This is a genomic window from Acidovorax sp. PRC11 (genome assembly GCF_031844105.1).
Taxonomy (GTDB): domain Bacteria; phylum Pseudomonadota; class Gammaproteobacteria; order Burkholderiales; family Burkholderiaceae_C; genus Paracidovorax.
Map to the genome: position 1 here is coordinate 281,162 of NZ_JAUZUQ010000003.1, position 57,671 is coordinate 338,832.

Below are 57,671 nucleotides of genomic sequence, written 5' to 3' on the forward strand. Positions count from 1 at the left end.
TTGCGGTCGGCCGTGCGGTCGGCGACCTGCTGGTCCAGCGAGGCGGCCAGCTCCTGCAGCCGCTGGTGCGCCAGGAACTTGCTGGTGGTCTCGACGACCGTGTCCATGAAGCCCTGCACCTTGCCGGCCCCGTCGCACACCGGGCTGTAGCAGAAGGTGAAATAGGCCTGCTCGTCGTAGCCGTGCCGGCGTACGGTGACGGGAAAATCCTCGAGGAACAACGATTCGCCCGCCAGCGCCCGCTCGGCGATGGGGCCGAGCGTGTCCCACGCCTCGGCCCAGACTTCATAGAAGGGCCGGCCGAGCGCGTACCGCTTGCCGCCCAGGATGATGCCGAAGGCATCGTTGTAGATCGACGTCATCTGCGGCCCCCAGGCCAGGCATTTGGGGAACTTGGATGCGAGCACCATCTGCGCGGCCACGCGCAACGCTTCGGGCCAGGCGTCCATCGGCCCCAGCGGGGTGGCCGCCCAGTCGTGGCGGCGGACGCGCTCACCCATTTCGCTGTCGGTCTTCAGAAAACTGGAGTGCGGAAGGAGCGGAGCGGTCATGGGCCCCGGATGATGACATGACACGGGCCCCGCTTCGCCATCGCGCCGCGGAACCCCTTCCCCCGCAGGGCGTGTTCCGTGGCCTGGAACCACGGTCGCGCCCCACCGTCCGGAACGGCTTCAGGCAACTGGGGGCCGCGCACCGCCCACCATCCGCACCGCCAGCGCTGCGGCGGACGCGGCCGTGGCCAGCGCCGCCACGCCCGGCCAGCCCCAGTGGGCCATGGCCAGGGCGCCGAGCGCCGATCCCGTCGCCATGCCGATGAAGATGCCCGTGAAGAGCAGCGCGTTCAGGCGGCTGCGGGCAGCGGGCTCCAGGCCGTAGACCAGCGTCTGGTGGGCGACCAGTGCCGCCTGGATGCCGAAGTCGAACCCGATGGCGCAGGCCACGAGCAAGGCGATCTGCGCCCAGGCCGGCAGCCACTGCGCCAGCAGCAGCGCCGCGAACGAGGCCAGCGCCAGGCCGGCGCCCAGCCGCGTGACGAGGTCCGGACCCCGGCGGTCGGCCAGGCGGCCGGCCAGCGGCGCGGCCAGCGCTCCCGCCGCGCCGGCGAGCCCGAAGGCGCCCGCGACCGCGCTGCCCCAGTGGAATTCGCTGTGCAGCATCACGGCCAGCGTCGACCAGAAGGCGCTGAAGGCCACCGACAGCAGGCCCTGCGCCAGCGTCGCGCGGCGCAGCGGGCGCTGCGCCCGCCAGAGCGATGCCATGGACGCGATCAGCGCACCGTAGCCGAGCTGCGTGGTCGGCGCGAAACGCGGCAGCCAGCGCCACGCCGCCCCGGCGAGCAGAGCGACCGCGACGGCGGCCGCGGCATACACCGCGCGCCATCCGAAGGCTTCGGCCCCGAGGCCGCTCACGACCCGCGACAGCAGGATGCCCAGCAGCAGCCCGGTCATCACCGTGCCGACCACCTTGCCGCGCGCCTGCGCGGGCGCCAGCGTGGCGGCCGCGGGCACCACGTCCTGCGCGAGCGTCGCCGCCAGCCCGACGGCGAGGCTCGCCGCCAGTAGCGCGCCGATGCCCGGGGCCGCAGCGCTCGCCAGCAGCGCGGCAGCCAGCACGGCCGCCTTGGCGAGGATGATGCGGCGGCGGTCGAAACGGTCGCCCAGCGGCGCCAGCAGCAGGATGCCCAGGGCGTAGCCGAGCTGGGTGAGCGTGGGCACGAATCCCACGGCACGCTCGGCTGCGTGGATGTCCGGTGCCAGCACGCCCAGCATCGGCTGGCTGTAGTAGAGCGAGGCCACGCTCACGCCGGCCGTCGTGGCGAGCAGGAACACAAGCGGGGCCGGAACGGCTGCGTCTGGCGCAAGGTGCGCCGTGGCATGCGTCGAATGAATGGTGGTCATGGTGTCGAGTGCGCAAGGAAAACGATGCCTGGAGTGTCCTCCGCGCTGGCGGGGCACGGTAGAGGGCACCGGCGCAGATACGATATACGCGATGCGCATGACCAAGCCCTCGCCAACCCGCCCTGCCCCGCCGCCGTCCGGCGCGGGCAGCGACCGCATCGAGTTGCTGCGGACCTTCGTGCGTATCGTGGAGAGCGGCAGCCTGTCCGCCGCCGCGCAGCAGCTGGGCACCACCCAGCCCACGGTCAGCCGCCGCCTGCAGGCACTGGAGCGCAGCCTCGGCCTGCGCCTGCTGCAGCGGTCCACGCACGCGATGAAACTCACCGAGGACGGCGAGCGCTGCTTCGCGCACGCGAGCGAACTGCTGGCGCACTGGCTGGCCATGGAATCCGACCTGCGCGGCGCCCACGACACGCCGCGCGGCCTGCTGCGCGTGCAGGCGCCGCATGCCTTCGGGCAGGACCAGCTGATCGCGCCGCTGGCAGATTTCCTGCGCCGCCATCCCGAGGTGTCGGTGGAATGGCTGCTGCACGACCGCCAGCCGGATTTCATCGCCGAGGGCATCGACTGCGCGATCCAGGTGGGCCCCGTGCTCGACCCGTCGGTGGTGGCCGTGCGCATCGCCGAGGTGCCCCGCATCGCGGTGGCCGCGCCGCAACTGCTGCAGGCGCATGGCGGCCCGCCCACGCATCCGCAGGGGTTGCGGAACCTGCCCTGGCTGGCGCTGCGCACCTACTACGTGCGCGAAGTGGTGCTGTATGCGGAAGGCGCGGACGGCAGCGGCGCCGAGGGGGCGCCCGGCGTCGGTGCCGGGCCGGCCCCCGAGACCATCGCGATCGAGCCGCGCATGCGCACCGACAGCCTCCACGCCCTGCGGCACGCGGCCCTGGCGGGCCTGGGCACGGCCGTGGTCTCGGCCTGGGTGGTGCAGGACGATCTGCGTTCGGGCCGCCTCGTGCACCTCGTGCCCGGCTGGCATGCCTCGCCCTTGCCGGTGCATCTGGTCTACCCGCCGGCGCGGCACCAGCCGGCGCGGCTGCGCGCCTTCCTGGAGGCGATGCGGCTGGCCGTTCCGTCATTGGCCGGCATGCGGGCACGGCGCTGACGGCCCCGGTGCGGCCGGGTCAGCGCGGCAGGCTGTGGCCCCGCGCGTCCAATGCCCGCAGCGCCGGGGAGGCGAACCCGAGCAGCCCCACCCCCATCCCCAGCAGGCCCACCGCGACGAACAGCCACCGCACGCCGATCGCTTCGCCGAGCGGCGCCGCCGCCAACAGGCCCAGCGGGGCCGCCAGCCCCATCAAGGCATTGAGCAAGGCCAGCGCCCGGCCCTGCATTCCATGCGGGATCACGGTTTGCAGCAGTGCGACGAGCGGCGCATTGCCGAGGGCGAAGGCGGCACCGCTCACCGTCCACCACGCCACGGCGACGGTGAAAAGCCGCTGCGGTGCCAGCCCGGTGAGCGCCAGCGCGAGGCAGGACACAGCCAGCCCACCCAATACCCATGGCACCTGGCGGCGCGGGGCCAGCACCGCGGCCAGCATACCGCCGGCCACCATGCCGATGCCCGCGAGCGCTTCCATCCATGCCACTTCGGGCGGGCCGCCCGCGAAATGCGTCTTGACCAGCAACGGCGCCAGGGTGAACGCCGGCATCACCGCCAGCATCAGCGCGCCGAGCAGCAGGTAGAGCCGGCGCAGTCCCGGATCGCGCCAGACGAATCGCAGCCCTTCCCGGAAATCGCCCCACATGCTTGCACGCGCGCCCGTCCCCCATCCATCTTCCTGCACCGGCTGCGGAATACGGTAGACCAGCAGCGGCACGATGCCCAGCAGGGCCGTGGCCACGTCGATGCCCAGGGCCCACGCCAGCGGCATGGCGCCGAGCGCGAGCGCCCCGAGCGGTGCCGCGCCCACCAGCGAGAGGCTGACCAGCGTCTGGTTCATGCCCGCCGCCCGCGGCAGAAAGCCGGCCGGCACCAGCATGGCGACGCTGGCTTCGGCCGCCGGCATCTGGAACGCCTGCATCGCGCTGCGCACGGCGAGAATCGTGTAGGCATGCCACAGCTGTGCTTCACCGCGCGCGAGGAGGGCCATCATCGCCAGCATGCAGGCGGCGCTGACCGCATCGGCCGTGATCATGAGCGCCCGGCGGCTCCAGCGGTCGGCCAGGACGCCGCCCAGCGGTCCCACCACGGCCTGCGGCAGCAGCGCAGCGAGCCCGGCCGTCGCCAGGGCCTGAACGCTGCCCGTGGTGTCGGTGATCCACCAGAGCAGCACGAACTGCGTCACCGCCGAGCCGAGCAGGGACAGGGCCTGCCCGGCGAAGATGCAGCCGTAGCGCCAGCCCCAGGCACGCCCCGGGTGCGCCGGGCCCGCATGCTCCGGCACGGAAACATCATGGCCCGCGGTCATGCGCCCTCTCCTTCCGTTGCACGGGATCCGGGAGCCGGGCGGCGCCGCGCGCGCCAACCCTGCGCCCGCTCCTGCAGCCCGGTCACGACCACGAAGAACACCGGCACGAAGAACACCGCCAGCAGCGTGCCGCTCAGCATGCCGCCGAACACGCCGGTGCCGATGGCATGCTGCGTCTCCGCGCTGGCGCCGGAGGCGAGCATCAGCGGCACCACGCCCAGCGCGAACGCCAGCGAGGTCATCAGGATCGGCCGCAGGCGCAGGCGCGCGGCGTTCACTGCCGCGTCGACGAGGCCCTGCCCTTGCGCATGCAACTGCCGCGCGAACTCCACGATCAGGATCGCGTTCTTGGCCGACAGGCCGATGATGGTGACCATTCCGACCTTGAAAAACACGTCGTTCGGCAACCCGCGCAGCATCACCGCCGCCACGGCCCCGATCAGGCCCAGGGGCACGACCAGCATGACCGACAGCGGGATCGACCAGCTCTCGTACAGCGCCGCCAGCACGAGGAACACCACGAGCGCGGACAGCAGCATGAGCATGGGCGCCTGCGCGGCCGACTGCCGCTCCTGCAGGGACTGGCCCGTCCACGCCACCGCGAAGCCCGGCGGCAGTTGGGCCACGAGGCGCTCCATCTCGGCCATCGCATCGCCGCTGGAGACGCCGGGCGCTGCACTGCCGGCGATGCGCATGGCCGGGTACCCCTGGAAGCGCATCATCTGCTGCGGCGATTCGGTCCACTCCGCGTTCACCACCTCGCGCAGCGGCACCAGACCGCCCGAGGCGTTGCGCACGCGCAGCCGCAGCACGTCGTCCAGCTGCATGCGGGCGGGCGCATCGGCCTGCACGATCACCTGCTGCATGCGTCCCGCGTTGGGAAAATCGTTGACATAGGTAGAACCCATGGCCGACGACAGCGTGCTGCTCACGGCGTTGAACGACAGCCCCAGGGCCTCGGCCTTCTGCCGGTCGATGTCCAGGCGGATGCTGGCGCCGGGGGGCAGTCCGTCGGGATAGACGCCGCGCACCACCGTGCTCCGCGCGGCCAGCTCCATGAGCCGCGCCTGCGCCGCCGCCAGCGCCGCGGGGCCCCTGCCGGCGCGGTCCTGCAGGAACAGCGTGAAGCCTGAAGATGTTCCGAGTTCGTCGATCGCCGGCGGCAACAGGGTCGTCACCGTACCTTCGGCGGTGCGCTGCATGGCCTGCTGGGCCAGCGACGCTTCCTCGCGCGCGGTCGCGCCGCGGCGCTCGCCCCAGTCCCGCAGCATGGTGAAGGCCATCGCCGCGTTCGAGCCCGATCCCGAGAAGCTGAAGCCCTGGATCACGAGGTTGGACGCCAGGCCCGGGCGCGAGGCGACATGCGCCTCGTACGCCCTGGCGACGTCCAGCGTGCGCTCGCTGTTGGCGCCTGTCGGCAGCTGGATGGACGCCATGAAGTAACCCTGGTCCTCCTCCGGCAGGAACGACGACGGCAGCCGATGTGCAGCAACCACCAGCACTGCGCAGACGGCGGCGAAGGCCGCCATCGTGCGGCCGGTGCGCCCCGCCATGCGCGCCACGCGCGATGCGTAGCCCTGCGCCATGCGGTCGAAGCCGCGGTTGAACGCGCCGAAGAAGCCGCGCTGCGCGTGGTGCCCGGGATCGACCGGGCGCAGCAGCGTGGCGCACAGCGCCGGGGTGAGCGTGAGCGCCAGGAAGGCGGAGAACAGGATCGACACCGCCATCGACAGCGTGAACTGCCGGTAGATGACGCCGACCGAACCCGCCGCGAACGCCATCGGGATGAACACGGCCGTCAGCACCAGCGTGATGCCGACCACCGCGCCGGTGATCTCGCGCATGGCCCGGGACGTCGCCTCGCGCGGCGAGAGGCCCTCCGTGGCCATCAGCCGCTCGACGTTCTCCACCACCACGATGGCATCGTCCACGATGATGCCGATCGCGAGCACCATGCCGAACATCGTGAGCACGTTGATCGAAAACCCCGCCACCAGCATCACGGCGAACGTGCCCAGCAGCGCGATCGGCGCCACGATCGCGGGAATGAGCGTATAGCGCACGTTCTGCAGGAAGAGGAACATCACCAGGAACACCAGCACCATGGCCTCGGCCAGCGTGTGCAGCACTTTCTCGATCGAGATCTTCACGAACGGCGCGGTGTCGAACGGCACGGACACCTGCATGCCCGCCGGCATCGCCCGCGCCAGCTCCGCCAGCCGCGCCTTCACGGCCTCGGCGGTGCGCACGGCGTTGGCACCGGGCGAGAGCTGCACCGCGGCGCTGGTCGCGGGGCGGCCGTCCTCGCGGTTGGAGAACGCATACGACTGCGCCCCGAGCTCCACGCGCGCCACGTCGCCCACCACCACCTTCGCGCCGTCCGGACGCGCCCGCACCACGATGGCGGCGAACTGCTCCGGCGTGGAGAGCTGCCCCTGCACCGTCAGCGGCACGGTGGCGCGCTGCCCCGGTACCGCGGGCGCATCGCCGATGCGTCCGGGCGCCACCTGTGCGTTCTGCTGCTCGATCGCCTGGATCACGTCGCCGATCGCCAGGCCGTAGGCCAGCAGCCGCTGCGGGTCCACCCAGACGCGCATCGCCTGCTCGGCGCCGAACAGCTGCACGCGGCCCACGCCCTCGACACGCCGCAGCTCCTGCACGATGTGGCGCGCCATGTAGTCGTTCAGTGCCACCTCGTCGTGGCGGCCGCCCTGCGACGTGAGGCCGATCAGCATCAGGAAACTGGACGTCGCGGACTCGACCTGCAGGCCGTTCTGGCGTACCGCCTGCGGCAGCCGCGGTTCCACCGCCTTGATGCGGTTCTGCACGTCCACCTGGGCGAGTTCCGCATCGGTTCCGGGCTTGAAGGTCGCGGTGATCTGCGCGCTGCCCGAGGTATCGACCGACGATTCGAAATACAGCAGGTTCTTGACGCCCGAGAGTTCGCGCTCGATCAGGCTGACCACCGAATCGTTCAACGTCTGCGGCGTGGCGCCGGGGTAGGTCGCGGCCATGCTGACGGCAGGCGGGGCCACGGACGGATAGCGGGCGATCGGCAACCGCGGAATGGCCAGGGCACCGAAGAGCACGATGAACAGCGCGATCACCCAGGCGAACACCGGGCGTCGGATGAAGAATTGCGGCATGCGTTGCTCCGTTCAGCGGTCGGCCGCCAGGGCCGCCTGGGCGGGCGACCACGCCGTGGCCATGGATGCGGAAGCGGAAGCGGAGGCGCCTTGGGCCGCCACGCCCGGAGCAGGCACCTCGCGCGCCTCCACCACGAGGCCTTCGCTCAGGCGCTCCGTGCCTTCCACCACCACCCGCTGGCCCGCCTGCACACCCTCGGCGATGCGGTAGCTTCCCTGCACCATTTCGCCGAGCGCCACCGGCACCGCGTGCGCGCGCTGGGCATCGTCGACCACCCACAGACTCGCCCGCCCGCCCGCGCGCACCACGGCCTGCTGCGGCACCGAGAGCGCTCCGGAGTAGGTCGCCCGCGGCACGCGCGCCTGCACGAACAGGCCCGGCAGCAGCTGCCGGCGGGGGTTGTCCACCAGGATCCGCACCAGCACGTCGCCGGTGCCGGCATCGACGCTGATGCCGGAGAACAGCACACGCCCTTCGAGGGCCGCTGGTGCGGTGCCGCCGCCCTGGCCGGCGCGGCCTCCCGTGCCCAGGATCTGCACCGCCAGGCCCTCGCCGCCGGCGCGGCCCGGGCGGGGCGGCGGGGTGCCCGCTGCCGCCGCGGTACGCAGCGCCTCCAGCGCCGACGCCGGCTGCCGCACGTCCACGTACACCTGATCGATCTGCTGGATGCGCGCCATTGGCGATGCGTCCGTGGACGCCACCAGTGCGCCCTCGGTCACCAGGGCCTGCTCCACGCGGCCGGCGATCGGCGCCGTCACGGTGGCGAACCGCAGGTCCAGCTCCCGGCGGGCGAGCGTGGCACGGGCCTGCGCGACCTCCGCCAGGGCCTGGTCGCGCAGCGACACGGCGTCGTCGTAGGCCTGGCGGCTCACGGCCTGCGCTTGCACCAAAGGTTCGAGCCGCCCGGCCTGCAGGCGGGCCTGGGCCGCCACCGCCTCGGCGCGCTGCAGCGCGGCCCGTGCCATGTCGGCGTCGGCCTGGAACGGTGCGGGATCGATCTGGAACAGCGCCGCCCCCTGCCGGATCTCGGCGCCCTGCTCGAACAGCCGGCGCCGCACGATGCCGCCCACCTGCGGCCTGATTTCAGCGGTGCGCACCGCCGCGACGCGGCCGGACAGCACGTCGGCCACGGTGACATCGGCGGGCACCAGGGCGACGACCGACACCCGGGGCGGTGGCGCGGCAGCCTCGGGCGCCTCCGTGCGGCCGCATCCGGCCAGCGCCAGCGCAGCGATGGCCGCGGCGGCCGGGGCCGCGATCGCGCGGCAGCGTCGCATCGGTATCTGCATCTCGAAAGGGTCCTTTCCCTGTCCGACCGCCGCGCGGAGCGCCAGCGGCCCGTGAAAAAGGTGCGACTGTGGCGTTCGGCCGCTGCGATGCGTTCGGCGTTGTGTGGAGATGCGATGGAGCGGAAAAACTTGGATAGAGTGCGACCCGTGTCCACACCACCCCTGCGCCTCTTTCCGGAATCCGCCTCCCATGCGCTCGTGCTCATCGCCGAAGACGAGCCCGAGATCGCGGAAATCCTCGCGGCCTACCTGGCCCGCGACGGGCTGCGCACGGTGCATGCGCCCGACGGCCAGGCGGCCCTCTCGCTGCACCTCGCGCTCAAGCCGGACCTGGTTCTGCTCGACGTGCAGATGCCCCGGGTGGACGGCTGGAAGGTGCTCAGCGAGATCCGCCACCGCGGTGAGACGCCCGTCATCATGCTGACGGCCATGGACCAGGACATCGACAAGCTGATGGGGCTGCGCATCGGGGCGGACGACTACGTCGTCAAACCCTTCAACGCCGCCGAGGTCGTGGCCCGCGTGCAGGCCGTGCTGCGCCGCAGCCGGGCTGCGGGCCCCCAGCCCGGAACGCCGCAGGTGCTGCGCGCCGGCATTTTTCAGATCGACCCGGAAACCCACGAGGCCACCGTGCACATGGGCGGGCAATCCCACCTGCTCGATCTCACGCTCACGGAATTCAAGCTGCTCGCCTGCCTGATGCGCTCGCCGCGGCGCGTCTTCAGCCGGCTCGAACTGCTGGAATCCTGCCTGCCCGAAGGCGACACGCTGGAGCGCACGGTGGACAGCCACATCAGCAAGCTGCGCAAGAAGCTCGAGGCGATCGGCGCGACAGGCCTGCCCGTGAGCGTGCGCGGCGTGGGCTACCGGCTCGGGAGCGGGGAGTGAGGCCGGGCTCCGGGCTGCGCCGCCAGGTGATGCAGTCATTGGCCGTCATGGCCTTGGGGATCATCCTGATCTCGGTGCTCGGCTCCTACGCCTTCTACGCCCTGCTCATGGCGTATTCCCCATCGAGCATTTCCGACAGCTGGGTGCCGTCCCACGTGGAATGGGTATGGATGCTCGCGACCATGCTGGCCGCGCTGGCGATCGCCGTCGCCGTGGCCGTGCGGCTCTCCCGCCGCATCCTCACGCCGCTCAACTCGGTGGCCGAGAGCCTGCGGCAGATGGCGCAGGGCGATCTGCAGGCACGCGCAGCGGCCGACGATGAATCACTCGGCGAAACCGCGCAACTGGTGCGCGACTTCAACGCGATGGCGGAACGCCTGCAGGCCACGGAAAAAGAACGCGCCTTCTGGAACGCCGCCATCGCCCACGAGCTGCGCACGCCCGTCACCATCCTGACCGGACGCCTGCAGGGCCTCACGGAAGGCGTGTTCGAACCGCGACCCGAGCTGTTCCAGGGCCTGCTGCGCCAGGTGCAGGGCCTGAGCCGCCTGATCGAAGACCTGCGCATGCTGAGCCTGCGCGACAGTGGGCACCTGGAACTCGAACGGGTGCCGGCGGACCTCGCGCAGGAGATCGCCTCCGTGGTGCATGCGTTCGAGCCGCGCCTGCAGCAGCGCGGCTTCACCCTGCGCACGCAAGTCGATCTGCCCGATAGAGTCGCCTGCGACCCGGTGCGCATCCGCCAGGCCCTGATGGCCCTGCTGGAGAACGTGCACAAGCACGCCACTCCGGGCGAAGTGCATGTGCTTGCACGGGTCGTCGAAGGCACGTGCCGGCTCGGCGTCGAAGACGCAGGCCCCGGCATTCCGCCCGAACTCGCGGGACAGGTCTTCGACGCCTTTCACCGCGGAGATGCCGGCCGGCCGCAGAGTGCCGGTGGTAGCGGCCTGGGTCTGGCCGTGGTCCGGGCGATTGCCGAAGCCCACGGCGGGCGAGCGGCCTGCGAACCCTCGCCGGGCGGAGGCGCCGTGCTGTCGTTGTGCTGGCCGGTGTGACGGTCTCGGAATGCGAAGCGGTGCGTGCGCATCCGTCCTGCTGAACGCACGGACGCCCATGGCACCGCCAACTAGGGATAGAATCCCGTCCGGCCGCCGACATGGCGTGCCCCACGCGGGTGTAGTTCAATGGTAGAACGGCAGCTTCCCAAGCTTCATACGAGGGTTCGATTCCCTTCACCCGCTCCACTTCAGGCTGTCCTCATGCCGTGAGCATGCTGGCGATTTCCGATGCCGCATGTGCGCTGCGCCAGTCCTCTCACTGAACCGGGTTCGGCACCGCTCCGTCCCGCAGCACACGCCTCTCTCCCTTCCCGAGCAGCCACCAGAGCACCGCCGCCGTCATGGCCGTGACGCCCGCCAGCCCTTGCAGGAGCAGCACGAACGCGCCCTCGTAAGCGGCCGCCAGCTGGTGGGCCGTGGCGCCGGTCGACAATGCCGCCGCTTCTTCCAGGCGTCCCGCGCCCAGCAACTGCGCCGCTGCGGTCGCATCGGGCATGGCCGGCAGCCTCGCCTGGATGAGCCCCACGAGCACCGAACCCACCAGTGCGAGCGCCACACCCTCCCCCGCCACCCGCGTCGTGCTGAAAATGCCTGCCGCCATGCCCGCGCGCTCCGGCGGCACGATGCTCACGGCCAAGCCGTCCATCAGTCCCCAGGGCAGGCTGATCCCGCAGCCGATCAGCACCATCGCGGGCACCGCCCCGCTGCCGGAAGGTGACACCGACAGCCACAGCAACCCGACGGCGCAGGCCACCACCCCGGCGCAGCACAGCACGGCGGGCGAGACGCGGCGCGCCAGGCGGCCCGCCATCAACGGCAACACCAGCAGCGGCGCCGACAAGGCCGCCATCCATCCGCCGGTGGTGCGCGCATCCATGCCTTCGATGCCGGCGAAACGGATCGGCAGCAGCACCAGCAGCACGACGAAGCCATAAGCCGGAGCAGCGGCCAGCAGCTGGATGCCGAGAAAGCGCCGATAGCGCAGCAGCGAGAGATCGAGCAGCGGCGCGGGAGAGCGGCGCTCGATCCACGCGAAGGCCGCGAACAGCAGCACTGCGGCGACGAGCCCCGCCGCCACCCACCCATCGCTCCAGCCCCGCTGCGCCGCGGCCAGGACGGCGCAGGTGAGCAACGTCAGCGCCAGGGTGAAAGCTCCCGCGCCCTGCCAGTCGAAACCCGCCTGCGCCGGACTGCGCGTCTCGGGCATCGCCCGCATCGCCAGGGCCAGCGCGAGCGCCATCGCGGCGATCACCAGCCCGAAGATCGCCCGCCAACCGAAAGCGTCCGCCAGGACACCGGCCGTCATGGGACCGAGCACGAGCCCGATGCCGAACGCCGTGCCCAGCCAGCTGAACGCGCGCGGCTGCTCCGACCCCGAGAACGCCTGCGCCAGCGCAGCGGCCCCGCCTGCGAAGATGGCCGCGCCCGCCAGCCCCTGCAGCCCGCGCAGCAGGTTGAACACCGCCATGCCGGGCGCGAACGGCAATGCAGCCGATGCCGCGATGAACAGCCACGCTCCGGCCAGGAACACGCGGCGGCGTCCGATCCGGTCAGCCAGCGCACCGGCGGCCAGCAGGCAGCTGCCGAACGCCAGCATGAACGCATTGGTCACCCAGGCCAGACCGCCCGCGGAGGCATGCAGCGCATCCGCGATGCCGCCCAGGGCCACCGCCGGGCCGGTGAACACCATGGGCATGGTGGCCGATGCGATGCAGACGGCGGCGAGCAGTGAGCGCGGGGCGTGATGATCGGGTCTGGAATCCAGAGAAGAAGAGGTCATGGGGTTCCACCAATAAGGAGAAGAAGCAAAGCGGCGGCACCGGAGAACCGCATGCCATGGAAGATAAGATTTCCGCAGTCCGCGAAAAACCACCTGCGGTTCCACTGACTCCGGAAGAAATTTCCGGAATCTGCTTCTCTTTTGGCTCTGCCCTTACCGGAGGCTCTGCATGGATACCGCTGCCAACCTCCCCGGCCTCGCCGCCTTCGTGCGCACCGCCGACCTCGGCAGCTTCGTGGCGGCCGGGCGTGCGCTCGGCATCTCCGCCTCGGCCGTGGGCAAGGCCGTGGCTCGGCTGGAGCAGGAACTCGGCGTGCGTCTCCTGCAGCGCAGCACGCGCCGCATCGCGCTGACGGAGGAAGGCCGGCAATTCCATGAGCGCTGCCGGCGCATCCTGGACGACCTCGACGATGCGCGCGCCATGCTGTCGGAGGCGGCCGGCACACCGCGCGGCCGCCTGCGCGTCAGCGTGCCCATCGTTGCCTACCACCTGCTGCTGCCCGTGCTGCCGGAATTCCTGGACCGCTACCCGGGCGTCGAACTCGACATCGACTTCAACGACCGCGTGGTGGACCTCATCGGGGACGGCGTGGACGTCGCGGTGCGCAGCGGCGACCTGCCCGATTCGCGGCTCGTGAGCGTGCCCCTGCGGCACTACCGCTCGATCCTGTGCGCATCGCCCGGCTACCTCGCGGCACGGGGTACGCCCGCCACCGCCCTCGACCTCGCGGACCACGACGGCATCTGCTTCCGCTACCCCAACTCCGGGCAGATGATGGAGTGGCCCGTGGCAGCCGAGGCAACCAGCAGCGCAGAAGCCTCCGTGCCCCGCCTGCGCCGCGCAATCGTCTTCAACAACATGGAAGCCGTGCGGGGCGCCGCCCTCGGCGGGCTGGGGATCGGCTGCATGCCGGACTTCCTGGTGGAAGGGCCGCTGCGAGAGGGCGAGTTGTGCATCGTCCTCCCCCGCCAGGCTCCGCGCACGACCGGCCGGTTCCGCGCCGTCTGGCCCACCAGCCGCCACCTCTCGCCCAAGGTGCGCGTGTTCGTCGATTTTCTGAAGGCACGTCTCGGCGAGGCAAGCAGGTAACTGCGCACGCCTGAGACTCTGCTAGTCCCCTGAAACACTTTGCGCCACCGGTGTCGATGCCCGAATCGCCTGGATGGCCACTCGGCTGCAAAGACATATCACCGGGCTCCAAATGTCTGCTATTCGATGAAGAAGCGGATACCTCAGGGTCTTGAAGCAGTATGCTTTTTACAGCGAGCTTTTAGAGCAGCGTTGGCCCTACGAGCAATTCAGCGCCGAAAAAACCTCAATAATCGGTCACAAAGAACTCGAAAAACTCTACCTTGTGCTTTGCGAAAGCGGTAACAATTCTGCCCTCAGGAATTTTTTTGGAGGAGAGCCCGCCAATACATACGCCCAGACCTCTAAAAATCATGTATCGCGGTCCAACCATGTGGTCTGGATCCAACTTCTTGAGCGCTTCAATTGCTCCATCCGCATAGATTTCAATGCCTACCACCACCGGATGAACATGCTTGTTCATGGACACATACGCGAGCTTCTTCTCTTCGTAGACCAGTTCGCAACCTTCTCTGTCTTCGGTGACTATGCCTTGGATGTTGTCTTTTTTAGAAATGTAAGGCGCGCCATTTTTCTTCTTTATATTTGACTGGCTTTCTCCAAGAAAAAATCCATTAATAGAAACATAAGGCTCTATCATATACTTCATCTAAAACACCTTCGCCACTCCATCATCGTGATGATCCAACCTCAACCTTAGGCAGCACCCATTGCAGAGACACAACTTGCAATCTCCTGCTCGTCGCAGAAAACATTGTGTAATTTCTCCGCCAATACAAGAAGAATTTCCGGAGGACCATAGACGGAAAGCATTCCCGCTTCAGAGTTGAAATGAAGCGAACGACTTTTTTCCGAACCCATTTTAGATGCCAATAGTCTGGCGATCGCATCCCAGTCGTACCCGCTTCCCTCTCGGCCCAACGATTCGAAGACCGAAACACGTGACTCCATGTCCCAGTCATAGAGATTCAGCGTACCCTCATCGCCATCGTCATAATTTACAAAAAATGGCTTGTAGGTTTCTATCTTCATATCACCCCATATACACCCAAAGACAAAAAATAAAATCAAACGATTTTCAGATTATCAATTTTGTCCGCCATGTATTCCTTGACGTCGTAATCACCCCAGGGCTGACAACGAGGCCACTTCGCAGCTTCGTCGTCAGACACATGAATATGTTGATTGTCTATGGTGGTCACGCTCTGGTCTCCTCGAATACCCCAAGCAAATCTTGTCGAACTCACCCTTTCGCTTGGGGCATAGCTGTCTTGATGACCAACAATGCCCCAATCCCCTTCGCTTGATTTCTGGAAAAGAGAATAAGAATCCAGGATCAATGGCGGGTAGAAAGTTTCATAGAGCTTTGAAGTATCTATGGAGCTCTCACCGGAGAAATAATTAAATATCTCCGACACATGGCCATCCATGATCTTCGACACAATGACTCCGAAGCCATAAATACCCGGCTTCAACTGAAATGAAAAGATATCGCCTCGGCGAATAGCGTCTACTTTTACCTTTTTCTTCATCATAATCCTCAACAACTTTTCTTTCCCGCGGTACGCCGAGCTGTACCACCTTCAGCCTCATAAGCCGCCTGAAAATAACTCTGCCTTGCTTCCGGCCTAGTTGCACTGTTGACATCAAAACCAAGGTTTCTATTTCCTCGGCCAGAATAAAAATCATCACTGCCAGCAGCCGGATATCCTGCTCCTCGGGTGCCTGTATTGGTCCCGTACCTCTCTATGTGCGCCCGTTCAATGCAGCGCGCCTCACCATAGGTGACTTCTGTCTTTACACGTCCCATCTTTGCCCTGCCGGTCACTCGCGCGCGTGCCGCCGCTCCGCAGGCGGCACCGCATTGCCGTCTATCCGCACCGCATCCCAGCGCTCTTCCATTGCGCTGCGCCAAGCGCGGTACCTTGCACGTGTAAACCGCGCGGTCGCTGGCGGCCTGCGCAGCGATGCGTCCCGCAGTGCCGCCGGCGTTCAGCGGGTTTCTGGCGGGCTCCTAGCGGAACACTTTATAAATGCAGGCTTGCCCTACGGAATCAGGCAACTTTCAACTACTCTTCATCTAGTCACTCTTGGAACTCTGTCTGTTCAACATGCAGTTCCCCAGGAAATTCACTCGAGTATTTGACCCTATTACCCATAAATAAATGCTTAACAAAGAAATCAACAATCTTTTCATCTACTTTGGATTCCACCAAAATTTCCACCTTTTTTTGAAAATTTGATTGTTAGCTTTTCCGGATGGAGACTATCGAATCTATTCCTCCGTACTGAGCTTGTTCTTCAGAGTTAAACTCTATATGAGGTTCAATTGACGGCGGATCCTCAGAAGGATCAAAATATACACAGGTTTGCAAAGACAGATAGCCGTCTGTAACAATGAAATGGACCGCATTGGTGTCAATTTCATCATAGTGGAAATCAATACTATGGATCTGTAAAATCAATATTTCCACGGCTCAGCATTCAAATATTCTGTTACTTCAAGCGAGCGTTTACTGAGGCTTCTGAGATTTCAATTGGTGAGGGAGATACGTTCCCATACCTATCGGCATGTGTCGGAATGCGGCCCTGGTTGCAGCGCAGAAAAAGCCCTTTACTCGCAAGTCTGCGGCAGTACATCATCGCCCTAATGCGGGGTAAGGGAGGCTGCACCCCAACAAACTGCTGCAACGCAAATTCCCACTGAGCCCAGCACTTTGCAGAGCTCGCCGGTCACCGATGCCACAAAGACGGAGTTATTTGTATGCACATCGTCACTGAGGATATCCGTATAGACTTGCAATTTGAGCGCGAAAAATAAGCAGATTCTTAAAAATCACCAACCGGAAATTTTCCATTCTTGTAAAATCCATATAATTTTATTTCATAACTTTTTAGCTCTGTATCTTTACAAAATTCGCTTCAAATATCATTCCAGCGTCGTCTGATATATATCCAGCCAAATCTGAATTGGCGAATTTTTTCATCACATTTTTGAAAATAATTTCTCTAATCCTTTCTGACCATTCATCAACTTTCTTCCTTTCGCCCGAGCTAAATTTTTTCTTTTCTTGCTCGATCAAATTATACGTATTGACCCACTTGGCATCAAAATTCGCTTCATCACGCTGATCGAGGTATTCGTCTATAGAGAACGACTTTTGTTCGCCAACATCACCCAAAGCCGATTTAAAAACCTCGGAAATTTCATCAAAAATCTCTTGCATTTAACACCTTCCGGTCTTTTTCAAACAACTCTTCATGCGCCTTATAGCTGTCTTAGGAGTGATATTAAGCCCTAAAACCACCTTTCCATTGGGAGACTTCAGATAAACCTCATTCCTTTCAATGCCTTATCGCAGTATGCTTTCTCGTAGGCCTTGAACAGCTCCTCATCAGTTCCGTGGAAATCCCCTTTTCTGGGTCCAATATGTTTTCTCTCTGCATTATGTAACCTCCAATGGTCATGCTCCGGATCACTTCCTCGAGGGAAAATAGTGGGCCACGACTTATCAGATCGACTCATCTCAAAGGGCCGACCCTTTGCTTTTCTAACAGCCGGAGCATGGTGTCCAGAATCCTGGCCATTCATCCGCTTGAGATCATCGTCGTCAAGTCCCCACGGATCAATCCAAGAAACGGGGTTTGGCGCATAACGCTGCAGGTGCAAGCCACCTTCCAATCCGACTGGATCCGGACTGATGAACCTCCCCACATCCGGGTCATAGTACCGGAACGTGTTGTAGTGCAACCCCGTCTCACGGTCCAGGTACTGCCCCTGCAACCGCAGGTTCTGCTCCAGCGCCTCCTCGCGCGCATGCCGCTGCTGTGCAGGCGGCACCGCACTGCCGTCGATGCACCGCGTCCCAGCGCTCTTCCAGCGCGCTGCCCCAGGTGCGGTAACTCGCGCGCCAGCGCACTTCGCCGGATGCGTCGGTCACTTCTTCCGGCAAGCCGGAGGGGTCGGTGTGGAAGTAACTCACCTGGGCGCTGGCGCGCAAACGCGCTTCGGACTCGGCCGCAGGCGTCATCGCCGAACTGCCGGGCGCGGCCATGGGATTCAGGGTGGGGGATCGGAAGGGATCGCCCTGTGAAGATCCCGGCGACGTGCCCCCGCTACCCACCAAGCCTCCATGGCCGTCGTCGTCCAGGCGCAGGCCGTCCGCATCGATGCGCGCGAGCGGCACGTAGCTTCCCGGCTCGTAGACGTAGCTCACCACGCGCGCACCGCGCCGCTCTTCGATGAGGCGCATGCCCTCCCAGATGAAGAGGGTCTGGCCGAAGGCGTCCTGCTTGGCGATGCGCCGCCCCAGCGCGTCGTAGCGGAATTCGACGGTCTGGCGCGTCTCCTGCGGCGTGCCGGGGTGGCGCGTGCCGCTTCCCCACCAACGATCAGTTAATCAATAATCGGTAACGAAGAATTCAAAAAAATCCACCTTATCCTTGGAGAAAGCACTGACAATTTTCCCCTCTGGTATTTTTTTTATGGACATCCCGCCAATGCATACTCCCAATCCACGAAAAATTATATATTTCGGACCAACCAAGTGATCAGGATCTATTTTCTTAAGTTTTTCAATCGATCCCTCTGAATATATCTCAACACCACGCACCACTGGCTGGACATGCTTATTCATTGTCACATAAGCAAGCTTCTTTTCCTCATACACCAACTCACATCCTTCTCGTGTCTCGGTGACGATCCCTTGTATATTATCCTTGGTGGATGTGAAAGGAGCACCATTCGACTTTTTAACCTGAGATTGGCTGTCCCCGAAGGCAAAATTATTCACAGAAACATAAGGTTCAACTACATATTTCATCAGCATTTCCTCAATAAGCTCTTCTTTTGAGCAGCAGTAATTCGTCCTTGCAAGAATGCTTCCTTTACCATGCGTTTCATACGGACCGAGTATTTCGATCCATATTTTTGCTTGGCCTCACGAATATCCATCTCCATCGCCTTGTCCCAGCGGCCTTGACGAATGAGCGCATTTTGCCGGGCCCTCCAGGCCTGCGCGGCATGGGACGAGCCCGTACTTGTCATCGCCCGGTGGTCGGTCTTATCCATATGGAAAGCTGGACCGGAATACTTAGATGGTGCCCCTGCCTCATTCTTATAGGAAGCGTAAGCGGGAGAATGGTTGGTCTCACCGCCAGTGTGCGTGGCGCGCTCATGGCCGTAAGTTCCCTCCCGAGCCCATCCCAGAGGGTCAATCCAGGCGATCGGGTTGGGAGCGTACTCTTGAAGATTAAGCCCACCGTCCAATCCAATCGGATCCGGCGAAACAAACCTCCCCACATCCGGGTCATAGTACCGGAACGTGTTGTAGTGCAACCCCGTCTCACGGTCCAGGTACTGCCCCTGCAGCCGCAGGTTCTGCTCCAACGCCTCCTCGCGCGCGTGCCGTTGCTGCGCAGGGGGCACCGCGCTGCCGTCGATGCGCACCGCGTCCCAGCGCTCTTCCAGTGCGCTGCCCCAGGTGCGGTAACTCGCACGCCAGCGCACCTCTCCGGATGCGTCGGTCACTTCCTCCGGCAAGCCGGAGGGGTCGGTGTGGAAGTAACTTACCTGGGCGCTGGCGCGCAAACGCGCTTCGGACTCGGCCGCAGGCATCATCGCCGAACTGCCGGGCGCGGCCATGGGATTCAGGGTAGGGGATCGGAAGGGATCGCCCTGTGAAGATGCCGGCACCGCGCCTCCGCCGCCCACCAGGCCTCCATGGCTTCCGTCGTCCAGCCGCAGGCCGTCCGCATCGATGCGCGCAAGCGGCACATAGCTTCCCGGCTCGTAGACGTAGCTCACCACGCGCGCACCGCGCCGCTCTTCGATGAGCCGCATGCCCTCCCAGATGAAGAGGGTCTGGCCGAAGGCGTCCTGCTTGGCGATGCGCCGTCCCAGCGCGTCGTAGCGGAATTCGACCGTCTGGCGCGTCTCCTGGGCCGTGCCGGGATGGCGCGTGGTTTCCACGGCCACCAGCTGGTCTTCGTCGTCCCAGGTGAAGCGCTGCAGCGTGTGCCGGCCGATGCGCTTTTCGCGCAGGCGGGCGAAGCCGTCGTAGGCGAAGCGTTTGTCTTCGTAGACGCGCACGAGGTTGTCGCGCAGGTAGCCGGTGGAGCCGCCTGCCCCCGCTGCTGCATGGGCCGCGCCGTCGTTGGCGGCCTGCGCGGCGATGCGTCCCGCGGTGCCGCCCGCGTCCAGCAGGTTGCCGGCCGGGTCATAGCGGAACACTTCCTCCGAGCGGCCCTGCAGGCCCGCGCCGGGCAGCGCGCCCGGGCCTGCGCGCAGGGTCTGTTCGACGCGGCCTGTGGCGTCGTAGCGCCAGCTGGTGCGGCCCTTGTGGCTGTGCACGCTCTCGCGCAGTTCGCCCACGGCGTCGTAGCGGTACTGCTTGAGCAGGCCGACGGCGGCCGAGGGGCCGCGCTGGGCCAGGGCATCGACCTGTTGCTGCCAGGCTGCCTGCCAGCCCTCCGTCGTGGCGTCCTGCATGCCGGCGCCCGAGCGCGTCCAGCTGCCCGTGCGCCGGTCCAGCGGGTCCAGCAGGTAGCGCGTGGACAGGGTGCCCTGGGTGCGCAGCACCTCGCGGTGCAGCGCATCGCGTTCGATGTCGGCGATCAGCCGGTGCACTTCGCGCGCGGCTTCGGGCAGCATGCCGTCCACCGGCGATTCGCCGCGCATCGGGGGTTCGGTGCCTTCGCCGTCTCGCCCGCCCTCCTCGCTCAGCCCCAGATTGATCTGGTGCAGGTGGCCGGAGCCGTAATGCAGGTAGTTCAGGCTGCGGCGCAGTCCCGGCTGTCCGGCGGCGCCGGCCACCAGGGGCAGTTCGGTGCGCGTGCGGTTGTCCAGCGCGTCGTGTTCGTGCCGCAGGGTGTGCGTCTGCCCGCTGACCGCATCTTCCGCATGCTCGGCCACGATGCGGCCCAGCGTGTCGTATTCGAACCGCGTGGTGTGCTGGAGGGTCAGGGTCGGCTGTTGAGCGACGTCCCCTGCCCCCGCCTCGGCGCTGCGCCGCCAACGCGTGGCTTCCACCATGCGGCCGCCCACGTCGTAGCGGTAGCGCAGCACGCTGGCGCCCACGCGCTTTTCCACGAGGCGGCCGAGCGTGTCGCGCAGCAGTTCGGTGCGCCGCGGCTGCAGCGGGCTGCGCGCGGCCGGGCCGTCCGCCAGCGTGCCATCCTGCGCCTGCGTCTCCAGTTCGTGGAATACGTCGTCGCCCCGAGCGGGGTGGTGCACCACCGCCACCACATGGCCGTCGACGTTGTATTCAAGTCCCACGCGCGTGCCGTCCAGCCGCTCTTCCTCGATGAGCCGGTCCGCATCGTCGTAGCGGAAGCGGTAGACGCCGCCGTTCTCGGTCGCGAGCGCGGAGAGCCGGTGGGCCGCATCGTGCGCTGCGCCGATCTCCCGGCCCTGCGCGTCACGCCGCCAGAGCAGTTGCCCGCGCGCGTTGTGGCCGTAGCGCGTGGCGCGCGAGAGCGCATCGGTGTGCTCCACGAGCCGTCCGCCCGCGTCGTAGGCGAATCCCTGGCTGCTGCCGTCGGCCAGCCGCAGCGAGACCAGTTGCCCGCGCGCATCCACGGTGCCCTGCGTCTGTTGCCCGAGCGCGTCGGTCACGGATTGCAGCTGGCCCCAGCCGTCCCATGCGTAGCGCGTCGAACGCCCGGAGCAGTCGGTGTAGCGCAGCAGCAGGCCGCGCTCGTTCCACTGCAGCGTCTTGGCGCCGCCCAGCGCATCGCGGATCTGCACCAGCTGGCCGTCCGCGTCATAGGCATAGGCGGTGGTGCTGCCGTCGGGCGCCGTCTCCTGCACGAGCAGGCCCTGGCGGTCGTATTCGTAGCGCCAGGTGGCGCCATCCGGGCCGGTGATGCGCAGCGGCTCGAACCACTGGCTGTCCCAGAGCATGCGCGTGAGCCGGCCGAGTGGATCGACGATGCCGGTCTGCAGGCCGTTGTCGTCGTACTGGAAGGTGGTGGTGGCGCCCGAAGGACGGGAGCAGGCCAGCAGTTCGCGCCGCTCGTTCCAGGCGAGGCGCCAGGTTTCGCCGAGCGGGTTGGTGTAGGCGGTGAGGTTGTGCCAGCGGTCCCACTGCCAGCGCTCCTCGCGGCCGAGCTGGTCGATGGAGCGCGTCCAGCCGCCGGCCTCCTCCGGGCCACCGCCTGCGCTGCCGTAGGCGATGGCGTAGCTTTCGCCGTCGTCCGTCCAGTGGCGCACCACGCGGCGGTCGCGCAGCGGCTCTCCCGCGGGGCCGCGTGCGCCGTCCTGCCGCGGCGGGCCGCTCGCGTCGGCTTCGCCCTCCCAGGCGTAGTGGCAGGCGAAGCCGGCGGCATCTTCCTGGCGCACCATCAGGCCTTCGCCATAGGCGAAGCGGCGCACGTCGGCGCGTGTGCGGTCCTGCACGCGCGCGAGCTGGCTGCCGTGGTCGTATCCATAGGCGGCCAGCAGGCCCAGCTGTTCACCGGGCGCCGCCTGCACGAGGTGGATCGCGGCGACGCGCCGGCTCTCCGCCGGGTAGTCCAGCCGCAGCAGCCGCCCAAGGTGGTCGGCGATGCCCGAGAGCCGCCGCTCGGCGTCGTACCGCATTCCCACCCAGTGCCCGAAGCGGTCGCGGATGCGCAGCAGCCGCAGCACGTGCGTGCCCGCATCCTGCGGCGCGGGGCCGAACTGGTAGCTCACCTGGTCAGGCTCGGCCACCTCGTAGTGCCCGCCCGCGGTGCACCCCAGGGTGAAGCCCTCCCCCACGTTGAAGAGCGCCGTGCCGGGCGCGACGTCTGGCAGATCGATGTGCCGGCCCTGCGGGTTGACGAAGGTGATGCGAGAAGGCGGCGCGCCGGCTGCCGGCCGCTCCACGTGCAGTTCGATCTCGTAGGGCACGCACCAGCCGGTGCCGTGCACCGTGCCGTGCCGGTGGTCGTGGTTGCTGTAGAAGCGCCGCCACGCGATCGGCAGCGGGCCCGGCAGCACGAAGTCGGTGTCTTCGCTGCCGTCCAGCACCTTGCCGCCGGTGGCCGGATGCACCGGGTAGCCGATCAGCGAGCGGAAGCCCCGGCCCAGCGCGTCGCCGGCCATGCCCACCACCGCGCCCATCGCCAGGCAGCCGAGCTTGCCGAGGAAATTGCCGCGCCCCATCGCGAGGCCCACGCCGATCTCCAGCGCCGTCTCCCACCATTCGCGGTCGTCCGCGATCTCCAGGTAGGCGGTCTTGTTGCCGCCCACGCGCACGTCGTCGGAGCCGCTCGCGATCTGCGCCGAGCACATGAGCTTGTCACCCTTGCGCGCGGCCGGGTAGGTCTCGATGAAGACGGAATCGGAGCCTTCCGCGATGAAGTTCGGGTTGGGCTCGCCGTGCTTGCTGCACACGGCCGCATCGGCCACGGCGCGCATGGCCGCGCGCCCGTTGATGCGCACCGTCGCCGCGCCCCGGATGCCGAGGGTGCCCGTAATGTCGAGGTCCCCGATGCCCTCGGTCATCTCCTGTATCTTTTTTTCCTTGTAGTCGCTCCAGCCGGTGGCGCCTCCGATGAAGCCCGCCAGCAGGCCGCACGCGATGATCGCGCCGCATCCCATCGTGGCCACCGACACGCCGGTGACGAGCGCCACGGCACCTGCCACCAGCAGCGTCTCGACCATGCCCGAGGCCAGCCGCAGGCCCACGCGCGCCAGCCGCGCCCATACCGAGACGTGGCCGATCTCGTCCGCCTGCCGCGCCGCCTCCATGCCTCCCATTGGCCTGCTCCTCTATCGTGGTGTTCCGTCGGTCGGTCGCATGCCGCCGGTGCCGCCGCTCACGCGCGCAGCACGAAGCTGCCCAGCACCCGGTCCACCTGCCGGTGGTGCTCATCGGTGAAGGGCACGGGCAGCGAGAAGGTGAGGTTGAGCACGGTACGGCCGTCGGGCAGCAGGAACAGCGACTGCACGTGGTGCACCATGCGGCCCTGCTGCTTGTAGCTCACGGTGAACTTCGATCCGCCGATCTTCTGCTCCGGCGCACCGAGCGTGGCCGGCTGCACCTCGCTGCGGCTGAATTTGGCCACCTGCCGCGACAGATCGCCCAGTTGGCGCTGCAGGAACTGCGGCGGGGTTTCGCCGGCTTCGAGCAGGTCCTTGGAAATCGCGACGGTCATCTCGCCCGTGCCCGGCGTGGGCGCGAGCAGGTGCACGGTGCGGTCGGTGACGTGGTCCGGGGCTTCGATGTGGCCCTCGTTGAAGTGGTAGCGCATGCGGGACTAGCAGTTGAGGTTGATCTTCTTGCCGAACTGGTCGAGGTCGTCCTGGAAGTTGAAGACCCCCTTGACCCCGTTGAGCACGATGGTGCCGTCCGCCTTGAGCGTGATGGACGCCTTGCCGCAGACCAGCGTGATGCTCTCGCCGGCCGCCTCGGTGATGTGCTTGCCCGCGCTCACGAACACGGTGTCACTCTCGGCGCTCACCACCACGTTCTCCTTCGCGAGCACGTGCGCGTTGAGCGCGGTAGACGACATGGTGACGTTCTGCTCGGCCACGAGGTTCATGTGCCCGGTCTTGGCGACCGAGGCCACGTCGCCGGCCGAGACGATGTTGGTCTGCCCGCCTTCGGTGACGTGCGTGAACATGCCGCTCTTGGCGAGTTGGGTGAGCTGCGCGCCGCTCGACACCGTGACGTGCTGCTGCGCGCGCACCGAGGTGCTCTGGCCCGAGCTGACGACGATCGGCTTGGGGCTGATGAGGCTCTGGCCTTCCGGGCTCACGATGGAGACGACCGGCTTGGTGATGTCGCGCGACAGGTCCATGAGGCTGCGCGCGTCGGCCATCGCGGGATCGGTGTCGGTCGGCATGGCCGTCTCCGCACCGCCGCCACCGCTGCCCGACAGCGCCGAGGCCATCTTGGCGAGCGACGCCGCACCGCCCGCGCCCCCGCCGGTGATGGCCGCGATGGCGGAACCCAGGCTGGCGATCTGCGAGGACTTCGCCTGGTTGAGCGCGCCGATCGTGGATTGCGCCGACGACACCGCCTGCCCGGCCTCCTGCATGAGCGAGGCGGTGTTGGCGAGCGTCGCGCCCATGTGCTCGAACCCGTCGGGGTTGTTCACCGACACGCGGGAGGTGAAGTCCTGGTTGTAGGTGGTGATCAGCAGGCCCTTGTCCGCGCGGATCGAGCCCCACAGATCGGTACGCAGTTCGAAGCCGTAGCCGCGTTGCGAGCCCGAGCCCTGGTGCATCAGGTACCCCATGTTGAGGTACGTGTTGCCGTAGGTGTTCGACAGCTCCAGGTGCTCGATGCCCTTCTGGTCCTCGAAGCGCAGCATGCTGGCCCCTCCGCCGCCCTTGCTCCAGTGCGTGAGCGTGCCGGACTGCGTCTTGTGCTGCGGCAGCTTCCAGGGCGGCATCTGTTCGGCGTTGTAGACGCGGCCGGTGATGATCGGCTGGTCCGGATCGCCGGAGAGGAAATCCACGATCACTTCCTGGCCGATGCGCGGCAGGTAGATGCTGCCGTAGTTCTGCCCCGCCCAGCCCTGCGACACGCGGATCCAGCAGCTGGACTGCTCGTCGAATTTTCCGAGCCGGTCCCAGTGGAACTGGACCTTCACGCGGCCGTACTGGTCCGGCCAGATCTCCTCGCCGGGCGGGCCGACCACCACGGCCGTCTGGGGGCCCGTGGTCTTGGGCTTGCGGGTCACGCGCGCGGGGGTATACGGCAGGCTGGTGGGCTGCGCATCGAAGGCGAAGCGCTGGAACGAGCCTTCCTCCTGCTCGGTGCCCTTGGCGCCCGGGTTCACCGAACTCACGCGCGGGTTCTCGCGGAAATGGTAATCCACGCCCGTGATCAGGTAAGGCTGGTTCTGGTCGCCGCGCGGGTAGTTCTCGAGCGTGAACGTGTATCCCGGCGCGATCGCGCGGTGCCGCGACTGGCCGCGCACCGTCGCACGGCCGCTCAGGTTCTCCTGCAGCCGCACCCGCGCATAGGCCTCGCCGTCGCCCAGTTCGGTGTAGCCCCCCGGCCATTCGTAGGTCTCGTGCGCGTCGTGGCTGTGGCCGGGCGGCATCTGGCGCATGTTCGCCAGGTCGGCCTTGGGCTTCTTGAAGTCGTAATCGTCGTTGTAGAAGCGCCCGGGCTTGATCTCCTCGTGCAGCTCCCACGCATGGATGTTCTCGCGGTCGGCCACCGCGGACTTTTCGGGCGGGTAGAACGGGATGGTGGCCGCCCCGGGCAGCGGCTGGTGCGAGGCCAGGATGTCGTCGGCCAGCGTGAGCGTGTGCTGGCCCGCGGCATGCTGGTGGTAGTAATAGATGCCCTCGTGCTCCATCAGCCGCGAGACGAACTGCAGATCGCTCTCGTCATATTGCACGCAGTATTCCCACGTGCGGTAGCTGCGGTTGAGTTTCTTCTCCAGCGGGTATCCGTAAACACCGAGCACTTCGTCGATGATGTCCGGCACCGTCTTGTTCTGGAAAATCCGGAAATCGCTCTTGCGCGAGGCCAGCCACACCCACGGCTGCAACCGCAGGCGATAGGCGTAGAAGCGGTGGTCCTGCCCCTGCATGCCGAAGCGCGTCACGATCCCGTCGATGTAGCGCCGGCCGCCGCCCTCGGTCTCCACCACCAGCGTCGCGTTCTTGCCCAGCAGCGCCTTGGGATCGACGTTCTTGTCCTCGCTCAGCAATTCGATGTCGAGGCTGTAGGTCCGGCTCAATTCCTCCCGGCCCTTGAGTTCCCGGAAATGCAGCGTGTCGCCCAATGGCGTTTGAATGGTGACGCGACGTGTCATAATGCAACCAAACGTATTAAAGGTATTATTTATCTTCGCGTTGCACGGTAGTGCCGAACGGCGAATCATAGCCGTGATTCAGCCATTCGCAAATCGTCAAATATGCGAATCAATACCCGGTGGCATTATTGAAATACCGGCAGCGGATTTGATAGAACCGCGCTGCCGTGCAGGCGCCATACGGCCACCTCCCATCGCAGGACGCGCCGGCGCGCCGGGCCTTCAACCGCCCTGGAGCAGCTCCAGCATCCCCGCCTCGTCCAGCACCGGCACACCCAGCTCCTGCGCCTTCGTCAGCTTGCTGCCGGCCTCTGCACCGGCGACCACGTAATGCGTCTTCTTGCTGACGGAGCCGGCCACCTTGGCGCCCGCGGCCTCCAGCCGCTCCTTGGCGTCCTCGCGGCTCAAGGTGGGCAATGTGCCCGTGATGACGAAGGTGCGCCCCGCCAGCGGCAGCGTGGCGCGCTCGGCCGGCGGCCCCTCTTCCCAGTGCACGCCGCAGGCCCGCAACTGCTCGACCACCTCGCGGTTGTGCGGCTGGTCGAAGAAGGTGCGGATCGCCTCGGCCACGATCGGGCCGACGTCGTTCACTTCCAGCAACTGCTCCACGCTGGCGTCCATGATGGCGTCCAGGCTGCCGAAGTGGCGTGCCAGGTCCTTGGCCGTGGCCTCGCCCACGTGGCGCAGCCCCAGGCCGAACAGGAAGCGCGGCAATGTGGTCTGCTTGGATTTCTCCAGCGCGGCCAGCACGTTCTGCGCGGATTTGTCCGCCATGCGGTCCAGGCTGCTGAGTGCCGACAGGCCGAGCCGGTACAGGTCCGGCAGCGTGCGGATGACCTTGCCTTCCACCAGCTGGTCGACCAGTTTCTCGCCCAGGCCCTCGATGTCCATCGCGCGGCGCTGCGCGAAATGCAGGATCGCCTCCTTGCGCTGCGCCGGGCAGAACAGCCCGCCCGTGCAGCGGTGGTTGGCCTCGCCCTTCTCGCGCACCACCGCGCTGCCGCAGATGGGGCATTGGCGTGGCATGCGGAAATTCGGAACGTAGGGCGAACGCGGCGCGGCGCGGGCCGCATCCGCGCCCGGCAGCGTGCCGTCGGCGGACGATGCCGCATCGAGCAGCGCGTCCGATCCCTGCAGCGCACCCGCCACCGGCGCGATGGCGGCAGGCACCGTGCCCACCACCTCGGGAATCACGTCGCCCGCACGGCGCACGATGACCTGGTCGCCCACGCGCACGCCTTTCTTGCGGATCTCGAACAGGTTGTGCAGCGTGGCATTGGTCACGGTGACGCCGCCCACGAACACGGGGGCCAGCCGCGCCACGGGCGTGAGCTTGCCGGTGCGGCCGACCTGCACGTCGATGCCCTCCACCCGCGTCACCATCTCCTGCGCGGGGTACTTGTGCGCCACCGCCCAGCGCGGCTCGCGCGTGACGAAGCCCAGTTGCTTCTGCAGCGCCAGGCTGTTGACCTTGTAGACCACGCCGTCGATGTCGTAGGGCAACTGGTCGCGGCTTGCGCCCACCTCCTGGTGGAAAGCCACCAATTCGGCGGCCCCCTTCGCCGTCCGCACCTGGGCGGCCACCGGGAAGCCCCATGCCTTGAGCTGCTGGAGCATCGCGAAATGCGTCGCGAAGTCCGGCCCGCCGTCCGCGGCGGGCGTCACGTCCCCCAGCCCGTAGGCGAAGAAGCTCAGCGGCCGCTGGGCCGCGATGTTCGAGTCCAGCTGGCGCACGGCGCCCGCGGCCGCGTTGCGCGGGTTCACGAAGGTCTTGCCGCCGGCCTCGCGCTGGCGTTCGTTGAGCCTCTCGAAATCCGCCCGCCGCATGTAGACCTCGCCGCGCACCTCCAGCACGGGCGGCACGCCCTGCTTTCCGCCCTCGGGCAGCGTCAGCGGGATCTGGCGGATGGTCCGGATGTTGTGCGTGACGTCCTCGCCCACCTCGCCGTCGCCGCGCGTGGCGGCCTGCACCAGGCGGCCGTCTTCGTAGCGCAGGCTCATGGCCAGGCCGTCGAACTTGAGTTCGGCCACGTACTCCACCGGAGGCGCGTCGGGCGCGAGCTTGAGTTCGCGCCGCACGCGCGCATCGAAGGTTTCCGCGCCGGAAGCCTCGGTATCGGTCTCGGTGCGGATGCTCAGCATCGGCACCCGGTGCCGCACGGGTGTGAGGCCCTCCATCACGGCGCCGATCACGCGCTGGGTGGGCGAATCCGGCGTCACCAGTTCGGGGTGCGCCGCCTCCAGCGCCTGCAGCGCCTGGAAGGCCCGGTCGTACTCGGCATCGGGCACGGTGGGCTGGTCCAGCACGTAGTACTGGTGCGCCCACTGGTGCAGTTGCGCCCGCAGCGCGCGGGCGCGCTGGCCTGCATCCGCGGGATCGCCCTCGGCAGGCGCGGAGAAAAGGTCGGGATGCTCGGCCATGGGATTCGTCTTTCCAAAGGGAAGGCCCGGCGGGCCGTCGCCGGGCCGCCGGACTTTTGTCAGCTGAACAACCGCCGCGCGAGCACCGAGCCGGCGGACAGTTCGCGGCTGTCGAGCTTGTCGTAGAGCAGTTCCAGATCGGCTGCGATCGGGTCCATGGTCATGGCCGGCAGCGGCGTGCCGTTCTGGTCGCACAGCACGCCGTCCATCGCCTGCCCGAGGGATGCGGCGATCTCGCGCAGCCGCGCGAAAGGCTGCTCGCTGCGGTGCACCTGGGCCACGTCCAGGCTCAGCGTGAGTTCGCGGATGGCCGACTGCTCCGGATCGTCGGACAGCGCGGCCTGGGTGTCGTAGGAGAGCGTGAGCACCGGCGGAAGCCCCAGCCCCGAGGCCGGCAGCACCAAGCGCCCCGGCATGGCGCCGGCGACGAAACCCAGCCGCGCGGCGTTCTGCTGCAGGTAGCCGGGGCTCCAGGCCGCGTGGCGCGCGCGCAGGCAGAACGCCAGCTGGGCGTCGTGGTCGCTGGCGAACTGGTCCAGTTCGCGGGCGCGGGCGACCTCGTGCAGCATGTCGGGGAAGTCCGGCGTGGCATTGACCGCGTCGGCGAAGCCCTGGGCCTTGAGCACGAACTCGGAGAACTCGATCTCGTTGAGCGCGCCCACGCGGTTGGCGAGCTGCACGCCGGCCTGGAACTGGGTGTAGCGCTGTCCGGCCACCGGCATCTCCCACTGCTGCGACGCTTCGTTGAAGCCTTCGATCGCGAAGGGCTTGCTGCCGGCGCGGCGGGTGGGCGGCAGCGCCGCCAGCGCCGCATCGCCGGACACCACGTGGTCGGAGCCGATCGGCGCGATCGCGTCGATCAGCGGGTCCAGACCGCCCCGGCGCTCCGCGGGCGGCAGCGGCATCTGCAGCGAATCCTGCCAGTCCACCGCGTGGCCGCCATGGTGCGCATCGGTGCCCGCCGGCGGCATGGGCATGCCTTCGGTCTGGCCGCCGACCGCGCCGGGGGGCAGATCGAAACCGGGCTCCTGTCGCACGAGGTTGTCGGCGCCGCCTTCCCCCGCTTCGGGCGGGCTGGCCCGCCGGGGCGCGTTGCGGTGCGCGGTCCACGCGTTGTAGGCGATGACGACGGCCAGGACCACGCCACCGGCGATGATGAGTCCGAGTTGGAAATTGCTCATGGTGAGAGTGAAACGGTATACGGCGATGGCCTGTTGCGCTGCATCATGCGGACCTTCTGTAGGACGTCATGCCTCCGCCATCGACAGCGCGGACTCCATGTCCACGGCGACGATGCGCGAGACGCCCTGCTCCTGCATGGTCACGCCGATGAGCTGCTCCGCCATCTCCATCGCGATCTTGTTGTGGCTGATGAAGAGGAACTGCGTTCCCCGGCTCATGCTGGCGACGAGTTTGGCATACCGCTCGGTATTCGCATCGTCCAGCGGGGCATCCACCTCGTCCAGCAGGCAGAACGGCGCCGGGTTCAGCTGGAAGATCGCGAACACCAGCGCGATGGCGGTGAGCGCCTTCTCCCCGCCCGAGAGCAGGTGGATGGTCTGGTTCTTCTTGCCGGGGGGCTGCGCCATCACCTGCACGCCGGAGTCAAGGATCTCGTCGCCGGTGATGATGAGGCGCGCCTGCCCGCCCCCGAACAGTTCCGGGAACATGCGCCCGAAATGGCCGTTCACGGTATCGAAGGTGCCGGACAGCAGCGTGCGCGTCTCGGCGTCGATCTTGCGGATCGCATCCTCCAGCGTGGTCATCGCGAGCGTCAGGTCTTCCATTTGCGCATCGAGGAAGGTCTTGCGCTCGCGCGCGAGTTGCAGCTCTTCCAGCGCGGCGAGGTTGACCGCGCCGAGGGCCGCGATCTCCCGGTGCAGCCGGTCGATCTCGGCCTGCAGCCCCGCGGCGCGCACGCCCCCCTGCTCAATGGAGCGGGCCACGGCCTCCAGGTCGGCCTGCGCGTCGGCCAGCAGGCTGGTGTACTGCTCCAGGCCCAGGCGGGCGGCCTGCTCCTTGAGCTGGAAATCGGTGATGCGCTGGCGCAGCGGATCGAGCGCGCGCTCCAGTTGCTGGCGGCGTTCGTCGCTCGCGCGCAGCCGGGCCGTCAGGTCGTCGTACTCGCTGCGCTGCGCGGCCAGCGCCTTCTCGCGGTCCATTTTCAAGTCGAGCGCCTGCTGCAGCCCGCCCTGCGCGGCCGCGGCGGAGAGGCGGCCCATTTCGTCCTGCGCGCGCTGGCGCTCGTCCTCCAGCGACGTGACCTGCACGCGCGCGGTATCGATGGTGCGCGCCAGCTCGGCCCGCCGCGCCTCCAGGCTGCGGCGGGAGAACGTGGCTTCCTGCGCCTGCCGCTCCAGGCTGCGCTGCTGCTCGCGGCATTCGGCCAGGCGCCGCTCGGCCTCGATCACGCGGTCGCCCAGCTGGGCGTGGCGCTCCTGGCTGTCGGCGAGCTGCATGTCGAGCTCTTCGAAGCGGGCTTCGGCGGTCGCCGCGCGCTCCTGCAGATCGTCCAGTTGCGCCTCCACCTCGGCGAGGTCGGCACCGATCTGCTCGCTGCGCGCGCGTGCCTGTTCCGCGAGCTGGGTGAGGCGCAGGTTCTCCACCTGCAGTTCGTGGCGGCGGCCCTGGCCCTCGCTCGCCTCGCGCCGGGCGGCGACCAGGCGCTGCGACGCATCCGCGTAGGCGGCCTCGGCGCGCACCAGGGCCGTGCGCGATTCCTCGTGGATGAGGGCCTGCGCCCGCAATTCCTTTTCCAGGTGCTCGATCTCCTGCGCGCGGGCGAGCAGACCGGCCTGCTCCGAGTCCGGTGCATAGAAGGTCACGCCATGGGCCGCCACCGCATGCCCGCCGGGCACGTAGATCGCCTCGCCGGGTCGCAGCTGCGACCGGCGGTCCAGCGCCTCGTCGAGCGTGGCGGCCGTGTGGCAGCCCTGCAGCCAGTCCTCCAATACCGCCCTGAGGCCCGCGTCGGGCACGCGCAGCAGGTCCGCCAGCCGCGCGGGCGTGCCGGAGGAGGACGCGGCCGCAGAAGCGCCGACCCCCGCCGTGCTGTAGAAGGCGAGCCGCGCCGGCGGCGCATCCTGCGCCCCGGAACCGAGGAAACCCCGCACCGTGTCGAGGCGGCCGACTTCCAGCGCGCCCAGGCGTTCGCGCAGCGCCGCCTCCAGCGCGTTCTCCCAGCCGGGCTCGATGTGCAGGCGGCTCCAGAGGCCCTGCAACCCGTCGAGCCCATGGCGCGCGAGCCAGGGCTTGAGCTTGCCGTCCGTCCGCACTTTTTCCTGCAGGGCCTTGAGCGCCTCCAGGCGGGCGGAGAGATCGGCCTGCCGCGCGCCTTCCGCATTCGCCGCCTGCTGCCGCTGGCGCCGGTCCTCGTCGAGCTGGGGCACGCTGTCCTGCAGTTCCGCGAGGCGCGCTTCCGCCATCTCGGCGGTTTCTTCGGCGGCCTCCAGTTGTTCGCGCAGGTTGGCGAGGCGCGCCTCGTCCGGGGCCGCCAGCGCATTGCGGTCGGCGCGCAGGCGTTCGTGGCGCGACTCCGCCTGCCTGCGCTGCTCCTGCAGGCTGCGCTGTTCGGCCGCCAGCACCTGGATCTGCTGCTGCACCTGCACCACGGACGCGCGCTGCGCCTCGGAGCGCTGCTGCGCCTGGCGCAGCGCCTCCTCCAGGTCGGGCATCTGCATCGCCTGCTCCTCGACCTGGGCGGCCAGCATCTCCGCGCGCTCGTCCGCATCCACGCCGGCACCGGCGAGGTTCTCCATCTCGGCCCCGGCATCGTCCTTGCGCGCGGTCCACTGCGCGATCTGCTCGGCCAGCTGCGCCAGGCGCTGCTCCACGCGCTGGCGGCCTTCGACGACGTAGCGGATCTCGGCCTCCAGCTTGCCGACCTCGGCCGTGGCTTCGTAGAGTCGGCCCTGCGCCTGGTTGACCTGGTCGCCGGCCGTGTAGTGGGCCTGGCGGATGGTTTCCAGGTCGGCCTCTACGTGGCGCAGGTCGGCCATGCGCGATTCGAGATCGTTCACGGCCTGCAGGCCTTCCGTGCGCACCCGGTTCTGCTCGGCCTCGGCATCGGCGCGCTTCAGGAACCAGAGCTGCTGCTGGCGCAGCGTGACGTCGGCCTGCAGCGCGTTGTAGCGCGCCGCCACCTCGGCCTGCTTTTCCAGGCGCTCGAGGTTGGCGTTCAGCTCGCGCAGGATGTCTTCCACGCGGGTGAGATTCTCGCGCGTGTCCGCCAGCCGGTTCTCGGTCTCGCGGCGGCGCTCTTTATATTTGGACACCCCGGCCGCCTCTTCCAGGAAGAGCCGCAGCTCTTCCGGGCGCGATTCGATGATGCGGCTGATCGTGCCCTGCCCGATGATCGCGTAGGCGCGCGGGCCCAGGCCCGTGCCCAGGAACACGTCCTGCACGTCGCGGCGGCGCACGGGTTGGTTGTTGATGAAATAGCTGCTGTTGCCCTCGCGCGTGAGCACGCGCTTGACGGCGATCTCAGCGTACTGGTTCCACTGGCCGCCGGCCCGGTGGTCGGCGTTGTCGAACACCAGCTCGACGCTGGAGCGGCTGGCCGGCTTGCGGTGCGTGGTGCCGTTGAAGATCACGTCCTGCATCGACTCGCCGCGCAGCTCGCTCGCCTTGGATTCCCCCAGCACCCAGCGCACCGCATCCATGATGTTGGACTTGCCGCAGCCGTTCGGCCCCACCACGCCCACGAGCTGCCCCGGCAGCACGAAATGCGTGGGCTCGGCGAACGACTTGAAGCCGGCGAGTTTGATGGAGTTGAGGCGCACGGGTGGGAGCGGCAGGCGTGGAGCGGCGGGGCGGGAAGCGGCGAAGCGTTGCCCGGGCCGGCCGGATGGCGGAGCGTCCCGGGCTTCGCGGGCAGCGCTGGATGATACCGTGGCGCACGGCCGCTGCAGGAGCAGCGGCGCATCCCGGCGGCCGGGCGGCCTCCGTCCGTGACGGAGACGGCAGGCGTCAGCCGCCGCGCGGCGCGAACGCGATGATGGCCATGCCCGCCAGGGTCACCGCGCCACCGGCGACGTCCCAGGCATCGGGCCGGATGCCGTCCACCGCCCAGAGCCAGCCGAGCGCGACGACGACGTACACCCCGCCATACGCCGCGTACACCCGGCCGGCGGCCGCCGGATGCAGCGTCAGCAGCCAGGCGAACAGGGCCAGGCAGGCGGCGCCCGGCAACAGCAGCCAGGCACTGCGGTCCTGCCGCAGCCACAGCCAGGGCAGGTAGCAGCCGGCGATCTCCGCCAATGCCGTCAGCACGTACAGCGCGACCGTCTTCAGCTCGGGCATGGAAGGCCTGGCTCAGCCGGCGTCCGGGGCGTGGGCCGGCGCGGCAGCGGAAGGAAAGGAAACGACCAGCCGCTCGAAGGCCTCCACGTCCACCGGGCGGCTCAGCAGATAGCCCTGCCAGGCATGGCACCGGTTGCGCTCCAGGAACGCGCGCTGGGCTTCGGTCTCCACCCCCTCGGCGATCACGCGCAGCCCCAGGCTGGTGCCCAGCGCCACGATCGTCCGGGCGATGGAGGCATCGTTCGGGTCCGTCAGCACGTCGCGCACGAAGCTCTGGTCGATCTTGAGCTCGTCCAGCGGCAGCCGCTTGAGGTAGGCCAGCGACGAATAGCCGGTGCCGAAATCGTCGAGCGAGAAACACACGCCGTAGGCCCGCAGCTGCTGCATCTTGTCGATCGTGTCCTCCAGGTCCTGCAGCAGCAGGCTTTCGGTCATCTCGAGCTGCAGCCGGCGCCCCTCCGCGCCCGATCCGGCGATCGCCGCCAGCACCTGCCCCACGAAGCCGCCCTGGCGGAACTGCCGCGCGCTGACGTTCACCGACAGCTTCAATTGCGCCAGCACCGGATCGCGCGCCCAGCGGGCCAGCCGCTCGCAGGCGGCGCGCAGCACCCATTCCCCGATGGGCAGGATCAGGCCGGTCTCCTCCGCCAGGGGGATGAACTCCGCCGGCGAGACGAACCCGCGGACCGGGTGCCGCCAGCGCAGCAGCGCCTCGGCCCCCACGATGCGGCCGTGGTCGACCTGCGGCTGGTAGAAGAGTTCGAACTCGCCCTGGCCCAGCCCGTCGCGCAGGTCCGACTCCAGCGCGGCCCGCGCCGCCACCGAGGCCTGCATCTGCGGATCATAGAAACGCAGCGCGTTGCGGCCACCGGCCTTGGCCTGGTACATGGCCAGGTCCGCGCGCTGCAGCAACTCGTCCACGGTTTCGCGGGCACCCTGGAAAATCGTCACGCCCATGCTGAGCGTCGTGTGCCGCGGTTCGCCCTCCAGCAGGAAGGGGTGCCGCATCGCCGCGAGGATCTTCTGGCCCATCTCCTCGGCACGCGCGGCCGCGCCCTCCAGGCTCTGCCCCAGGTCTTCCAGCACCACCACGAATTCGTCGCCGCCGTGCCGCGCCACGGTGTCCTCTCCCTGCACGCAGCCGCAGAGCCGCTGCGCCACCTGGCGCAGCAGCATGTCGCCGCGCTCGTGCCCCTGGGTCTCGTTGAGCGTCTTGAAGTTGTCCAGGTCCAGCATCAGCACCGCGCCGCAGCGGCTCCGCCGCACGCTTTCGGCCAGCGCCTTCTGCAGCCGGTCCACGAGCAGCCGGCGGTTGGGCAACTGGGTGAGCGGATCGTAGTAGGCGAGGTAGTGGATCTCCTGCTCCGCGGCCTTGTGCTGGCTCAGGTCCACCAGGGTGACCAGGCAGGTTCCGTCGATCAGCACGCCGGCCATGTCCACCGGCCGCCCCGAGCCGTCCCCGCAGGTGAAGAGGTATTCGCGCGGCGGTATCGTGCCGTCGCCGGCCTGCGCGGCCTCGCAGGCCGCCTTCCACTGCGCCACCGCGTGCACGCGTTGCGCGGGCTCGGGCAGCACCAGTTCCCACCATGCCTGCATCGTGCCGGCCGCGTCCTCTCCGTGGCCGCAGATCTGCGCGAAGCGCTCGTTGCGGAACCCCAGCGCTCCATCGGCCGTGACGAGGCACACCCCCACCGGCAGGCGGTACAGGAGCTGGCGCAGGCGCGCCTCGCTGCCCCGCTGCGCCTCCTCCATGCGCTTGCGGTCGCTGATGTCCTGCACCACCGCGAGGTGCTGTCCCGGCGGCACGCCCTGCCCGTGCATGGGAGCGGTGCGCAGCTCCACCCAGACCATGTGCCCGTCCTTGTGCCGGTAGCGCTTCTCGTAGTGCTGCTCGCCACTGTTCCCCGCCGCGATGCGCTCGATCACCGCTTCGCTCTCCGCCAGGTCGTCCGGGTGCGTCACGTCCCGCACCGTGAGGGCCGACAGCTCATGGGGCGAGTAGCCCAGGATGTCGCAGAAGCGCTCGTTCGCCCGGACGAAACGCCGGCTGGCGGTGTCCACCTGCGCCACCCCCATGGAGGCCTGGTCGAACAGCGCCCGGAAGGGATCGCCATCGCGGGGGCGCCGCCACAGGCGCCGCCCGAGCACGACCAGCAGCGTGCCCAGCCAGAGCGCCAGCGCTGCCGCCACGGCGGCGGCCCAGGGCAGCGCGCGTTCGGCCGGTGAAAGAAAGGGCGCGTCGGCCAGGAACGTGACCTTCCACCGCCGGTCGTAGACCTGCAATTCGCGCTCATCGCGCAGATCCGAGGGCTCCGCGGCGGGGCCCGGGGCCAGGAGCGACCGGCTGCCTGCGGGCGGCACGCCGCGCACGGAGCCGACGTCCAGCACGCCCATCACCACTCCCTTGAGCCGGCCTTCGTCGCGCAGGGACCGCACGAGATCGTGGAAGCGGATGGTCGCCGCCACCGATCCGATGTAGCGGCGGCCTGCCTGGTCCGCATCCAGGAACACGGGCAGCCGCAGGTTGAAACCTTCGCGGTGCTCCGCCACCTGGAACAGATCGAACGGCGCCGACGCGATGGCGCTGCCGCTGTCGCGGCTGTAGCGCACCGACTCCATGGTGGACGGCATAGCGCCCACGTCCAGGCCGAGCACGTCCTCGTTGCCCGAGCGGGGCCAGACATAGTCGGCCACGAAATACTCGGGCCTGCTGCCGTCCGGGCGTATCACGAACCCGGGCAGTCCCTCGGGCCCGAGCGAGGGGTCCGTGCGGATGCCCTCTTCGAAGGCCGTCCGGTCGGCGTGGACGACGTACCGCGTGAAGGAGATGTTGAAGATCCCGGTGTAGGGGGCGCCCAGCCGCAGCTCGCGCAGCGCGTTGTCGTAATCCGCCCGGCGCAACTGCGGATTGGCGAGGAACATGGCGCGCACGCCGGTGAGCAGGCCCAGGTAGGTGTCGACGCGCGTCTCCAGCGCCCGGCTCGCCTCGGTGGCCCGGAGCGCGAAACGCTCCTGCGCGATGCCGTCCACCGACGCCTTCTGCCAGTGCCAGACGACCGCGCCCACGACCAGGCCGCAGGCTGCGGCAGCCAACAGCGGCCGGCGGGGCCGTGAAGGCATGCGCTGGTCGGAAAAGACGGACATGGACGGGAAATGGGCGAAGCGCGGCCACGGATCGTGGTCGGCGCGACATGGGCGGGCGGATGGCCGAGGATAGCTTCAACCGGCACCCATTTTCACCAGCTGCGCCGTATTGCATTTTTTTGTCACGATCGCCCGCACCGACTCCATAGCCTTTACATTGCTTAACCCTGCAGCGCCCCCATTCCCATCGATACGAACAGTGCCGCGGCCAGGGCGGGGGGCATCACCCAGGCGCCGACGCGCAGGAACTGCCCCGCGCCCACTTCGATGCCTTCGCGCCGCAGCGCCGCCAGCCACAGCAGTGTCGCCAGCGATCCCGTGATGGAGAGATTCGGCCCGAGGTCGATGCCGATCAGCGCCGCGGCGCGCACGGGCTCCGCCACCTGCGCGGACTGCAGTGCCGCCCCCGCGAGCAGGCCTGCGGGCAGGTTGTTGACCAGGTTGGTGGCCACGCCCAGCAAAGCGCCCACGGCCGGGCCCGCCGCCAGCGGCGCGGCGGCAGCCCCCTGCGCCAGCAAATGCGCCAGGCGGCCCACCACGCCCGTCACCTCCAGCGCCTGCACGAACACGAACAGCCCCGCCACCAGCGGCAACACGCCCCAGGAGACCGACCGCAGCACCGGCACGACGGCATGGCCGCAGCCGATGCGCAGCAGGGCCAGTGTGAGCAGCGCGGCCCCCAGCGTCGGCGCGCCCAGCGGAATGCGCCACCATGCACAGCCCATCAGCACCAGCGCCGACACCCCGAGCCCCGCGGCGGCCAGGCGGCCGCCCGTGCCCAGGGGATGCGACGGCACCTCCGCGGCGACGGGCCGGTCGATCTCGGGACGGAAGCGCCACCGCAGCACCAGATACGTCATCCCGATGGCCGCCACGGACGGCAGCCCGAACATCGCGATCCAGTGCGGCAGCGACGGCATCTGGCCGCCCCCCCACAGCACCAGGTTGGCCGGATTGGAGATCGGCAGCACGAAGCTCGCGGCGTTCGCCACGAACGCGCAAATGAACAGATAGGGCAGCGGAGCGGCCCCGACCGCGCGTGCCACGGCGATCATGGCCGGCGTGAGCACCACCGCCGTCGCATCGTTCGAGAGCAGGGCCGTCACCAGCACACCCACGCCGAACACCCAGGCGAACAGCCGCTCGCCGGAGCCCTGCGCGCGGCGTGCCGCACCGGCCGCGAGCCAGTCGAACACGCCTTCGCGGCGCGCCATTTCCGACAGCAGCATCATTCCCGCCAGGAAGAGATAGACGTCGTGCCCGCGCAGCACGCCCGTCCAGGCGTCCCGCCAGGGCAGCAGGCCGGCAATGACGAGCACCAGCGCGCCGCCGACGGCCCACGCGGCCTCCGGGATGCGCGCGGGCCGCAGGATGACGGCGGCGGTGGCCAGGGCGATCACGCCCCAGGTCCAGCCGGGATGGGCCAGGTTCATGGAATGCACTTTCCTTTCTTGCGTACGGGGCGTTCCGGCAGGTGCCCGCGCTGCGCTGTCATTGTTCGGCGTGCGCAGGAAGAGCCTCCCGCCGCAGGACGCGGATTCTAGGCAACCCGACCGTGGCGCGGAGCGCCGGAGCGGGCGTGCCGCGAAATCGGGGTTCCCGCCTACAGCGGCGCGGATTGGCCCCTGCCGCACGCGTGCCGCCGACCTTGCCTACCATTGCGGCTCACCAGGAGCGAGACCACCCGTGTTCCAGTACTTCGAAAACCGCATTCCCCCCTACCCCGCGGAGGAGCCCACCCTGCCGCCCAAAGGCTTCATGGCTTTCGTGTGGGCCGGCACGCGCGGCCTGCGCACCCATGTGCTCGCCATGACCGGCCTGTCGGCCGCGATCGCCATCTACGAAGCCTTCCTGTTCTCCGTCCTGGGGCACGTGGTGGACTGGCTCTCCGCCACCCCGCCCGGCAACGTCTGGACCGAGCACCGCACGGCGCTCTGGACCATCGCCGGGCTGATGCTCGCCAGCATCGTCCTGGTGGCACTGCAGACGAGCGTCAAGCACCAGGCCCTGGCGATCAATTTCCCGCTGCGGCTGCGCTGGAACTTCCACCGGCTGATGCTCGGCCAGAGCATGTCCTTCTACGCGGACGAGTTCGCGGGCCGCATCACCACCAAGATCATGCAGACGGCGCTCGCCGTGCGCGACATGATCTTCACGACGACCGACGTGGTGATCGGCATGGGCGTCTACCTCATCACCATCCTGGCGCTCGCCGCCGGATTCGACGCCCGGCTGCTCGTGCCATTCGCGCTCTGGGTGCTCTGCTATGCCATCGCATGCTGGTACTTCGTGCCGCGGCTCGGCAGGATCGGCAAGGCGCAGGCGGACGCCCGTTCGGTGATGACCGGCCGCATCACCGATGCCTACACCAACATCGCCACCGTCAAGCTGTTCTCGCACACGCGGCGCGAGGCCGAATTCGCCCGCGCGGCGATGGATGCGTTCAAGAAGACCGGGTATGCGCAGATGCGCCTCGTCAGCGCCTTCGAGATCGTCAACCACATCCTCGTGGTGGCGATGATCCTCGGCGCCTGCGGCATGGCGCTGTGGCTCTGGTCGCGGGGCGAGGTCGGCGCGGGCGCGGTGGCGGCCGTCACCGCGATGGCGCTGCGCGTGTCCGGCCACGCCCACTGGGTGATGTGGGAGGTCACCACGCTGTTCGAGAGCGTGGGCACCATCCAGGACGGCATCAACACGCTCACCCGCCCCCGCACGGTGGTGGATGCGCCGAACGCCAAACCGCTCGCCGTGACGCGCGGCGAAGTGACGTTCGACGGCGTGACCTTCGGCTACCAGCCCGGCCGGCCGGTGATCGACAACCTGCACCTCACCATCCGCCCGGGCGAACGCATCGGCCTCATCGGGCGCTCCGGCGCGGGCAAGTCCACCCTGGTGAACCTGCTGCTGCGCTTCCACGACGTGCAGTCCGGCCGGGTGCTGATCGACGGCCAGGACATCGCGCTCGCCACGCAGGACAGCCTGCGCCAGGCGATCGGCATGGTGACGCAGGACACCTCGCTGCTGCACCGCTCGATGCGGGACAACATCCTGTACGGCCGCCCCGACGCCACGGATGCCGAAATGGAAACGGCCGCCGAGCGCGCCGAGGCCTCCGACTTCATCGCGCACCTCACCGACCTGCAGGGCCGCAGCGGCTACGAAGCTCAGGTGGGCGAGCGCGGCGTCAAGCTGTCGGGCGGCCAGCGCCAGCGCGTGGCGATCGCCCGCGTGATGCTCAAGGATGCGCCGATCCTGCTGCTCGACGAAGCCACCAGCGCGCTCGACTCCGAAGTGGAAGCGGCCATCCAGCAGAGCCTGGACACGCTCATGCGCGGCAAGACCGTGATCGCCATCGCCCACCGGCTGTCCACCATCGCCGCGCTCGACCGGCTCATCGTGCTCGACGCGGGCCGCATCGTGGAACAGGGGTCGCATGCCGAACTGCTCGCGCACGGGGGCGTCTATGCCCGGCTGTGGGCGCACCAGAGCGGCGGGTTCCTCGGCGCGCCGGAAGAAGCACCCGCCGGCTGACGGCGGCCGACCGCCCGACCGGGCAGCGGCATCCCGCGCGCAGGCGGTCAGTCAGCGCGCGGGAAGCACGCGCGCAGGGTTGCCGACGACCGTGGCCCCCGCCGGCACGTCGCGCGTGACCACGCTGCCCGCACCGATCAGGGCACCATCGCCCACCGCCACCCCGGGCAACAGGATCGCACCGCCCCCGATCCACACGTCCCGCCCGATGCGCACGGGCCGCCCGAACTCCGCGCCCGTCGCACGGGTGGCCGCATCACGCGGATGGTCCGCGGCCAGGATCTGCACGCCCGGGCCGATCTGCGTGCCGTCGCCGATGTGCACTTCCACCACGTCCAGGATGACGCAGTTGAAGTTCATGAACACGTCCCTGCCCAGGTGGATGTTGTAGCCGTAGTCGCAATGGAACGGCGGCCGCACCACGGCGCCCTCCCCCACCGTGCCCAGCCCTTCGGCCAGCAGGCGGTGGCGGGCGGCCCTGTCGAGCCCGACGCGCGCCGCGGTGTCGTTGTAGCGCGCCATCCACCGCTGCGCTGCGGCCTGGTCCGCCTGCAGCTCCGGGTCGCCGGCGTGGTAGAGCCCGCCGGCCAGCATCTTCTGTTTCTCTGTAGGCATGGCGCCATTGTGGGCGCGGTCTCCCTGCCGCGCATGTCAGCGCAGCGCGCGGTTTCCGGCCGCGTCAGTTGATGAGGTCCGCGGTCGCCTTGGCGAGGTTCTTGATCGCCTTGGCCAGCGCCTTGGCGTTCTCGGTCTGGAACTCGTTGTGCGCCATCTGCATCTGGGCGGCCACCGAGGCCTGCGTCAAGGCATTCTGGTTCGCCATCTGCTGCTGCTGTGCCGCGATGGCGTGCTGCGTGGCCGCGTCGGGTACATGGCCCGTTGCAACAGGCACCGGGCCGCCGTTACCCCCATGCCCGGGCGAAGGTGCCGGCCCATGGGAATGCGGCAGTGCCGACCGCTGCGCCCCCGGAGCCGACGGCCCGCCCCCCGGCGCCCGCCCGCGCGGCGGCAGCGACGCGGCACCCGGTGCCTCCGTCCGCTGGCGCGTGGCCAGCCCCTGCGGCCCGCCCGTTTCCTTCTGCGAACCGGCGGGAGGCGACTCGGGTTGCTGCACGGATCCGCCACGCGCCGTCGGCAACGGCAACGGCAATGGCGCCGATCGCGTTCCTGCGAGGGAGGAAAAGCGGTGGACGGGAGAGGTCATGGCAGTGTCAGAAGAAGTGCTGGGGCATGGCGCCAGTGTGCGCACGCCGGGTTCCCGGCCGGGCGTCGGTGCGAAGCCTCCGGTGACGCAGCGAACCTGCGAAGCACACCCGTGCGCCGGCCTGCGGGCCATTGGCCGCGTCGCCTTCTTCCTACGCCTTCCAGCGCTTCCGGCCTGCCGCGCGGTCTGAGGCGCCCTTCAACAATCCGTCCATCTCTTCCAACTCCAAAAGGGCACCACCATGTCGATCTCTCTCATCCTCCTCATCGTCCTGATCCTGATACTGATCGGTGTGCTGCCGACCTGGGGCCACAGCCGCTCGTGGGGTTACGGCCCGAGCGGCGGCGTGGGCCTGGTGGTGGTGATCCTGCTGATCCTGCTGCTGATGGGACGCATCTGATCTTGGGCCGGGCCGGCCCTGGCGACAGGGCCGGCCCGGCCGGACCCGGACGAAAAAAAACCCAGCTTCTTTCGAAGCTGGGTTTTTCACATAATGGTCGGCGTGGCGGGATTCGAACTCGCGACCCCTTGCACCCCATGCAAGTGCGCTACCAGGCTGCGCTACACGCCGACAAGACTTAGATTATAGGGGCAAAAAATCAGTGCTCGGACAAAAGTGCACGAATTTTCAATAATTCTTCGCGCAGGCCGTGCAGCGCGGGCACGGCCGGAGGTTCCGCCACCTCGGCGCCCTCTTCCTGCGGCCCCGGTTCGCCGGCCTGCAGGCCGCCGCCCCCCGTTTCCTGCAGCCGGTTGCGCGCCCCGCTGATCGTGAACCCCTGCTCGTACAGCAGCTCGCGTATCCGCCGGATCATCAGCACCTCGTGGTGCTGGTAGTAGCGCCGGTTGCCCCGCCGCTTCATGGGTCGCAGCTGGGTGAACTCCTGCTCCCAGTAGCGCAGCACGTGCGGCTTCACGCCGCACAGCTCCGCGACCTCACCGATCGTGAAATACCTTTTCGCGGGAATGGGGGGAAGCGGCGTGCCCATGGGACGGACCAGGAAAAATGCAGACGGCGGAAAGCGTACTGCAGGGTTGTCGAGCGCGCCAGCGTTGCCGGACGCGTCCAGGACGATCGGCAGGCGATGGTGCGGCCGCCCGCATCATCGCATCCCTTCCTTTCAGGAAGCTGCCGTTCCTCCGGTCTGGATCTGCTCCTTGAGCTTGCTGCTCGCGTGGAAGGTGACCACGCGCCGCGCCTGGATCGGGATCGCCTCGCCGGTGCGCGGGTTGCGCCCCGGCCGCGGCGCCTTGGTGCGGATCTGGAAGTTCCCGAAACCAGAGATCTTCACGTCCTGCCCGTCCACCAGCCGCTGCGCGATCAGGTCGAAGAACGCGTCGATCATGTCCTTGGACTCGCGTTTGTTCAGGCCGATCTGGTCGAACAGCAGTTCGGCGAGCTGCGCCTTGGTGAGCGCGGGCGTCTCCAGGCTCTCCACGGCGAGTTCCATCATGTCCGCCCCCTTGGAAGTGTTGGTCAAGGTCATCGTCACCGCAGCCTCGCTCCCAGTTGCTGCTGCAGCTGCTGCAGCACCGCCTGCACCGATTCGTCGATCTCCGCCTCGGTCAGCGTCGCCGTGCCGTCGCCGAAGGTCAGCCGCACCGCGAAGCTCTTCTCGCCGGGCGCGAAGCCTCCGACCACGGCCTCGGCGTCGTCCTTGCCGCGCTTGGGGCGGAACACGTCGAACAGCACCGCGGAGCGCAGGCGCTCGGCGGGCAGCGCGGCCTGGGCCACGCGCATGACGTCCGCATGCGTCGTCTGCTCGGACACCACCACTGCGATGTCGCGGTCCACCATCTGCTGCCGGCCCACGGGCGCGAAGCGCGGCACGTCGCGCTCCAGCACGGCGTCCAGTTCCAGTTCGAACAGCACCGGGGCCTGCGGCAGGTCCCACTGCTGGCGCCACTGCGGATGCAGCTCGCCCACGAAGCCGATGCTGCGGCCTTCCAGCAGCACTTCAGCGCAGCGGCCGGGATGCATCGCGGGGTGCGAGGCGGGTGCGAACACCGCGCGCCGCGGGGCGAGCAGCGCTTCCACGTCGCCCTTGGCGTCGAAGAAGTCCACCGCTTCGTCCTTGCGCGCCCACTGCAGCGCATCCGCCGCGCCGTAGGCCGCGCCGGCCACCCGCATCGGCTGGCGGAAGCCGGCCACCGTGGTGTCGGAGTCGGCGATGCCGGCATCGCGCAGGAACACCCGGCCCAGCTCGAACACGCGCACGCGCGGCGCCTTGCGGTCGAGGTTGAATTTCAGCACCTGCAGGAGCGAGCCCAGCAGCGACGAGCGCATCACGCCCATCTGGCTCGCGATGGGATTCAGCAGGCGGATCGGATCGGGGTTGCCGGCCAGCTCGCGCTCCCAGCGTTCCTCGACGAAGCTGAAGTTGATCGTTTCCTGATAGCCCAGGGCCGCCAGTTCGCGGCGCACCGCGAACGCGCTGCGCCGCGCCTCCTTGCGCAGCTTGGGCGTGATGGGAGCGAGCGGCGGCGTTTCGGGCAACTGGTTGTAGCCCACCATGCGCACCACTTCCTCGATCAGGTCTTCCTCGATCGCGATGTCGAAGCGGTACGACGGCGGTACCACCGTCAGGCGGCCCTCCCCGGCCTCGGCCGGCAGTCCCAGCTTGCGCAGCGCATCGGCGCACTGCTGCAGCGACAACGGCATGCCGATCACCTTGGCGGCGCGGTCCACCCGCAGGGTCACGGGCTGGGGCACGGGCACGTTCACGCGCTGGTCGTCGACCGGGCCGCACACGGTCTCGGGCGTGCCGCAGATCTCCAGCACCAGCTGCGTGATGCGCTCGATGTGTTCCACGGTGCCTTCCGGGTCCACGCCGCGCTCGAAGCGGTGGCCCGCATCGGTCGAGAAATTGAAGCGTCGCGACCGGCCGGCGACGGCCTTGGGCCACCAGAAGGCGGCCTCGATGTAGACGTGGCGCGTGTCGTCCGACACCGCCGTGGCATCGCCGCCCATGATGCCCGCGAGCGACTCCACCTGGCTGTCGTCGGCGATCACGCCGACCTGGCCGTCGAGCGCCACCGTGGAGCCGTTCAGCAGCTTGAGCGACTCGCCCTCGCGCGCCCAGCGCACGTCGAGGCCGCCGTGGATCTTCTCCAGATCGAAGATGTGCGACGGGCGGCCCAGTTCGAACATCACGTAGTTGGAGATGTCCACCAGCGGCGACACGCCGCGCTGCCCGCAGCGCGCGAGCCGGTCGAGCATCCAGCGCGGGGTCGTGGCCTTCGCGTCGATGTGGCGCACGATGCGGCCCGAGAACCGGCCGCAGAGGTCAGGGGCGCCGATCTTCACCGGCAGCACGTCGCCGATGCCCGTGCCCACCGGGGGGAACGCGGGCTCGCGCAGCGGCGCGCCAGTGAGGGCCGCCACTTCGCGTGCGACGCCGTACACGCTCAGCGCATGCGCCAGGTTGGGCGTGAGCTTGAGCGTGAACAGCGTGTCGTCGAGCGCGAGGTATTCGCGGATGTCCTGGCCCAGCGGGGCGTCCGCGGGCAGTTCGAACAGGCCTTCGTGGTCTTCGGAGAGCTTCAGTTCGCGGGCCGAGCACAGCATACCCTGGCTTTCCACGCCGCGCAGCTTGCCGACCTTGATGGCGAAGGGCTTGCCGTCCTCGCCCGGGGGCAGCAGCGCGCCCACCGTGGCGCAGGGCACCTTGATGCCCACGCGCGCGTTCGCTGCGCCGCAGACGATGTTCAGCAGCGCGGGCTGGCCGACGTCCACCTGGCAGACGCGCAGGCGGTCGGCATTGGGATGCTGCACCGCCTCCTTGATTTCGCCCACCACCACGCCGTGGAACGGGGGCGCCACCGGGGAGAGCTCCTCCACCTCGAGGCCTGCCATGGTGAGGGTTTCGGCCAGCTCTGCCGTGGTCAGGGGCGGGTTGCAGAATTCGCGCAGCCAGGATTCAGGAAATTGCATAGTCGGTTCAAAAGAGGCGGCCGGCATCGCCGCGCACCCCGAAAGGGGGCCGCGGCGACGGAATCAATGGGGGGTGCAGCGTTTACTGGAACTGCGACAGGAAGCGGATGTCGCCGTCGAAGAACAGCCGGAGGTCGTTGACCCCGTAGCGCAGCATCGTCAGGCGGTCGGGGCCCATGCCGAAGGCGAAGCCGATGTACTTCTCCGGGTCCAGCCCCATGTTGCGCACCACGTTCGGATGCACCTGGCCGGAGCCCGCCACTTCGAGCCAGCGGCCGGCGAGCGGCCCGTCCTGGAACTGGATGTCGATCTCGGCGCTCGGCTCGGTGAACGGGAAGAAGCTCGGGCGGAAGCGCAGCACCAGGTCGTCGCTCTCGAAGAACGTGCGGCAGAAGGCGGTGAACACGACCTTCAGGTCCTTGAAGCTGACGTTCTCGCCGATCCACAGGCCTTCGCACTGGTGGAACATCGGCGAATGGGTGGCGTCGCTGTCCACGCGGTAGGTGCGGCCCGGCGCGATCACGCGGATCTCGGGCATCGCCTGGCCGGCGTCGAGCAGCGCGCGGTGCCTCTTCACGTGCTGCACCGCATGGCGGATCTGCATCGGGCTGGTGTGCGTGCGCAGCAGCAGCGGCGCGGCCTCGGCGCCGCCCTCGACGTAGAACGTGTCGTGCATCGAACGCGCGGGATGGTCTTCCGGCGTGTTGAGCGCGGTGAAGTTGAACCAGTCGGTTTCGATTTCCGGGCCTTCGGCCACGTCGAAGCCCATGGAGCCGAAGATGCCCTCGATGCGCTCGAGCGTGAGCGAGACGGGATGCAGTCCGCCCTGCCCCCGCTGGCGGCCGGGCAGCGTGACGTCCAGCGCCTCGGCCTGCAGTTGCGCCTGCAGCTCGGCATCCGCCAGCGCCTGGCGGCGGTCATTGAGGGCCTGCTCGATGGCCTGCTTCGCGACGTTCACCGCGGCGCCGCGCGACTTCTTCTCCTCGACGGAAAGCTTGGCCAGCCCCTTCAGGAGTTCCGTCACCTTGCCGGACTTGCCGAGGAACTGGGCCTTGGCGTTTTCAAGGTCTGCAGGCGTGCCCGCTTCCGCGAACATCCGGCGTGCGGCATCTACCAGGGAATCCAGCTCGTTCATACCCACTCTCTGTCGTCTTGAGAAATAAACAAGGGCTAGCGCCTTTTCAAGCCCTAGCCCTTGCTGTTGTTACGCAGGCAGCCCTCCGGACGGACGGCTGCCGATCGCGAGATCAAGCGGCGGCCAGCTTGGCCTTGACTTGCTCCACGATGCTGCCGAAGGCAGCCTTGTCGTGCACCGCGAGGTCGGCCAGCATCTTGCGGTCGATCTCGATGGCTGCCTTCTTCAGGCCGTTCGTGAACTGGCTGTAGGTCAGGCCCAGTTCGCGGGAAGCGGCGTTGATACGGGCGATCCACAGTTGGCGGAACACGCGCTTCTTGGTACGGCGGTCACGGTAGGCGTATTGGCCTGCCTTCATCACCGCCTGCTTGGCGATGCGGAAGACGTTGCCGCGGCGGCCGCGGAAACCCTTGGAGAGGGCCAGGACTTTCTTGTGACGGGCGCGTGCCGTTACACCACGTTTGACGCGAGGCATGTGTGTACTCCTTGTTCGTCAGTGAATTAAACGCCCATGCCGGGCAGCATCTGTGAAATCGAGCCCATGTTGGTCTCGTGCACAGCAACCGCACCACGCAGATGGCGCTTGTTCTTGGTGGTCTTCTTGGTCAAGATGTGACGTTTGAAGGCTTGACCGCGCTTGACGGTGCCACCGGGACGAACGCGGAAACGCTTTTTCGCGCTGCTCTTGGTCTTCATTTTGGGCATTTCAATGCTCCTTTTTGTCGTGCTCGCGAGGCGTTTGCAGACCCATCCGCAAACTTGCAGGCCCCGAGCCACTTCTTGTGCGGCACCCCATGGGATGCCGCGGCAGGGTCATGAGACCCTTGCCATGCCCCGGAAGCACTCGCGTGCTCCCAGGAACATTCCTTCAAGGCAGGCCACCATCAGGTGGAGGCTGCCGCCCCTTCCGTTGCCGGCTTCGCGGCAGGCTTGCGCTTGCCGGGAGCGATCATCATGATCATCTGCCGCCCTTCGAGCTTCGGGAACTGCTCGATCAGGATGGTGTCGCCCAGGTCATCGCGGATGCGGTTGAGCAGGGCCAGGCCGATTTCCTGGTGGGTGATTTCCCGACCGCGGAAGCGCAGCGTGATCTTGCACTTGTCGCCTTCCGCGAGGAAGCGGCGGATGTTGCGCAGCTTGATGTTGTAGTCGCCATCGTCCGTGCCCGGACGGAACTTGACTTCCTTGATTTCGATGACCGTCTGCTTGGCCTTGGCCTCTGCCGCGCGCTTCTGCTCTTGGTACTTGAACTTTCCATAGTCCACAAGGCGGCACACGGGAGGGTTGGCCGTAGCGGCAATCTCCACCAGGTCCACATCCAGCTCGCCCGCCATGCGGAGGGCTTCCATGAGGCTGACCACCCCGAGCGGCTCGTTCTCCGGGCCCGACAGGCGGACCTCGGGAGCCATGATTTCACGGTTCAGGCGGTGCTTGCGCTCCTCGCGCTGGCGACGATCACGAAATTCAGTAGCGATGGCTATGTCCTTCAATCAAGATGCTACGAAAAATGTAGCTGAAAAGCCGCGGCAGGAGAGGCACCGCAGCGTTCGTCGTTGGCATGTGCCGACGGTTCATCACGCTTTGGTGGCGATGTCCTGCGAGATCAGGGAGATGAAGGCCTCCAGAGGCATCACCCCCAGGTCACGGTTACCACGGGCTCGCACTGCAACGGTGCCGGCCGCCTTCTCCTTGTCGCCGGCGACGAGGATATAGGGCAGCTTTTGCAACGAATGCTCCCGTATTTTATACGTAATCTTTTCGTTACGCAGATCGAGCTCCACCCTAAGGCCTTGATTCGGCAAAGCTTTTTGCAGCTTTTCGGCGATTTCGCGACAGTAATCGTCCTGTGCGCCGGTAATGTTGAGCACGGCGACCTGCACCGGGGCGAGCCAGACCGGCAGTGCGCCGGCATGCTGTTCGATCAGGATGCCGATGAAACGTTCCAGGCTGCCGACGATCGCGCGGTGCAGCACGATCGGCCGGTGGCGCTGGCCGTCCTCGCCGACGTACTCGGCCCCCAGGCGCTCCGGCATGGACGGGTCGACCTGGATCGTGCCGCACTGCCAGTGCCGGCCGATCGCGTCGCGCAGCGTGTATTCGAGCTTCGGGCCGTAGAAGGCACCGTCGCCGACGGCGATCTGGTATTCGCAGCCCGAGGCCTTCAGGCTCTCGATGAGCGCGTTCTCGGCCTTGTCCCAGCTTTCTTCCGAGCCGATGCGCTTTTCGGGGCGCGTGGCGACCTTGTAGATGATGTCGGTGAAGCCGAAATCCTTGTAGACCTTCTGCAGCAGCGCCGTGAAGTTGATGCACTCCTGCTGAATCTGGTCTTCGGTGCAGAAGATGTGCCCGTCGTCCTGCGTGAAGGCGCGCACGCGCATGATGCCGTGCAGGCCGCCCGTGGGCTCGTTGCGGTGGCACTGGCCGAACTCGCCGTAGCGCAGCGGCAGGTCGCGGTAGCTCTTCACGCCCTGGTTGAAGATCAGGATGTGGCCGGGGCAGTTCATCGGCTTGAGCGCGTAGTCGTGCTTCTCGCTCTCGGTCGTGAACATGTTCTCGCGGTACTTGTCCCAGTGGCCGGTCTTCTCCCACAGGTGCTTGTCGAGGATCTGCGGGCCCTTCACCTCCTGGTAGCCGTTGTCGCGGTACACCTGGCGCATGTACTGCTCCACGCCCTGCCAGATCGTCCAGCCCTTCGGGTGCCAGAACACCGTGCCGGGCGAATGCTCGTCGATGTGGAACAGGTCCAGCTCGCGGCCGAGACGGCGGTGGTCGCGCTTCTCGGCTTCCTCGATGCGCTTGACGTACGCCTCCAGGTCCTTCTTGTCGGCCCAGGCGGTGCCGTAGATACGCTGCAGCTGCTCGTTCTTGGCGTCGCCGCGCCAGTAGGCGCCCGAGACGCGCGTGAGCTTGAACACCTTCAGGAAGCGCGTGTTCGGCACGTGCGGGCCGCGGCACATGTCCACGTATTCCTGGTGGTAGTAGAGGCCCATGGCCTTCTCTTCGGGCATGTCCTCGACGAGGCGCAGCTTGTAGTCCTCGCCGCGTGCGCGGAAGACGTCGATCACCTCGTCGCGCGGCGTCATCTTCTTGACGACGTCGTAGTCCTGGGCGATGAGCTCCTTCATGCGCTGCTCGATCGCCGAGAGGTCGTCGGGCGTGAACGGGCGCTCGTAGGCAATGTCGTAGTAGAAGCCCTCGTCGATCACCGGGCCGATCACCATCTTCGCCGTCGGGTAGAGCTGCTTGACGGCATGGCCCACCAGGTGGGCGCAGGAGTGGCGGATGATCTCGACGCCGTCCTGGTCGCGCGGCGTGATGATCTGCAGGCGCGCGTCGTGGTCGATCACGTCGCTGGCGTCCACGAGGCGGCCGTCCACCTTGCCCGCCACCGTCATCTTGGCCAGGCCTGGCCCGATGGACTGGGCCACGTCGGCCACCGTGACGGGGCCGGGATATTCGCGTTGGGAATTGTCGGGGAGCGTGATCCGGATCATGTGCGGGTGCCTCGGTAAGACAGGGGAATGCGCGGGAGCGGCGAAAGAGCGGACGAAAAAAAACGCGGAACGATGTCCGCGCTTTTCTTCGGGGTGCAGGCGACAGGGGAAGTGACGTGCAGGCGCGAACGGACAGCCTTTAACGGCTGGTGGAGGAGGTCTCCGTAGTTCGCGGTGTCATAACCGTCATGCCTTTCTCGCCCTTGCTGGTGATGGATGGGGCCATTCTACCCTCTCCGGCCGCCAGCCGTGCCGCGGCCCGCCTGCCCGGCACGACCGGCGGAAGGGCCCCAGGCCTTCCCGCCGGCTGCCGCATGGGGCGGATCAGTGGAACTGCTCTTCCTCGGTGGAGCCGGTGAGCGCCGTGACGCTCGACTTGCCGCCCTGGATCACGGTGGTGACGTCGTCGAAGTAGCCGGTGCCGACTTCCTGCTGGTGCGACACGAAGGTATAGCCGCGCTCGCGGGCCGCGAACTCGGGCTCCTGCACCTTCTCGACATAGGCGGACATGCCGCGCTTCACGTAGTCCTGCGCCAGGTCGAACATGTTGAACCACATGCTGTGGATGCCGGCCAGCGTGATGAACTGGTACTTGTAGCCCATGGCGCCCAGCTCGCGCTGGAACTTGGCGATGGTGGCGTCGTCGAGGTTCTTCTTCCAGTTGAAGGACGGCGAGCAGTTGTAGGCGAGCAGCTTGCCCGGGTGCTTGGCGTGCACGGCCTCGGCGAACTTCTTGGCGAACTCCAGGTCCGGCGTGCCGGTTTCGCACCAGACGAGGTCGGCGTATTCGGCGTATGCCACGGCGCGGCTGATGGCCTGGTCGATGCCCTTGCGGGTCTTGTAGAAGCCTTCGGCGGTGCGCTCGCCCGTCAGGAAGGGCTTGTCGTTCTCGTCGTAGTCGCTGGTGATGAGGTCGGCGGCTTCGGCGTCGGTGCGGGCGATCACCAGCGTGGGCACGCCGTACACGTCGGCGGCCATGCGGGCGGCGATCAGCTTCTGCACCGCTTCCTGCGTGGGCACCAGCACCTTGCCGCCCATGTGGCCGCACTTCTTGACCGAGGCGAGCTGGTCTTCGAAGTGGACGCCGCCGGCACCGGCGCGGATCATCGCCTTCATGAGTTCATAGGCGTTCAGCACGCCGCCGAAACCGGCTTCGGCATCGGCCACGATCGGCGCGTGGTAGTCGACGAAGCCCGCATCGCCGGGGTTCACGCCCTTGGACCACTGGATCTCGTCGGCGCGGGTGAAGCTGTTGTTGATGCGCTCCACGACCTTCGGCACCGAGTCCACCGGGTAGAGCGACTGGTCGGGGTACATGGCGGCGTACTCGTTGTTGTCGGCGGCCACCTGCCAGCCCGAGAGGTAGATCGCCTTGATGCCGGCCTTGACCTGCTGCATCGCCTGGCCGCCGGTGAGCGCGCCGAGGCAGTTCACGTAGGGCTCGTTGTTCACGAGATTCCAGAGCTTCTCGGCGCCCCGGCGGGCCAGCGTGTGCTCCACCTGGAACGAGCCGCGCAGCCGCACCACGTCGGCCGCGGAGTAGCCGCGCTTGATCCCCTTCCAGCGGGGGTTCTGTGCCCAGTCTTTTTCCAGGGCGGCGATTTGCTGTTCACGGCTCAGTTGCTCATTGAAGGTTTGGGGCATGGTCATCTCCAGGGAAGTGGGTGAAAACGCAGGGCGGTTTCTTGCCGCCCTTGGAGACAACTGTAGGTCTTGTAGAAGACTTTGCCAAGCTCTTATGTCTTATATAAGACATAAATTTTTCTGAGCTTTATCAACAACTTAGCGATCGCATTTCGCATCGAGAAAACGACTTTCTCATATCGAGAAATTTTGCGGCGGCGCAGCAATCGCATATTTCGGGATGTGAAAAGGGAATTTCATCTGCGAAATTTCAGCCCGGCCGGTGCGCCATCCAGTCGCCGTGCAGCAGGCGCGGCGCACCGCGCAGGAAGGCCGGAGCGATCTCATACACCAGGCAGGAGAGCCGTGCGCCGGTCTCCTTCAGCTCCAGCGACACCTCGCGCTTGACGTACTCGCCGGAGGGTTCCGGCCAGATCTCCTCGATCTCGTCGAGGCGCCGCTCGAGCGCCGGCGTGATGGCGTACACCTCTCCGAGCACCGGCACGCGCCCGTCCCCTTGCGCATCGGGGCCCGTGAGCGCGATGCCCGGATAGGCGCCCAGGTCGTAGAGCACGCCGGGCACGGCCGCGGTACCGATCGGGACGGGCGGCGGCACGAGGCGGGTGATGTCGTTGGCACCGCCGCGGCGGAGGGTTCCATAGACGAATACGTGGCGCACGGAATCGGCGTGCAGTGGCTCAGGCATGATGTGTCGTCCTCGTTTCTTGACCGTGTCGGCCGCAGTCTATCGGCCGGCGCGGTGCGTCCGCATGCCCAGCCGTCCCGTCGCCTATCTCTGCCTCGCGCTCAGCATGACCCTGGTGGGCAGCTACGTCGCGCTCTCCAAACCGCTGTCGCAGGCCCTGCCCCTTTTCCTGCTCGCGTGGCTGCGTTTCGGCATCGGCGGGATGGGCATGCTGTCGTGGCTGCGCAAACCGGCGTCGGAGCCACCGATGACGCCCCAGGTGAAGCGCCTGGTGTTCCTGGAGTCGTTCCTCGGCAACTTCCTGTTCACGCTGTGCATGATCTCCGGCGTCGGGCTGACCAGCGCGGTCACCGCGGGCGTCACCATGGCGGGCATTCCGGCGGCCGTGGCGGTGATGAGCTGGTTCTTCCTCAAGGAGCAGGTGCCGCGCCGCACCTGGGCGGCCGTCGTGCTGGCGGTGGCCGGCATCGCGCTGTTCGCGGTGGCCCAGCCGGGCTCCGCGGCGCACGGCGGCACGACCGGGACTGGCGGCGCGCATCCGCAGGGCCTGGCCTGGCTGGGGCAGTTGCTGCTGATCGGCGCCGTGCTCTGCGAGGCCGCCTATTCCGTGATCGGCAAGAAGCTCACCGGCACGCTGGGGCCGCGCCGCATCACCGCGCTGATCAACCTGTGGGGCTTCGTCCTGGCCACGCCGCTGGGCCTCTACACGGCGCTGCAGTTCGACTTCGCGGCGGTACGGCCCGGCATGTGGCTGCTGCTGGTCTTCTATGCGCTGGCGGCGAGCGTATGGACGGTGTGGCTCTGGATGACGGGACTGAAGGCCGTGCCGGCCGCGCAGGGCGGCGTGTTCACGGTGCTGCTGCCGGTGAGCGCCGCGCTCGTCGGGGTGCTGGTGCTGGGCGAGCGCTTCACGGGGCTGCAACTGGTGGCCTTCGGGATCGCCATCGCCAGCGTGGTGCTGGCCACGCTGCCGGTGCGGGGGCTACGCGCGCGCCCTGCGGGGTGAGCGTTCTGGTCAGCGGCCGGTCACCTTGCGGATGGGAGGCTTGATGCTGTCCCGGCGCGCGGGCAGCAGGGGCGCATCCTCGCGCACCGCGTTCAGGACGATGCAGGTGGAGGTTTCCGCCAGCAGGCAGAAGGCGGTGACGACGGCGTCGAGGTGGCTCACATCGATCACGGCGATCTCCAGGATCCAGCTGTCGTCGCCCGTCACGTTGTAGGCATTGCGCACCTCGGGCGTCTTCTCGACGAGCTGGACCACGCGCGCATACTCCGTGCGCCCGACCCGGATGATCGCGCGGATGCCATAGCCCAGGGCCGCGGGGTCCACCCGCGCTCCGTAGCCGCGGATGATGCCTGCGGCTTCGAGCTTGCGCACGCGCTCGGTGACGGCGGGCTGGCTGAGGTGCACGCGGCGGCCGAGTTCGGCCATGGTGATGCGCCCGTCCTGCTGCAGCGCGGCGAGGATGCGGGCATCGTAGGCATCGATTTCAGGATTTTCGGTCACCGCGGCATTTGGCCATGAAAACCCCGGCCGCGCAGCCCGATTACCGTTGAAATGCCATGTTCCGACGCGGCTGGCTTTCATAGCATATCGGCATGCAAACCACCGCGTCCCCTGCCCTCTCGTCCTCCGCGCGGCTGCCCGCGGGCGTCCTCGCGGCGCTGCTGTGCTGCTATTTCGTGTGGGGGTCCACATACTTCGCCATCCGCGTGGCGCTGCAAAGCTTTCCGCCGTTTTTCCAGATGGGCACCCGCTTTCTGCTCGCCGGTGCGCTGCTCGCGCTGTGGACGGCCTGGCGCGGGCGCGACCGGGGACGCGCCGGGTTCCCCACGGCGCTGCAGTGGCGCAATGCGCTGGTGGTGGGGGCGCTGATGCTGGGCGGCGGCATGGGGCTGATCGCCACGGCCAGCCAGGGTGTCGGCTCGGGCCTGATCGCCACCTGCGTCGCTTCGGTGCCGTTGATGGTCACCGGCTGGGGACTGCTGTGGGGCCGCAGGCCCGGGCGGTGGGAGCTCTCGGGCGTCTGCCTCGGCGCGCTGGGCGTGGTGCTGCTGATGCGCGGCGAGAGTTTTTCGGCATCGCCTGCGAGCATGGCCTGCGTGCTGGTATCGACGGCCTGCTGGTCGCTCGGCTCGGTGCTCTCCACCACGCGCTTCCCGCTGGCCCCGGGCGCGGCAGGCTTTTCGAGCGAGATGCTGTGCGGGGGTGCCGTGCTGATGGCGGTGTCGCTGGTGCTGGGGGAGCGCCCCGCGTGGCCCGCCGGAGCGGCGCCGGTCGCGGCCTGGCTGTACCTGGTGGTGTTCGGCTCGCTGGTGGCCTTCAGTGCCTACATGTACCTGCTGGCGCACGCGAGCCCGGCATTGGCGTCGAGCTACGCCTTCGTCAACCCGGCGGTGGCGCTGGCCCTCGGCAGCGTGCTCGCGGGCGAAGCGCTGTCCGCGCGCGAGGGCTGGGCATGCGCCGTGATCCTGGCGGCGGTGGGCCTGATCCTCATCGGGCAGGGACGCCGCCGGCGGGGATGACTTTCCGCACCTCGAAACGATGGCGATTCCCACGGCCGTGTCGCAACAACTGGAGGCAAAAAAACGCACGCTTCCCTTGGAAACACGTTTTTTTGCCAGTAGCATTCGCCGAACCAGTGGACAGCAGGTTTTCGCTGGTGAACCGCTAATTCACTCCCAACAAGGAAAAACCAACATGGCAACTGCAAAGAAAGCTCCGGCTGCCGACAAGGCCGCGGCGCCCGCCAAGAAGCGCACGCCCAACGCCGCGTTCATGAAGGCCCTGACGCCCAGCCCGGCGCTGGCCGCCGTGGTCGGCTCGGATCCGCTGCCCCGCACCGAGATCATCAGCAAGCTGTGGACCTACATCAAGGCCAACAACCTGCAGGACGCCGCCAACAAGCGCATGATCAACGCCGACGCGAAGCTGAAGGAAGTGTTCGGCAAGCCGCAGGTCTCGATGTTCGAGATGGCCGGCCTGATCGGCAAGCACGTCAAGTGATGCGCCCCGCGGCGGCCTGCTGAAGGCCGACCGCCCGCGCCGCCGCGCATGCACCCCGTTGCATGGGCCGGGCGTCGCGGCACGAAGAAGCCGGCTTTGCCGGCTTTTTCTTTGGGCGCTCGGGCGTGGGATGGTCAAGCGGCCGTGAATGCCATGGCCCGGCTCCGGCTTTTATCGAGAATGATTCGCGTCTGCCCTATCATCCGCGCTCATCCTGGCGAACCGCCGGCCTGCCATCCATACAAGAGAAAGAGACCGTCCGCATGCGCATCCGCTTCCTGAACCTGCTCCTCGTGTCCGCCGGCCTGCTGGCCGCCGCCGGCCCTGCCTCCGCACAGGACCAGGTCGTGAACCTGTACTCGGCACGCCACTACGCCACCGACGAAGCGCTCTACACGGGGTTCACGAAGGCCACCGGCATCAAGATCAACCGCGTGGACGCGGACGACGCGGGCATCATGGCGCGCCTCAAGGCCGAAGGCTCCGCCTCTCCGGCCGACGTGATCCTGCTGGTGGATGCCGCGCGCCTGTACCGCGGCGAGAAGGACGGCCTGTTCCTGCCCATCCGGTCGAAGGTGCTCGAGGACGCCATCCCGGCCAACCTGCGCGCGCGTCCGGCGGCGGACGGCGGCATCCCGTGGTTCGGGCTCTCCACGCGGGCGCGGGTCGTCGTGTACGACAAGGCGAAGGTGAACAAGGACGACGTGGACACCTACGAAGAGCTGGGTGATCCGAAGAACAAGGGCCGGATCTGCATCCGCTCGGGCTCGCACCCCTACAACCTGAGCCTGTTCGGCGCGGTGACCGAGCACCTGGGCGAGCAGAAGGCGGAGGCCTGGCTCAAGGGCGTGGAAGCCAACCTCGCACGTCCCCCGAAGGGCGGCGACACCGACCAGATCCGCGCCGTGGCGTCCGGCGAATGCGCGGTCGCCGTCACCAACAGCTACTACCTGGCCCGGATCATGCGGTCCGACAAGCCGGAGGACAAGGACGTGGCCGGCAAGGTCGCCGTGGTGTTCCCGAACCAGCAATCCTGGGGCACGCACATGAACATCGCCGGCGGCGCGGTGGCACGCTACTCGAAGAACCAGGCCAATGCGGTCAAGTTCCTCGAGTACCTCGCGAGCCCCGCGGCGCAGAACTACTTCGCGAACGGCAACAACGAATGGCCGGCGGCCCGGGGCGTGACCTCCGACAACCCGGCGCTGCGCGAGATGACGGGCGGCCAGCCCTTCAAGAGCGAGACGATCCCGATCAGCGCCGTGGGCGAGCACATGCCGAAGGTGCAGCAGATGCTGGACCGCGTGGGCTTCAAGTAAGCCGGCAGCGCCCTGCCCCCCCGTGCCCCGGAAGGGCACGCCCGACAAGCCCGGTCCGCCGGGCTTGTCTGCGTTCGCGAACGGCCTTTCTTCACCGATAATTGACGTTTACGTCAACGTCACACCTAGAGGAGACAGTTCCATGGACATTCAGGGCAAGGTTTTCATCGTCACGGGCGGCGCCTCGGGCCTGGGCGAAGGCACGGCGCGCATGCTGGCCGCGCAGGGCGGGCGCGTGGTGATCGCGGACATGCAGGCCGACAAGGGCGAGGCCGTGGCGCGCGAGATCGGCGGCACGTTCGTGCGCTGCGACGTGACCAGCGAGGCCGATGGGCAGGCGGTGGTGGCGCAGGCCGTGGAGCAGGGCAAGCTGATGGGCCTCGTCAATTGCGCGGGCATCGCGCCGGCCGAGAAGACGGTGGGCAAGAACGGCGCGCACGCCCTGGCACTGTTCACCAAGACCGTGACGGTGAACCTGATCGGCAGCTTCAACATGATCCGCCTCGCGGCCGAAGCCATGTCGCGCAACGAGCCCGAGGCGACGGGC

The 57,671-nt window shown here is 67.7% G+C and carries 44 protein-coding genes, 2 tRNA genes and 1 pseudogene (2 of these 47 running past the window's edge); 12 read left to right on the plus strand and 35 right to left on the minus strand.

Features of this window, described 5'->3' with window-relative positions:
- Positions 1 to 551, minus strand: partial view of a PAS domain-containing protein gene (locus tag Q9R47_RS05215; protein WP_311232147.1) — the 5' portion only. 1,522 nt of this gene lie to the left of the window's left edge; 551 of the gene's 2,073 nt are visible here — the first part of the coding sequence; it begins with the start codon at positions 549 to 551; its stop codon lies beyond the left edge, outside the window.
- A gap of 120 nt (positions 552 to 671) precedes the next feature.
- Positions 672 to 1,898: an MFS transporter gene (locus Q9R47_RS05220; RefSeq protein WP_311232148.1), complete on the minus strand. Its 1,227-nt coding sequence runs from the start codon at positions 1,896 to 1,898 to the stop codon at positions 672 to 674.
- Between the two features lie 97 nt (positions 1,899 to 1,995).
- On the opposite strand from Q9R47_RS05220, the gene Q9R47_RS05225 reads away from it, so the two are divergent.
- Entirely contained in the window at positions 1,996 to 3,003 is a 1,008-nt protein-coding gene (locus Q9R47_RS05225) for a LysR family transcriptional regulator (RefSeq protein WP_311232149.1), read from the plus strand.
- A 19-nt stretch (positions 3,004 to 3,022) separates the two neighbouring features.
- On the opposite strand, the gene Q9R47_RS05230 is transcribed toward Q9R47_RS05225, so the two are convergent.
- Genes Q9R47_RS05230 through Q9R47_RS05240 form a run of 3 tightly spaced genes read right to left on the minus strand, consistent with a single transcriptional unit; the run spans position 3,023 to position 8,733 of the window.
- Positions 3,023 to 4,309, minus strand: coding sequence for an MFS transporter (locus Q9R47_RS05230; protein ID WP_311232150.1), 1,287 nt, complete (start codon positions 4,307 to 4,309; stop codon positions 3,023 to 3,025).
- Positions 4,306 to 7,455 (minus strand): multidrug efflux RND transporter permease subunit, encoded by a 3,150-nt coding sequence (locus Q9R47_RS05235; protein WP_311232151.1) that lies wholly within the window; start codon positions 7,453 to 7,455, stop codon positions 4,306 to 4,308. The genes Q9R47_RS05230 and Q9R47_RS05235 overlap by 4 nt, the downstream gene beginning before the upstream one ends.
- 12 nt (positions 7,456 to 7,467) lie before the next feature.
- The gene (locus Q9R47_RS05240) at positions 7,468 to 8,733 is read right to left on the minus strand and encodes an efflux RND transporter periplasmic adaptor subunit (protein ID WP_311232152.1); all 1,266 of its coding nucleotides are present in this window, start codon (positions 8,731 to 8,733) and stop codon (positions 7,468 to 7,470) included.
- 126 nt (positions 8,734 to 8,859) lie between these two features.
- On the opposite strand from Q9R47_RS05240, the gene Q9R47_RS05245 reads away from it, so the two are divergent.
- The 3 genes from Q9R47_RS05245 to Q9R47_RS05255 all read left to right on the plus strand — a co-directional run bounded on the left by Q9R47_RS05245 (position 8,860) and on the right by Q9R47_RS05255 (position 10,877).
- Positions 8,860 to 9,633, plus strand: a complete 774-nt coding sequence (locus Q9R47_RS05245; protein WP_311232153.1) for a response regulator — start codon at positions 8,860 to 8,862, stop codon at positions 9,631 to 9,633.
- Positions 9,634 to 9,662: 29 nt separating this feature from the next.
- Positions 9,663 to 10,688, plus strand: a complete 1,026-nt coding sequence (locus Q9R47_RS05250; RefSeq protein WP_311232221.1) for an ATP-binding protein — start codon at positions 9,663 to 9,665, stop codon at positions 10,686 to 10,688.
- A 115-nt stretch (positions 10,689 to 10,803) separates the two neighbouring features.
- A tRNA-Gly gene (locus Q9R47_RS05255) sits at positions 10,804 to 10,877 on the plus strand.
- A gap of 70 nt (positions 10,878 to 10,947) precedes the next feature.
- Here the strand turns inward: Q9R47_RS05255 and Q9R47_RS05260 are convergent.
- Complete coding sequence (locus Q9R47_RS05260; protein WP_311232154.1) at positions 10,948 to 12,471, minus strand: MFS transporter; 1,524 nt, start codon at positions 12,469 to 12,471, stop codon at positions 10,948 to 10,950.
- Positions 12,472 to 12,640: 169 nt separating this feature from the next.
- On the opposite strand from Q9R47_RS05260, the gene Q9R47_RS05265 reads away from it, so the two are divergent.
- The gene (locus Q9R47_RS05265) at positions 12,641 to 13,561 is read left to right on the plus strand and encodes a LysR substrate-binding domain-containing protein (protein ID WP_311232155.1); all 921 of its coding nucleotides are present in this window, start codon (positions 12,641 to 12,643) and stop codon (positions 13,559 to 13,561) included.
- A 226-nt stretch (positions 13,562 to 13,787) separates the two neighbouring features.
- Here the strand turns inward: Q9R47_RS05265 and Q9R47_RS05270 are convergent, their stop codons facing one another.
- From Q9R47_RS05270 to Q9R47_RS05345, 15 genes and pseudogenes are all read right to left on the minus strand, one after another.
- On the minus strand, positions 13,788 to 14,210 hold the full coding sequence (locus tag Q9R47_RS05270) for a hypothetical protein (RefSeq protein WP_311232156.1): 423 nt from the start codon (positions 14,208 to 14,210) through the stop codon (positions 13,788 to 13,790).
- 47 nt (positions 14,211 to 14,257) lie between these two features.
- Positions 14,258 to 14,593 carry an Imm51 family immunity protein gene (locus Q9R47_RS05275; RefSeq protein WP_171410606.1) on the minus strand — a complete coding sequence of 112 codons (336 nt, stop codon included), beginning with the start codon at positions 14,591 to 14,593 and terminating at the stop codon, positions 14,258 to 14,260.
- 35 nt (positions 14,594 to 14,628) lie between these two features.
- The gene (locus tag Q9R47_RS05280) at positions 14,629 to 15,093 is read right to left on the minus strand and encodes an Imm26 family immunity protein (RefSeq protein ID WP_311232157.1); all 465 of its coding nucleotides are present in this window, start codon (positions 15,091 to 15,093) and stop codon (positions 14,629 to 14,631) included.
- 1,362 nt (positions 15,094 to 16,455) lie between these two features.
- Positions 16,456 to 16,788, minus strand: a complete 333-nt coding sequence (locus tag Q9R47_RS05285; RefSeq protein ID WP_311232158.1) for a hypothetical protein — start codon at positions 16,786 to 16,788, stop codon at positions 16,456 to 16,458.
- A gap of 389 nt (positions 16,789 to 17,177) precedes the next feature.
- Positions 17,178 to 17,850 (minus strand): annotated as a pseudogene (locus tag Q9R47_RS05295) (RHS repeat-associated core domain-containing protein); the annotation flags it as partial.
- A 111-nt stretch (positions 17,851 to 17,961) separates the two neighbouring features.
- Positions 17,962 to 18,384, minus strand: a complete 423-nt coding sequence (locus Q9R47_RS05300; protein ID WP_311232161.1) for a hypothetical protein — start codon at positions 18,382 to 18,384, stop codon at positions 17,962 to 17,964.
- Entirely contained in the window at positions 18,384 to 23,285 is a 4,902-nt protein-coding gene (locus Q9R47_RS05305; RefSeq protein ID WP_311232162.1) for an RHS repeat-associated core domain-containing protein, read from the minus strand. Before Q9R47_RS05305 ends, Q9R47_RS05300 begins: the two co-directional genes overlap by 1 nt.
- Positions 23,286 to 23,344: 59 nt before the next feature.
- Entirely contained in the window at positions 23,345 to 23,779 is a 435-nt protein-coding gene (locus Q9R47_RS05310) for a DUF1795 domain-containing protein (protein ID WP_311232163.1), read from the minus strand.
- A gap of 6 nt (positions 23,780 to 23,785) precedes the next feature.
- Positions 23,786 to 26,305 carry a type VI secretion system tip protein TssI/VgrG gene (locus tag Q9R47_RS05315; protein ID WP_311232164.1) on the minus strand — a complete coding sequence of 840 codons (2,520 nt, stop codon included), beginning with the start codon at positions 26,303 to 26,305 and terminating at the stop codon, positions 23,786 to 23,788.
- Between the two features lie 222 nt (positions 26,306 to 26,527).
- Entirely contained in the window at positions 26,528 to 28,726 is a 2,199-nt protein-coding gene (gene ligA, locus Q9R47_RS05320) for an NAD-dependent DNA ligase LigA (protein WP_311232165.1), read from the minus strand.
- 59 nt (positions 28,727 to 28,785) lie between these two features.
- Positions 28,786 to 29,907, minus strand: a complete 1,122-nt coding sequence (locus Q9R47_RS05325; protein WP_311232166.1) for a cell division protein FtsZ — start codon at positions 29,905 to 29,907, stop codon at positions 28,786 to 28,788.
- Positions 29,908 to 29,973: 66 nt separating this feature from the next.
- Entirely contained in the window at positions 29,974 to 33,507 is a 3,534-nt protein-coding gene (gene smc / locus Q9R47_RS05330; protein ID WP_311232167.1) for a chromosome segregation protein SMC, read from the minus strand.
- Between the two features lie 187 nt (positions 33,508 to 33,694).
- Complete coding sequence (locus Q9R47_RS05335; protein ID WP_311232168.1) at positions 33,695 to 34,027, minus strand: YnfA family protein; 333 nt, start codon at positions 34,025 to 34,027, stop codon at positions 33,695 to 33,697.
- Positions 34,028 to 34,039: 12 nt separating this feature from the next.
- Positions 34,040 to 37,171, minus strand: coding sequence for an EAL domain-containing protein (locus tag Q9R47_RS05340; protein ID WP_311232169.1), 3,132 nt, complete (start codon positions 37,169 to 37,171; stop codon positions 34,040 to 34,042).
- A gap of 161 nt (positions 37,172 to 37,332) precedes the next feature.
- Complete coding sequence (locus Q9R47_RS05345; RefSeq protein ID WP_311232170.1) at positions 37,333 to 38,604, minus strand: SLC13 family permease; 1,272 nt, start codon at positions 38,602 to 38,604, stop codon at positions 37,333 to 37,335.
- A gap of 253 nt (positions 38,605 to 38,857) precedes the next feature.
- Between Q9R47_RS05345 and Q9R47_RS05350 the strand changes: the two genes are divergently transcribed.
- The gene (locus tag Q9R47_RS05350; RefSeq protein WP_311232171.1) at positions 38,858 to 40,702 is read left to right on the plus strand and encodes an ABC transporter ATP-binding protein; all 1,845 of its coding nucleotides are present in this window, start codon (positions 38,858 to 38,860) and stop codon (positions 40,700 to 40,702) included.
- A gap of 51 nt (positions 40,703 to 40,753) precedes the next feature.
- Here the strand turns inward: Q9R47_RS05350 and Q9R47_RS05355 are convergent, their stop codons facing one another.
- The gene (locus Q9R47_RS05355) at positions 40,754 to 41,317 is read right to left on the minus strand and encodes a sugar O-acetyltransferase (RefSeq protein WP_311232172.1); all 564 of its coding nucleotides are present in this window, start codon (positions 41,315 to 41,317) and stop codon (positions 40,754 to 40,756) included.
- 64 nt (positions 41,318 to 41,381) lie between these two features.
- Entirely contained in the window at positions 41,382 to 41,594 is a 213-nt protein-coding gene (locus tag Q9R47_RS05360) for a hypothetical protein (RefSeq protein ID WP_311232173.1), read from the minus strand.
- A gap of 553 nt (positions 41,595 to 42,147) precedes the next feature.
- Between Q9R47_RS05360 and Q9R47_RS05365 the strand changes: the two genes are divergently transcribed.
- Positions 42,148 to 42,306, plus strand: coding sequence for a DUF3309 family protein (locus tag Q9R47_RS05365; RefSeq protein ID WP_311232174.1), 159 nt, complete (start codon positions 42,148 to 42,150; stop codon positions 42,304 to 42,306).
- A 94-nt stretch (positions 42,307 to 42,400) separates the two neighbouring features.
- Here the strand turns inward: Q9R47_RS05365 and Q9R47_RS05370 are convergent.
- The 11 genes from Q9R47_RS05370 to Q9R47_RS05420 form a co-directional block, all read right to left on the minus strand.
- A tRNA-Pro gene (locus tag Q9R47_RS05370) sits at positions 42,401 to 42,477 on the minus strand.
- 28 nt (positions 42,478 to 42,505) lie between these two features.
- Positions 42,506 to 42,895 (minus strand): MerR family transcriptional regulator, encoded by a 390-nt coding sequence (locus tag Q9R47_RS05375; protein WP_311232175.1) that lies wholly within the window; start codon positions 42,893 to 42,895, stop codon positions 42,506 to 42,508.
- A gap of 132 nt (positions 42,896 to 43,027) precedes the next feature.
- Positions 43,028 to 43,393: an integration host factor subunit alpha gene (locus Q9R47_RS05380; RefSeq protein WP_311232176.1), complete on the minus strand. Its 366-nt coding sequence runs from the start codon at positions 43,391 to 43,393 to the stop codon at positions 43,028 to 43,030.
- A gap of 2 nt (positions 43,394 to 43,395) precedes the next feature.
- Positions 43,396 to 45,840 (minus strand): phenylalanine--tRNA ligase subunit beta, encoded by a 2,445-nt coding sequence (pheT, locus tag Q9R47_RS05385; RefSeq protein ID WP_311232177.1) that lies wholly within the window; start codon positions 45,838 to 45,840, stop codon positions 43,396 to 43,398.
- Between the two features lie 82 nt (positions 45,841 to 45,922).
- Positions 45,923 to 46,975, minus strand: a complete 1,053-nt coding sequence (gene pheS / locus Q9R47_RS05390) for a phenylalanine--tRNA ligase subunit alpha (protein WP_311232178.1) — start codon at positions 46,973 to 46,975, stop codon at positions 45,923 to 45,925.
- A 112-nt stretch (positions 46,976 to 47,087) separates the two neighbouring features.
- On the minus strand, positions 47,088 to 47,450 hold the full coding sequence (rplT, locus tag Q9R47_RS05395) for a 50S ribosomal protein L20 (protein ID WP_011795945.1): 363 nt from the start codon (positions 47,448 to 47,450) through the stop codon (positions 47,088 to 47,090).
- A 26-nt stretch (positions 47,451 to 47,476) separates the two neighbouring features.
- On the minus strand, positions 47,477 to 47,680 hold the full coding sequence (gene rpmI, locus Q9R47_RS05400) for a 50S ribosomal protein L35 (RefSeq protein ID WP_008904041.1): 204 nt from the start codon (positions 47,678 to 47,680) through the stop codon (positions 47,477 to 47,479).
- 179 nt (positions 47,681 to 47,859) lie between these two features.
- A complete protein-coding gene (gene infC, locus Q9R47_RS05405; RefSeq protein WP_311232222.1) occupies positions 47,860 to 48,456 on the minus strand; it encodes a translation initiation factor IF-3 in 597 nt (198 codons plus the stop codon).
- A 93-nt stretch (positions 48,457 to 48,549) separates the two neighbouring features.
- Entirely contained in the window at positions 48,550 to 50,469 is a 1,920-nt protein-coding gene (thrS, locus tag Q9R47_RS05410; protein WP_311232179.1) for a threonine--tRNA ligase, read from the minus strand.
- Between the two features lie 324 nt (positions 50,470 to 50,793).
- Positions 50,794 to 52,113 carry an isocitrate lyase gene (gene aceA, locus Q9R47_RS05415; protein WP_311232180.1) on the minus strand — a complete coding sequence of 440 codons (1,320 nt, stop codon included), beginning with the start codon at positions 52,111 to 52,113 and terminating at the stop codon, positions 50,794 to 50,796.
- Between the two features lie 250 nt (positions 52,114 to 52,363).
- Positions 52,364 to 52,798, minus strand: coding sequence for a gamma-glutamylcyclotransferase family protein (locus Q9R47_RS05420; protein ID WP_311232181.1), 435 nt, complete (start codon positions 52,796 to 52,798; stop codon positions 52,364 to 52,366).
- A gap of 64 nt (positions 52,799 to 52,862) precedes the next feature.
- Here Q9R47_RS05420 and Q9R47_RS05425 point away from each other — a divergent pair, with 64 nt between their 5' ends.
- Complete coding sequence (locus Q9R47_RS05425) at positions 52,863 to 53,804, plus strand: DMT family transporter (protein ID WP_311232182.1); 942 nt, start codon at positions 52,863 to 52,865, stop codon at positions 53,802 to 53,804.
- 9 nt (positions 53,805 to 53,813) lie between these two features.
- Here the strand turns inward: Q9R47_RS05425 and Q9R47_RS05430 are convergent, their stop codons facing one another.
- Positions 53,814 to 54,305 (minus strand): Lrp/AsnC family transcriptional regulator, encoded by a 492-nt coding sequence (locus Q9R47_RS05430; protein WP_311232183.1) that lies wholly within the window; start codon positions 54,303 to 54,305, stop codon positions 53,814 to 53,816.
- Between the two features lie 92 nt (positions 54,306 to 54,397).
- On the opposite strand from Q9R47_RS05430, the gene yedA reads away from it, so the two are divergent.
- The 4 genes from yedA to Q9R47_RS05450 form a co-directional block, all read left to right on the plus strand.
- Positions 54,398 to 55,324 carry a drug/metabolite exporter YedA gene (gene yedA / locus Q9R47_RS05435; RefSeq protein ID WP_311232184.1) on the plus strand — a complete coding sequence of 309 codons (927 nt, stop codon included), beginning with the start codon at positions 54,398 to 54,400 and terminating at the stop codon, positions 55,322 to 55,324.
- 175 nt (positions 55,325 to 55,499) lie between these two features.
- Entirely contained in the window at positions 55,500 to 55,805 is a 306-nt protein-coding gene (locus tag Q9R47_RS05440; RefSeq protein ID WP_311232185.1) for an SWIB/MDM2 domain-containing protein, read from the plus strand.
- 263 nt (positions 55,806 to 56,068) lie between these two features.
- Positions 56,069 to 57,124 carry an extracellular solute-binding protein gene (locus Q9R47_RS05445; RefSeq protein ID WP_311232186.1) on the plus strand — a complete coding sequence of 352 codons (1,056 nt, stop codon included), beginning with the start codon at positions 56,069 to 56,071 and terminating at the stop codon, positions 57,122 to 57,124.
- Positions 57,125 to 57,266: 142 nt separating this feature from the next.
- Positions 57,267 to 57,671 carry the 5' portion of a 3-hydroxyacyl-CoA dehydrogenase gene (locus Q9R47_RS05450; RefSeq protein WP_311232187.1) on the plus strand. The gene runs 354 nt beyond the window's last position, so only the first 405 of its 759 coding nucleotides appear in the window; it begins with the start codon at positions 57,267 to 57,269; its stop codon lies beyond the right edge, outside the window.

What these genes read in the sequence shown, in the direction of transcription:
- Q9R47_RS05250 (WP_311232221.1), top strand. Translation starts at nt 9,663, where the DNA reads ATGCAGTCATTGGCCGTCATGGCCTTGGGGATCATCCTGATCTCGGTG.
- Q9R47_RS05445 (WP_311232186.1), top strand. Translation starts at nt 56,069, where the DNA reads ATGCGCATCCGCTTCCTGAACCTGCTCCTCGTGTCCGCCGGCCTGCTG.
- Q9R47_RS05260 (WP_311232154.1), bottom strand. Translation starts at nt 12,471, where the DNA reads ATGACCTCTTCTTCTCTGGATTCCAGACCCGATCATCACGCCCCGCGC.
- Q9R47_RS05265 (WP_311232155.1), top strand. Translation starts at nt 12,641, where the DNA reads ATGGATACCGCTGCCAACCTCCCCGGCCTCGCCGCCTTCGTGCGCACC.
- pheS (WP_311232178.1), bottom strand. Translation starts at nt 46,975, where the DNA reads ATGAACGAGCTGGATTCCCTGGTAGATGCCGCACGCCGGATGTTCGCG.
- yedA (WP_311232184.1), top strand. Translation starts at nt 54,398, where the DNA reads ATGCAAACCACCGCGTCCCCTGCCCTCTCGTCCTCCGCGCGGCTGCCC.
- Q9R47_RS05300 (WP_311232161.1), bottom strand. Translation starts at nt 18,384, where the DNA reads ATGAAATATGTAGTTGAACCTTATGTTTCTGTGAATAATTTTGCCTTC.
- Q9R47_RS05345 (WP_311232170.1), bottom strand. Translation starts at nt 38,604, where the DNA reads ATGAACCTGGCCCATCCCGGCTGGACCTGGGGCGTGATCGCCCTGGCC.
- Q9R47_RS05245 (WP_311232153.1), top strand. Translation starts at nt 8,860, where the DNA reads ATGGAGCGGAAAAACTTGGATAGAGTGCGACCCGTGTCCACACCACCC.
- Q9R47_RS05365 (WP_311232174.1), top strand. Translation starts at nt 42,148, where the DNA reads ATGTCGATCTCTCTCATCCTCCTCATCGTCCTGATCCTGATACTGATC.
- Q9R47_RS05280 (WP_311232157.1), bottom strand. Translation starts at nt 15,093, where the DNA reads ATGAAGAAAAAGGTAAAAGTAGACGCTATTCGCCGAGGCGATATCTTT.
- aceA (WP_311232180.1), bottom strand. Translation starts at nt 52,113, where the DNA reads ATGCCCCAAACCTTCAATGAGCAACTGAGCCGTGAACAGCAAATCGCC.
- rplT (WP_011795945.1), bottom strand. Translation starts at nt 47,450, where the DNA reads ATGCCTCGCGTCAAACGTGGTGTAACGGCACGCGCCCGTCACAAGAAA.
- Q9R47_RS05235 (WP_311232151.1), bottom strand. Translation starts at nt 7,455, where the DNA reads ATGCCGCAATTCTTCATCCGACGCCCGGTGTTCGCCTGGGTGATCGCG.
- Q9R47_RS05220 (WP_311232148.1), bottom strand. Translation starts at nt 1,898, where the DNA reads ATGACCACCATTCATTCGACGCATGCCACGGCGCACCTTGCGCCAGAC.
- Q9R47_RS05270 (WP_311232156.1), bottom strand. Translation starts at nt 14,210, where the DNA reads ATGAAGTATATGATAGAGCCTTATGTTTCTATTAATGGATTTTTTCTT.
- Q9R47_RS05440 (WP_311232185.1), top strand. Translation starts at nt 55,500, where the DNA reads ATGGCAACTGCAAAGAAAGCTCCGGCTGCCGACAAGGCCGCGGCGCCC.
- Q9R47_RS05340 (WP_311232169.1), bottom strand. Translation starts at nt 37,171, where the DNA reads ATGTCCGTCTTTTCCGACCAGCGCATGCCTTCACGGCCCCGCCGGCCG.
- ligA (WP_311232165.1), bottom strand. Translation starts at nt 28,726, where the DNA reads ATGGCCGAGCATCCCGACCTTTTCTCCGCGCCTGCCGAGGGCGATCCC.
- Q9R47_RS05380 (WP_311232176.1), bottom strand. Translation starts at nt 43,393, where the DNA reads ATGACCTTGACCAACACTTCCAAGGGGGCGGACATGATGGAACTCGCC.
- Q9R47_RS05355 (WP_311232172.1), bottom strand. Translation starts at nt 41,317, where the DNA reads ATGCCTACAGAGAAACAGAAGATGCTGGCCGGCGGGCTCTACCACGCC.
- rpmI (WP_008904041.1), bottom strand. Translation starts at nt 47,680, where the DNA reads ATGCCCAAAATGAAGACCAAGAGCAGCGCGAAAAAGCGTTTCCGCGTT.
- thrS (WP_311232179.1), bottom strand. Translation starts at nt 50,469, where the DNA reads ATGATCCGGATCACGCTCCCCGACAATTCCCAACGCGAATATCCCGGC.
- pheT (WP_311232177.1), bottom strand. Translation starts at nt 45,840, where the DNA reads ATGCAATTTCCTGAATCCTGGCTGCGCGAATTCTGCAACCCGCCCCTG.
- Q9R47_RS05335 (WP_311232168.1), bottom strand. Translation starts at nt 34,027, where the DNA reads ATGCCCGAGCTGAAGACGGTCGCGCTGTACGTGCTGACGGCATTGGCG.
- Q9R47_RS05375 (WP_311232175.1), bottom strand. Translation starts at nt 42,895, where the DNA reads ATGGGCACGCCGCTTCCCCCCATTCCCGCGAAAAGGTATTTCACGATC.
- Q9R47_RS05230 (WP_311232150.1), bottom strand. Translation starts at nt 4,309, where the DNA reads ATGACCGCGGGCCATGATGTTTCCGTGCCGGAGCATGCGGGCCCGGCG.
- Q9R47_RS05425 (WP_311232182.1), top strand. Translation starts at nt 52,863, where the DNA reads ATGCCCAGCCGTCCCGTCGCCTATCTCTGCCTCGCGCTCAGCATGACC.
- Q9R47_RS05420 (WP_311232181.1), bottom strand. Translation starts at nt 52,798, where the DNA reads ATGCCTGAGCCACTGCACGCCGATTCCGTGCGCCACGTATTCGTCTAT.
- Q9R47_RS05305 (WP_311232162.1), bottom strand. Translation starts at nt 23,285, where the DNA reads ATGGGAGGCATGGAGGCGGCGCGGCAGGCGGACGAGATCGGCCACGTC.
- Q9R47_RS05315 (WP_311232164.1), bottom strand. Translation starts at nt 26,305, where the DNA reads ATGACACGTCGCGTCACCATTCAAACGCCATTGGGCGACACGCTGCAT.
- Q9R47_RS05275 (WP_171410606.1), bottom strand. Translation starts at nt 14,593, where the DNA reads ATGAAGATAGAAACCTACAAGCCATTTTTTGTAAATTATGACGATGGC.
- Q9R47_RS05310 (WP_311232163.1), bottom strand. Translation starts at nt 23,779, where the DNA reads ATGCGCTACCACTTCAACGAGGGCCACATCGAAGCCCCGGACCACGTC.
- Q9R47_RS05225 (WP_311232149.1), top strand. Translation starts at nt 1,996, where the DNA reads ATGACCAAGCCCTCGCCAACCCGCCCTGCCCCGCCGCCGTCCGGCGCG.
- Q9R47_RS05325 (WP_311232166.1), bottom strand. Translation starts at nt 29,907, where the DNA reads ATGAGCAATTTCCAACTCGGACTCATCATCGCCGGTGGCGTGGTCCTG.
- Q9R47_RS05285 (WP_311232158.1), bottom strand. Translation starts at nt 16,788, where the DNA reads ATGCAAGAGATTTTTGATGAAATTTCCGAGGTTTTTAAATCGGCTTTG.
- Q9R47_RS05240 (WP_311232152.1), bottom strand. Translation starts at nt 8,733, where the DNA reads ATGCGACGCTGCCGCGCGATCGCGGCCCCGGCCGCCGCGGCCATCGCT.